41 protein-coding genes and 1 tRNA gene (1 of these 42 only partly in view) are annotated in these 46,982 nt (G+C 34.3%); 1 reads left to right on the forward strand and 41 read right to left on the reverse strand.

Annotated features, from left to right (window positions below):
- The 20 genes from DFR78_RS05040 to DFR78_RS05135 form a co-directional block, all read right to left on the reverse strand.
- A protein-coding gene (locus DFR78_RS05040) for an ABC transporter permease (RefSeq protein WP_199505553.1) crosses the window boundary here: on the reverse strand, positions 1-744 show its 5' portion. It extends 174 nt beyond the left edge of the window; the window shows 744 of its 918 coding nt (coding positions 1-744); the start codon lies at positions 742-744; its stop codon lies beyond the left edge, outside the window.
- 48 nt (positions 745-792) lie between these two features.
- A complete protein-coding gene (locus DFR78_RS05045) occupies positions 793-1,719 on the reverse strand; it encodes an ABC transporter permease (protein ID WP_114457746.1) in 927 nt (308 codons plus the stop codon).
- A 151-nt stretch (positions 1,720-1,870) separates the two neighbouring features.
- Complete coding sequence (locus DFR78_RS05050; protein WP_114457747.1) at positions 1,871-3,496, reverse strand: ABC transporter substrate-binding protein; 1,626 nt, start codon at positions 3,494-3,496, stop codon at positions 1,871-1,873.
- A 226-nt stretch (positions 3,497-3,722) separates the two neighbouring features.
- On the reverse strand, positions 3,723-4,292 hold the full coding sequence (locus tag DFR78_RS05055; protein WP_114457748.1) for a lytic transglycosylase domain-containing protein: 570 nt from the start codon (positions 4,290-4,292) through the stop codon (positions 3,723-3,725).
- Positions 4,293-4,314: 22 nt separating this feature from the next.
- Entirely contained in the window at positions 4,315-4,692 is a 378-nt protein-coding gene (gene mgsA, locus DFR78_RS05060; protein WP_114457749.1) for a methylglyoxal synthase, read from the reverse strand.
- The gene (coaE, locus tag DFR78_RS05065) at positions 4,664-5,281 is read right to left on the reverse strand and encodes a dephospho-CoA kinase (RefSeq protein WP_114457750.1); all 618 of its coding nucleotides are present in this window, start codon (positions 5,279-5,281) and stop codon (positions 4,664-4,666) included. Before coaE ends, mgsA begins: the two co-directional genes overlap by 29 nt.
- Before the next feature lie 24 nt (positions 5,282-5,305).
- A complete protein-coding gene (gene mutM, locus DFR78_RS05070; RefSeq protein ID WP_114457751.1) occupies positions 5,306-6,130 on the reverse strand; it encodes a bifunctional DNA-formamidopyrimidine glycosylase/DNA-(apurinic or apyrimidinic site) lyase in 825 nt (274 codons plus the stop codon).
- Entirely contained in the window at positions 6,123-8,753 is a 2,631-nt protein-coding gene (gene polA, locus DFR78_RS05075) for a DNA polymerase I (protein WP_369834922.1), read from the reverse strand. The genes mutM and polA overlap by 8 nt, the downstream gene beginning before the upstream one ends.
- A 39-nt stretch (positions 8,754-8,792) precedes the next feature.
- Positions 8,793-10,196, reverse strand: coding sequence for a cell wall metabolism sensor histidine kinase WalK (locus tag DFR78_RS05080; protein ID WP_114457753.1), 1,404 nt, complete (start codon positions 10,194-10,196; stop codon positions 8,793-8,795).
- Entirely contained in the window at positions 10,189-10,881 is a 693-nt protein-coding gene (locus DFR78_RS05085; protein WP_114457754.1) for a response regulator transcription factor, read from the reverse strand. Before DFR78_RS05085 ends, DFR78_RS05080 begins: the two co-directional genes overlap by 8 nt.
- A 250-nt stretch (positions 10,882-11,131) precedes the next feature.
- Positions 11,132-12,280: a S1C family serine protease gene (locus tag DFR78_RS05090; protein WP_114457755.1), complete on the reverse strand. Its 1,149-nt coding sequence runs from the start codon at positions 12,278-12,280 to the stop codon at positions 11,132-11,134.
- 135 nt (positions 12,281-12,415) lie between these two features.
- Positions 12,416-13,156, reverse strand: a complete 741-nt coding sequence (gene gpmA / locus DFR78_RS05095) for a 2,3-diphosphoglycerate-dependent phosphoglycerate mutase (protein WP_114457756.1) — start codon at positions 13,154-13,156, stop codon at positions 12,416-12,418.
- 191 nt (positions 13,157-13,347) lie between these two features.
- Entirely contained in the window at positions 13,348-13,746 is a 399-nt protein-coding gene (locus DFR78_RS05100; protein WP_114457757.1) for a PH domain-containing protein, read from the reverse strand.
- Between the two features lie 145 nt (positions 13,747-13,891).
- Entirely contained in the window at positions 13,892-17,005 is a 3,114-nt protein-coding gene (locus tag DFR78_RS05105; protein WP_114457758.1) for an exodeoxyribonuclease V subunit beta, read from the reverse strand.
- Positions 17,002-19,593 carry a PD-(D/E)XK nuclease family protein gene (locus DFR78_RS05110; RefSeq protein ID WP_114457759.1) on the reverse strand — a complete coding sequence of 864 codons (2,592 nt, stop codon included), beginning with the start codon at positions 19,591-19,593 and terminating at the stop codon, positions 17,002-17,004. Before DFR78_RS05110 ends, DFR78_RS05105 begins: the two co-directional genes overlap by 4 nt.
- Before the next feature lie 108 nt (positions 19,594-19,701).
- On the reverse strand, positions 19,702-20,481 hold the full coding sequence (locus DFR78_RS05115; protein ID WP_114457760.1) for a DUF368 domain-containing protein: 780 nt from the start codon (positions 20,479-20,481) through the stop codon (positions 19,702-19,704).
- A gap of 140 nt (positions 20,482-20,621) precedes the next feature.
- A complete protein-coding gene (gene pcp / locus DFR78_RS05120; protein ID WP_114457761.1) occupies positions 20,622-21,263 on the reverse strand; it encodes a pyroglutamyl-peptidase I in 642 nt (213 codons plus the stop codon).
- A gap of 53 nt (positions 21,264-21,316) precedes the next feature.
- Positions 21,317-22,231: a DUF979 domain-containing protein gene (locus DFR78_RS05125; RefSeq protein ID WP_114457762.1), complete on the reverse strand. Its 915-nt coding sequence runs from the start codon at positions 22,229-22,231 to the stop codon at positions 21,317-21,319.
- Positions 22,231-22,926, reverse strand: a complete 696-nt coding sequence (locus tag DFR78_RS05130; protein ID WP_114457763.1) for a DUF969 domain-containing protein — start codon at positions 22,924-22,926, stop codon at positions 22,231-22,233. The genes DFR78_RS05125 and DFR78_RS05130 overlap by 1 nt, the downstream gene beginning before the upstream one ends.
- A gap of 30 nt (positions 22,927-22,956) precedes the next feature.
- Positions 22,957-23,340, reverse strand: coding sequence for a VOC family protein (locus DFR78_RS05135; protein ID WP_114457764.1), 384 nt, complete (start codon positions 23,338-23,340; stop codon positions 22,957-22,959).
- 315 nt (positions 23,341-23,655) lie between these two features.
- Here DFR78_RS05135 and DFR78_RS05140 point away from each other — a divergent pair, with 315 nt between their 5' ends.
- Positions 23,656-24,180, forward strand: a complete 525-nt coding sequence (locus DFR78_RS05140; protein ID WP_199505554.1) for a rubredoxin-like domain-containing protein — start codon at positions 23,656-23,658, stop codon at positions 24,178-24,180.
- A gap of 88 nt (positions 24,181-24,268) precedes the next feature.
- Here DFR78_RS05140 and pyrE read toward each other — a convergent pair whose 3' ends face one another.
- The 21 genes from pyrE to DFR78_RS05240 form a co-directional block, all read right to left on the reverse strand.
- Positions 24,269-24,838 carry an orotate phosphoribosyltransferase gene (gene pyrE, locus DFR78_RS05145; protein WP_114457765.1) on the reverse strand — a complete coding sequence of 190 codons (570 nt, stop codon included), beginning with the start codon at positions 24,836-24,838 and terminating at the stop codon, positions 24,269-24,271.
- A 186-nt stretch (positions 24,839-25,024) separates the two neighbouring features.
- Complete coding sequence (locus tag DFR78_RS05150) at positions 25,025-25,960, reverse strand: dihydroorotate dehydrogenase (protein ID WP_114457766.1); 936 nt, start codon at positions 25,958-25,960, stop codon at positions 25,025-25,027.
- Entirely contained in the window at positions 25,953-26,720 is a 768-nt protein-coding gene (locus DFR78_RS05155) for a dihydroorotate dehydrogenase electron transfer subunit (RefSeq protein ID WP_114457767.1), read from the reverse strand. Before DFR78_RS05155 ends, DFR78_RS05150 begins: the two co-directional genes overlap by 8 nt.
- Before the next feature lie 90 nt (positions 26,721-26,810).
- On the reverse strand, positions 26,811-27,716 hold the full coding sequence (gene pyrF, locus DFR78_RS05160) for an orotidine-5'-phosphate decarboxylase (protein WP_114457768.1): 906 nt from the start codon (positions 27,714-27,716) through the stop codon (positions 26,811-26,813).
- Positions 27,700-29,016 (reverse strand): dihydroorotase, encoded by a 1,317-nt coding sequence (locus DFR78_RS05165; RefSeq protein ID WP_114457769.1) that lies wholly within the window; start codon positions 29,014-29,016, stop codon positions 27,700-27,702. Before DFR78_RS05165 ends, pyrF begins: the two co-directional genes overlap by 17 nt.
- Complete coding sequence (locus DFR78_RS05170) at positions 29,000-29,941, reverse strand: aspartate carbamoyltransferase catalytic subunit (RefSeq protein ID WP_114457770.1); 942 nt, start codon at positions 29,939-29,941, stop codon at positions 29,000-29,002. Before DFR78_RS05170 ends, DFR78_RS05165 begins: the two co-directional genes overlap by 17 nt.
- Before the next feature lie 58 nt (positions 29,942-29,999).
- Positions 30,000-31,304: a uracil-xanthine permease family protein gene (locus DFR78_RS05175; protein ID WP_114457771.1), complete on the reverse strand. Its 1,305-nt coding sequence runs from the start codon at positions 31,302-31,304 to the stop codon at positions 30,000-30,002.
- Positions 31,305-31,432: 128 nt separating this feature from the next.
- Positions 31,433-31,984, reverse strand: a complete 552-nt coding sequence (gene pyrR, locus DFR78_RS05180) for a bifunctional pyr operon transcriptional regulator/uracil phosphoribosyltransferase PyrR (RefSeq protein ID WP_114457772.1) — start codon at positions 31,982-31,984, stop codon at positions 31,433-31,435.
- Between the two features lie 336 nt (positions 31,985-32,320).
- Positions 32,321-34,033: an NADH-dependent [FeFe] hydrogenase, group A6 gene (locus tag DFR78_RS05185; RefSeq protein ID WP_114457773.1), complete on the reverse strand. Its 1,713-nt coding sequence runs from the start codon at positions 34,031-34,033 to the stop codon at positions 32,321-32,323.
- The gene (locus DFR78_RS12335) at positions 34,033-37,113 is read right to left on the reverse strand and encodes an NADH-ubiquinone oxidoreductase-F iron-sulfur binding region domain-containing protein (protein ID WP_199505555.1); all 3,081 of its coding nucleotides are present in this window, start codon (positions 37,111-37,113) and stop codon (positions 34,033-34,035) included. The genes DFR78_RS05185 and DFR78_RS12335 overlap by 1 nt, the downstream gene beginning before the upstream one ends.
- Before the next feature lie 30 nt (positions 37,114-37,143).
- On the reverse strand, positions 37,144-37,641 hold the full coding sequence (locus DFR78_RS05195) for an NAD(P)H-dependent oxidoreductase subunit E (protein WP_114457774.1): 498 nt from the start codon (positions 37,639-37,641) through the stop codon (positions 37,144-37,146).
- 397 nt (positions 37,642-38,038) lie between these two features.
- Positions 38,039-40,594, reverse strand: a complete 2,556-nt coding sequence (locus DFR78_RS05200) for a sigma 54-interacting transcriptional regulator (RefSeq protein ID WP_147267749.1) — start codon at positions 40,592-40,594, stop codon at positions 38,039-38,041.
- A gap of 29 nt (positions 40,595-40,623) precedes the next feature.
- Positions 40,624-40,749: a hypothetical protein gene (locus tag DFR78_RS12285; protein WP_255416527.1), complete on the reverse strand. Its 126-nt coding sequence runs from the start codon at positions 40,747-40,749 to the stop codon at positions 40,624-40,626.
- Positions 40,750-40,847: 98 nt separating this feature from the next.
- On the reverse strand, positions 40,848-41,777 hold the full coding sequence (locus DFR78_RS05205) for a polysaccharide deacetylase family protein (RefSeq protein WP_114457776.1): 930 nt from the start codon (positions 41,775-41,777) through the stop codon (positions 40,848-40,850).
- 448 nt (positions 41,778-42,225) lie between these two features.
- Positions 42,226-42,768, reverse strand: a complete 543-nt coding sequence (locus tag DFR78_RS05210; RefSeq protein ID WP_114457777.1) for a macro domain-containing protein — start codon at positions 42,766-42,768, stop codon at positions 42,226-42,228.
- Positions 42,769-42,900: 132 nt separating this feature from the next.
- Positions 42,901-43,353, reverse strand: coding sequence for a universal stress protein (locus DFR78_RS05215; protein ID WP_114457778.1), 453 nt, complete (start codon positions 43,351-43,353; stop codon positions 42,901-42,903).
- 324 nt (positions 43,354-43,677) lie between these two features.
- Positions 43,678-43,753, reverse strand: a tRNA-Thr gene (locus tag DFR78_RS05220).
- Positions 43,754-43,759: 6 nt separating this feature from the next.
- Positions 43,760-44,593 carry a DegV family protein gene (locus tag DFR78_RS05225; protein ID WP_114457779.1) on the reverse strand — a complete coding sequence of 278 codons (834 nt, stop codon included), beginning with the start codon at positions 44,591-44,593 and terminating at the stop codon, positions 43,760-43,762.
- Positions 44,594-44,750: 157 nt separating this feature from the next.
- Complete coding sequence (locus DFR78_RS05230) at positions 44,751-44,954, reverse strand: cold-shock protein (protein WP_114457780.1); 204 nt, start codon at positions 44,952-44,954, stop codon at positions 44,751-44,753.
- 533 nt (positions 44,955-45,487) lie between these two features.
- The gene (locus DFR78_RS05235) at positions 45,488-46,513 is read right to left on the reverse strand and encodes a branched-chain amino acid aminotransferase (protein WP_114457781.1); all 1,026 of its coding nucleotides are present in this window, start codon (positions 46,511-46,513) and stop codon (positions 45,488-45,490) included.
- Positions 46,473-46,664, reverse strand: coding sequence for a hypothetical protein (locus DFR78_RS05240; protein ID WP_147267750.1), 192 nt, complete (start codon positions 46,662-46,664; stop codon positions 46,473-46,475). Before DFR78_RS05240 ends, DFR78_RS05235 begins: the two co-directional genes overlap by 41 nt.
- Positions 46,665-46,982: the final 318 nt, after the last annotated feature.

Consider the following 46,982-nt stretch of genomic DNA (forward strand, 5'->3'; position numbering starts at 1 on the left):
TCCAAATCCAAGATATGTTAATGATGCCTCAATCATAATAATACTTCCCATACCAAGTGTTGCCTGGACAATTACAGGAGCAATAATATTAGGCAAAATATGTTTGAACATTATCTTCCAATCTTTAACACCAAGTGCACGAGCAGCTTCAACAAATTCCTTTTCTTTAATTGAGAGAACCTGCCCTCTTACAACTCTAGCAATAGACATCCAGTAAACAAGACTAATAGCGGAAAAAGTTAAAATTAAGCTGGGTGGGAAAAAAGCCACAATTGCAATAACAAACAGCAGAAATGGAAATGCATATAAAACATTGATAATCCAGCTTATTATATCATCTATTATCCCACCATAATAACCGGCAAGTGTACCCAAAATAATACCGATTAAAACAGAAATTGACATGGCAGCAATAGATATCTGCAGTGAGATACGAGCACCATAAATAACCCGTGTTAAAATATCTCTTCCATATAAATCTGTTCCAAATAGGTGGTCAGCAGACGGTGGAGCTAGCTTTACAGCTGCCCCTTCTGTCCATATCAGCTGTTCCACTGGATCATATGGAGTTAAATATGGAGCTAAAATAGCAACTATTATAAATAATATTACTATACTCATACCCACTAATGCAAGTTTATTTCGCTTTAATTTTCTCCATGAATCCTTTAATAATGTATCAGAAGTTTCTTTTAATCCTTCACTTTTTAAATTGCTTTTTTTATTTAAATTTTTATCACTCAAAATATTGGACCTCCTATCATTTTGTTAAATAGATTAATTAAGCAGTTATTATTCATACCTGATCCTTGGATCAAAAAATCCATATGATAGATCAACTAATAGATTTGCCAGCACAAATACTAGAGCCATGAATAATACTACCCCTCTTATTATTGGAAAATCTCTATTTGTAACAGCCTGAATAGAAAGTCTGCCCAGTCCAGGCAGAGAATAAATAGTTTCAGTAAGCATTACACCACTTAAAAGGCTGGCAGTCTGCAGGCCTATAATTGTAATAACAGGAATAAGAGCATTTTTTAATGCATGTTTATAAATTACTGCTTTTTCTTTTAATCCTTTTGCACGGGCAGTTTTTACATAATCCTGATGAACAACTTCCAGCATAGTAGACCTGGTTAATCTAACTATAAGTGCCATTGGTCTGACCCCAAGAGTTAAAATTGGAAGTACATAATAAATCCATTCTCCATTCCCAAGTCCAGTGCCGGGCACCCAGCCCAATTTTCGAGCAAATATAATAACCATAATTAATCCTACAAAATATACAGGTGAGGCTATTCCCAGCAGGGAAAAAATCATACTCAGATAATCCTGCCACGTATATTGATGGGTTGCAGAATATATACCAATCGAAACTCCTAAAACAACAGCTATAATCATAGCTCCAATAGCAAGTGTTGCTGTAACAGGAAGCCGGCTTTTTATTGATTCTATAACTGTCATATTATTTCTATAAGATCTCCCCAGATTTAATGTAAAAACATCTTTATAGAATTTAACCAGCTGAACATGTGTTGGTTCATCCAGACCCATCTCTTTTCGGATCAACTTCAGTGTTTCTGGATCACCTCTCTGGCCCATCATTATCCTGGCCGGATCACCAGGTACAATAGTTGTTAATATAAAAACAACTAATATTACTCCAAGAATAACCGGAATGACCCCTAGTGTCCTCCTAATAAAATATGCAAACATCAGTAAAAACCTCCATTTTCCTTTCCTATTGTAGTAAATATAAATTTATTAATCAAAATTAAATATATACTGATAAAAAAGGCATAATTTTGGTTCCCATTAATGGGAACCAAAATCTGCCCTGAATATATTATTTAATTTTCACGCTAGATTACTTACTAATCCACACATCTCTAAATAGATTGGCATGCTGACCAAAGGCCGGCAGCTCATAATTGTTGACATATGGCTGTACCAGTGAGTGAGTTGTATAGTGATAAATAAATACCCATGGTGCTTCTTCAACTGCTATTTTTTCTGCCTGCTGATATGCCTGTTTGCGTTTTTCTGGATCTGTTTCAAGACGGGCATACTCAGTTAATGTATCAAACCTTTCATTGCTGAATCGTGCATAATTTCCTTCTGGACCAATATTATCGGAATGCAGAAGAACATACAGGAAGTTATCAGGATCATTATAATCAGCCACCCAGCCCATTCTAAAGAATGCAGCTTCTCCACGCTCAACAGAATCAAGATGGCTTCCCCAGTCTAAATTCTGAAGTTTTACATCTATTCCAACCTGTCTGTACTGAGCCTGCAGTGCTTCGGCCACACGTTTATGTCCTTTTGAAGTATTATACTGAAGTGTTACTTCAAATCCATCTTGATATCCAGCTTCTGCCAGCAGTGCTCTGGCTTTATCTGGATTATAACTATATCCTTCTAATTCCTCATTATATCCAAACATGGTGGGGGGGATAATACCTTTAGCAGGTGTATTCCTTCCATTCTGAACCAGTTCAATCATCATTTCACGATTGATAGCATAATTCATAGCCTGGCGCACACGCTTATCATCAAAAGGCTCTTTTTCCACATTCATACCATAGTAGTATGTTCCAAGCTGTGGTAGTTCAAAGAATGTATCAGGATAGTTTTCTTTAGCATCAAGATAGAAAGGATCATCAACATATGTTTGATAAATATTTCCAATCTGGAATTCTTCCCACATCATTGTATAATCAGGAATAATACGGAATTCTAGAGCCTCCAAATAAGGCAGCTGATTACCATCTTCATCTTTCATCCAGTAATTATCATTTCTGGACATTCTAACAACTGAATCCTGTTCCCATGATTCAAATTTAAATGCACCAGTCCCAACTGGATGAAAGTTCCAGTCTTCTCCCCACTTATTAACATCCTCTTTTGGCATTACAACAAAAGTATTATATGCAAGTGTACCTAAAAAAGGTGCAAAAGGTTTTTCCAGTTCAACTTCAAGGGTATATTTATCAACTGCTCTAACACCAGCCAGCTTATCTGTTTCACCATTACGATATGCATCATACCCTTTAATCATATCAATAAAATATGCACGTGGTGATTTTGTTTCTGGAGAAGTAATGTGATTAAATGTCCATACCCAGTCTTCAGCTGTTACTTCACGGCCTCCATTAGCAGTTGGGGTTCCACCTTCTGTTTCTGCATGAAAGTGAACTCCTTTTCTCAAATGAAATGTATAGGTTTGAGCATCTTCACTAATATCCCAGGATTCTGCAAGCAGTGGTTTTATATTTCCTTCTGAATCATATTCAACTAATGTTTCAAAAAGCTGATATATCATTTCTGCAGATTTGGTGTCTGTAGACTGTGCCGGATCCATCTGGGGTGGATTACTCTGCAGTGCATCCTTCCATACACCACCATATTTATCTGTTTCAGCCATTACAGCTGCAGAAAGTCCAACAATCAGAACAGCAGTCAATATAATGCTAATTAATTTTTTTTTCATAAAATACTTTCCTCCTCTTAAATTTTAAATACTCTGCTGGGTACCTTATTGGTACATACAGAAAAAGATTTCTCAATATTTCCTTTTGTATGATACTCCCCCTCCAAAAAAGGCCAATAAAAGTTGGATAACTCAACTTTATTCAAGTAATCTAGCTAAAAGTATATGAATTAATTATATTATGTATATTAAATATTGTCAAGATTGGCACCAGCAGGAATTTTCTTCATTTTATTTTATTAAATTTTTGATAAAAACTTCTTGTTTTTAGTACTTTACGTATAAAATCATCTGTTTCTTCAAACGGAACACTGTACTCTTCCCCCATTTTTCCATCCCAGCCGGATTCTATCCATTTACTGACATTGCCCTGTCCAGCATTATATGCAGCCAGTGCCAAATTTAATTTATTATCAAATTTTTCCAATAAATGAGCAAAATACCAGCTTCCAAACTCAATATTAATTTTGGGATTATAAAGATCAGAAACAACAAAATTTTCTAAATCTTTTTGTTCCGCTATCCATCCTGCTGTCTCGGGCATTATCTGCATCAGGCCCACAGCACCACGGCTGGATAGAGCATCTGAATTAAAACCGCTTTCTACAAATATAAGTGCAGCCAGTAGATCGGAATCAACGGAGCTGGTTTCAGCTTCTTTAGAGATAATTTCTCTGTATTTAATAGGCTGAAAATACAATTTAAAATAATATGGCTGTGAAAATAACAATAAAATACAGACAGCAAGTAGTACAAGTGATATTATATTTGATTTGACATATTTGCTTATATACAAAACCTTTCCTCCCAGAGGTTGATTAGATATTTTTTTCAGCAAGTGAATTAATGATCATTTCTGCAGTAGATAAATTTGTTGCAAGGGGAACTGCATGCACATCACAGACTCTAAGCAGTGCACTAACATCCGGCTCATGCGGCTGAGCAGTCAGCGGATCCCGCAAAAATATTACACCATCCAGTCTTTCTTTGGCAATTTCTGCTCCTATCATCTGATCTCCCCCCAGGGGACCAGAAGCCATCCTTTCAATGTTCAAACCGACTTCATCGATCAGCCTTTTACCTGTTGTACCGGTGGCTATTAAATCCATTTTTTCGAGAATCTTTTTATGTTTTTTAGCAAAATTTATAATATCTTTTTTCTTTTTATCATGGGCTATTAAAGCTATTCTTGTCATTTAAATCCACCTCCTTTTCCCAGTAATAATCCAGTTTTTCCTTCAAATCGCTGATACTGCTGTTGTTGTCAATAACAGTATCTGCCTTCTTAATCTTTTCCTTCAGAGGAAGCTGAGAATTGATTCTGCTTTCAGCTTCTGAAACAGTAAGATTATCTCTTTTTTTGATCCTCTCTATCTGCTTTTTGCGCTCAGTATTAATCACCCAGACTTTATCACAGTAGCTGTCAAGACCGGTTTCATATAGCAGTGGAGCCATAAAAATTACTATTTTTCCATGAGAAATAATTTTTTCTGCTTTATTTTTCATTTCTGAAATAATAAGGGGATGTAATATAGATTCTAATAGTTCTTTTTTTTCTCTACAGCTGAAAATAATATTTCCCAGCTTTCTGCGGTCTATTTCTCCATCTTCTTTTAAAATTCCTTCTCCAAATTTATTTTTTATCTGCTCCCAGCCTTTTTCTCCTTTTGCTGTAATCTGATGTGAAATTTTATCTGCATCAACTATTTCAGCATTTTTGGTGGACAAATATTCTGCAGCTGTCGATTTGCCGGAAGCAATTCCACCTGTAAGACCAATTATCATCTTATTCACTCCTGTGAAAATAATTTACTTCTGACAGTTGGGACAGTAATAGCTGCCTCTCCCGCCAACCTTTTTTTTCTTAATTGTGCTGCCACATCTGCAGCATTTTTCCCCTGCTTTCTGATATATCTGCAGTTCTTCCTGAAATGAACCCTTTTCCCCAAATGCATTTACATAATCACTAAAAGTGGTCCCTCCATATATGATACCTTTTTTTAGTATTTCTCTCATACTGCGGTAGATTTTTTCTATTTCTGGCTCTGTCAGTGTATCAGCCTTTCTCTCCGGATCTATACCGGATCTAAACAAAATTTCATCTGCATAGATATTACCTATTCCAGCAATAAATTTTTGATTCATAAGCAGTGATTTTATAACACCACGCCTGTTTTTGAACATTTCTTTAAAATCATCCAGACTCAGATCATCAGAGAGAGGTTCTGGCCCCAGTTCAGCATAACCTCCGGCTTTTCCCGGCTGATCTTTATCGATCAAATAAATCCTGCCGAATTTTCTTATATTATTAAATCTAAGCTCCTGTCCATTATCGAGATGAAAAACTACATGTGTATGTTTATCTCGAAATTTTTCGCACTGTTTAACAAGCAGTTTACCTGTCATCCGGAGATGGATAATCATTTCTTTATCATTTTCCAGTTCAATGATAATATACTTGCCTCTTCTGGTTATATCTACAATCTTCCGACCGACAGCTTCGTTTTTAAATTCATCTGCCGCAGGATGAGCAATTATTTTTTTCTCACTGATTGTTATATCTGTTATATATCGATCTTTTATAAGTGGTCTCAAACCTTTAACTATAGTTTCTACTTCTGGTAGTTCAGGCACTGCAGTCCACCTCATAATCTTCTTTATCCCGCCAGTTTTTTCCTATCTGCAGATCAACAATAAGCGGTACATCCAGTTTACAGGTATTTTCCATCTTTTCTTTAATTAAACAGGCAGCTTCTTTAAGATCAGATTCTGCTACTTCAAATACTAGCTCATCATGAACCTGAAGCAGTATATTTACTTTTAGCTCTTTATCTTTAAGAGCTTCATACACATCGATCATGGCTTTTTTCATTATATCTGCTGCTGTTCCCTGAACCGGAGTATTAATTGCTGTTCTTTCTGCAAATGATCTCCTGTGATAGTTTTTACTGTTTATTTCTGGGATATATCTTCTTCTATTAAAAAGTGTTTTAACATAGCCTTTTTCCTGAGCCTCTTTAATACTTTTATCCATATATTCTTTTACTCCAGAAAACTCCTCAAAATATTTATCTATATAATCCTGTGCTTCTTCCACAGGAATATCAAGATCCTGGCTCAGCCCATAAGCACTCATACCATATGCTATACCAAAATTAATTACTTTTGCATGCCGCCTCATATTTGGAGAAACCTCTTCACTATTTACTTCAAATATTTCAGCAGCTGTTTCTGTGTGAATATCCCTACCTTTACTGAAAGCTTCTTTAAGTCTTTGATCTCCACTGAGATGAGCAAAAACCCGGAGCTCAATCTGCGAATAATCTGCTGCAAGCAGCAGCATATCGTCTTCCGAAGGAAGAAATGCCTTTCTGATTTCTCGTCCTTCTTCTGTCCTAATGGGGATATTCTGCAGATTGGGATCTGTACTGCTCAGACGACCTGTTGCTGTCACCATTTGATTGTAGCTTGTGTGAATTTTACCTGTTTCCTCATTTATCAGTGCTGGCAGAGAATCAATATATGTTGATTTTAGTTTTGCAAGCTGTCTATATTCTGTTATAAGTGGGATTATTGGATGCTTGTCTTCCAGCTGTGACAGAACATCTGCATTGGTAGAATAACCTGTTTTTGTCCTTTTTATAACTGGAAGTCCCAGTTTTTGGAACAGTATTTCTCCAAGCTGTTTGGGTGAATTCAAATTAAACTCTTCACCTGCCAGCTCATATACTTTATCTGTTATTATTTTCAGCCTCTTTTCCAGCTTTTGTGATAGTTTTTGCAGCCATTTTTTATCAACTTTAACACCATTGTACTCCAGAAGAGCCAGAATTTTAATCAGAGGCAGTTCTATTTCAGTGTAGAGCTCCAGCAGAGAGTTTTCCTTTAGTTTTTCTAGATAGATTTCTTTTAACTCAAATAATTTTGCGGTTTTTAAAGCTTCTTTCTCTACTTCGTCCAGCTCTGCCAGCGAAATATTAAGTTCTCTGCTGAATATTTCGTCAAGATCAGGTAGTGTAGCTGATGGCTGAAGCAGATATGCTGCCAGCAGTGGTTCAAAAACAAGACCATTTACAATAACTTCATATGACATAAGGGATAATGAACCTTCTTTTGCAGAAAAAAAGAGCTTATCTATTTTTTTAGATTCCAGTATTTCTTTTAATTTATCAGGGAGATCATCTTCATCTATTTTAATTCTTCTGGTTTTCCCATCTGATAGACTAATTATTATTTCTTTTATTAATCCATTACGTGCACTGCTGCCTGCTTCTCTTTTAACTGATAACGCAATTTCTCCCTCTTCCTCAAGTATCATTTCAAAAAAGGAGTTCATATCTGAAGCAGAAGCTGTTTCTATATCAAGCTGATCAATATCCAGTTTTTCTTTATATTCAAAACGAGACAGCAGACTGTTAAAGCCAAGCTTTTTAAAATGTTCGGCTGCTTTCCGGTCATCTTGAAGATTTAGTTTACAGCTGGAGAAATCCATTTCTACAGGAACATTGGTCTTTATTTCAGCCAGCCGGTAGCTCATTCTGGCCTGATCTGCATATTCTTCCAGATTTTCTTTACGTTTTTTTCCTGAAACTTTGTCTATATTGTTCAAAATTTCTTCTATAGAATTAAACTGTTTTAAAAGCTTAATGGCAGTTTTCTCACCAATACCCGGTACTCCCGGAATATTGTCAGAACTATCTCCCATAAGGCCCTTCATATCTATCAATTTTCCCGGCTGTATTTCGTATTTTTCTTTTATCTTTTCAATATCATACAGCACTATGTCAGAAATTCCTCTGCGGGTATACATTACCCTAATATTATCAGAAACAAGCTGAAGTGCATCTCTATCTCCTGTTACTATATATACCTGATAACCTGCTCTTTCGGCATCTTTGGCCATTGTTCCAAGCAGATCATCGGCTTCATATCCTTCTTTTGAAATCATAGGTATTTTTAGTATATCCAGTGTCTCCTGAAGAAGTTTTATCTGTGTGACCAGTTCATCAGGCATTTTTTTTCGATTTGCTTTATAATCATCATATTCTTCATGTCTAAATGTTGGTTCTTTGCGGTCAAAGGCAACAACCAACCTGTCCGGATTCCATTCATCTATCAAACTAAATAACATCCTTACAAAACCAAACACAGCATTTGTATATTCCCCTTTATCATTGGTAAGCAGCGGCAGTGCATAAAAAGCTCTATGTGCCAGACTGTGCCCATCTAAAAGAAATATCGATTTTTTTTTACTCAAACTAATCATCTCCCGGTATCATTAAATTTTTTTAGCTGATTAAACTGAAATTCTGCTGGATTTAAACGGCAGCAGTACCTCAATTTTAGTTCCCTCTGATATTTCACTCTCAACTTTTATTTTTCCATCATAACTATCTACAATCTGTTTTGCAATCGCAAGGCCCAGTCCAGAACTGTTCTTTTGGCGGCTTCTCGACTTATCGGCCTGATAAAATCTTTCGAAAATATGCGGCAGATCTTGTTCAGGTATACCGCGCCCATTGTCTTCTACTATAATCTTTACCATGTTTTTGTTTTCTGTTTTTTCCTTTTTGAGCAGAATATTTATTTGACCATCTTTATCTGTAAAATTAATACTGTTTTCCACAAAAATTCTAATCAGCTGTTTAAAAAGCTTTCTGTCTCCATAAAATTCCACTTCATCTTCTATATTAAAGTCAATTCTGATTTCTTTATTAACAAGCTTGATTTCTTTTACAATTTCTAAAAGCAGTTCAGAAAAAGAAAACAATTCTTCTTCTCGATTAAACCGCGAATCATCACCTCTAGCCAGAAAAAGAAGATTTTCCAGCAGATGATTCATTCCTTCAACTTCATTTTTAATGGCTGTAATTGCTTCATCTCGCACTTCTTTTTTCTCTTTACCCCATCTATCCAGCAGGTTTATATAACCTCTAATAACAGATAGTGGTGTGCGCAGTTCATGTGAAGCATCCGAAATAAATTGTTTTTCTCTTTTAAAAGATTTTTCCAGCCTTCCCAGCATTGTATTAAAGGTTTCTGCCAGCTGCTGTAGTTCGTCATCAGCACCTGTAACAGAAAGTCTTTTTCCAAGATCACTAAGGCTAATTTCGCGGGCTGTTTCTGTGATTTTTTTAATGGGATTAAGCATTCTTTTGGTAGTTATATAGCCAACTATAAGAGAGGCAAGTGTGCCGATAAATCCGGCAGCAGTCAGAACAATTATGAGAACATCCAAAAAGTTTTTTTCAAAAGTAATATCTCTTACGATCTGAATATATCCATTAAAAAAAAATGACTGATTTAAATCAATAGTTTTTACAGCAAGATTTCGGCCGCTGATGCTGAATTCTGTTAGTTCTCTGTTTAACGGAATCTCCATATTTTCCAGATATTTTGACTGTGCTGTAATCTCAGCTCTACTGTTCAGCACTCTAAAAAATATATTTCCCTCACTTCGGCTGATCTCCTGAAGAATTTCTGCATCAAAAACATTTATTGAACCATCTATCCCCTTTATCTGTGACATGACAAATTCTCCAGTATTGCTGATGCTGTTTTCTATACTGTTTGCTATAAAATTTGATAAAAATAGATAAACAGCTGCATTTACAAGCAAAATGACAAGTATAAACATCAGGGTGTAGACTACTGTAATCTTCCAGGACAATTTTCCGCGTTCTTTAAAAAAATTAAACATTTTTATTCTCTCTCAAAACATACCCAACACCGCGGACTGTATGTATTAACCTGTCGGAAAAAGGCTCATCTATTTTGGACCGCAGATACCTTATATAAACATCTACAATATTTGTCTCTCCGGTGTAATTATAACCCCAGACATTATTAAGAAGTTTTTCTCTGGATAAAACTATATCTCTGTTTTCCATAAGGTATGTGAGCAGGTCATATTCCTTTTTTGTGAGTTCTATCTGTTCTCCAGATCTTTTTACAATATGTCTTGATTTATCAATTGTAAGATCAGAAACCTGAAGCAGATTATCATCTCCCTCTTTCTCATCTGCATTTCTCCTCATCAGTGCTCTGATTCTGGCCAAAAGTTCTTCAATAGCAAAGGGTTTTGTTAGATAATCATCAGCTCCTGTGTCAAGACCTTTTATTTTATCATCCAGCTCTGAGCGTGCTGTAATCATTATTATTGGTATCTCAGAAAAATTTCTGATTCTACTGCAGACTTCTATCCCATCTATTTCCGGCAGCATTAAATCCAGCAGCACTAAATTAAACAATTCTTCTCTGATAAGCCTGATCCCTTCCAGACCACTGTCTGTTTTTTTTACTGAATATCCTTCATGTTCCAGCTCGAGCTCTATAAACCTTGCGATCTGTGTATCGTCTTCTATAATTAGTATTTTCTGAGCCATTATTTCACCTCTTTTGCCTATCTAATATATTATACCAATAATATGGAGTAATTTAAAATAAAAAAAGATGGGCTCATTTCTGAGCCCCTGTTAAATCATTCTTTATAATAACCATTTTTTTATAGTCACTATATTTATTGACAGCATTTATATATCCTTTATTTGATTGTAAAATGATTTTTTAGAATCTATTTTTATAAATTGTGTTTATTTAAAACATCATAATTTATTTATTTTTATATAACCTATTTTAGCGGTTTATATCATTTGGTTTGTTTCCGATCCGAGCAAATATAATTTTTGGACTTCCATTTCTAATAACTTTAATCATTATTCTGTCATTGACTTCTTTATTTTGTATTATATCTGCAACATCAGAAGTTGATTTAATTTTTTTCTCATCAATTTCTTTAATTATATCATAAGGTTTTAAACCAGCTTTTTCTGCAGGACTGTCAGGATAAACTTCAATAACAATAACTCCTTCTCTGTTTTCCAGTCTGAAATAATCCTGCATATCTTTACTGATTTCACTAAATGCAATACCAAGCCACGGCTGTGTTACCTGTCCTTTTGTTTTTAGCTGATCTACAATACCTTTAATTTCATTAATAGGTATTGCAAAACCAATCCCCTGTCCTACAGCACTTACTGCTGTATTAATTCCAATGACTTCTCCATTAATATTGAGCAGGGGTCCACCACTGTTACCGGGATTAATTGCAGCATCAAGCTGTATTAAATTCTGATAAGTTCTAACCTGTCTATCATTTGTTGGTATCTGAATCGGCCTACCAAGTGCACTAATTACACCAACTGTCACTGTATGTTCAAATCCAAAGGGATTACCTATGGCAATTGCCCATTCTCCGGGACGTATTTTTTCGGAATCACCAAGTTTAATTGGTGTTAGATCTGCATCTGTATCTACCTTTAAAACAGCAAGATCAAGACTAAAATCCGACCAGACAATCTCAGCTTTTAAAGGTTCTTCTATTCCATTTATTGAAACCTCTACTTTATCAGCACCGTCTATTACATGCTGATTAGTAACAATATATCCGTCTTCAGATACTATAAAACCTGAACCAAATCCCTGTCTTTTTCTGGGCTGCTGTTCCGGAAGCGGCAGTTTATCACCAAAAAAGAATCTAAAGTATGGATCATTAAATATATGTGGAAGCTCCTGACTCCCTGCTGTTTCAACTGTAGAAGTAACTTTTACAACGCCATTATCTACCTTTTCTGCAATATCAGCAAAATGGTTGTTTACTATGATATTATTTTTATCCTGTGCATATAATACTGCAGACAATGAGGACAGAATAAACATTACAAGCACTGCAGAAATAATTGTTTTCTTAATTATACTCTTTTTATTTCTTAAAAACTTGACCATCTTTAGCACCTACCTTTTGTTTAATTTTAAGTTGATTATAATTCACAAAAAACTTTACTGAACAAACAACTTCAGACTAAGTATAGCAGAAAAATATTAAAAACTAATTAAATGATGATTAAAATTAGATTAGAATTATTTTTTTGCCTGATTTTTTACTTTTTCCATTTCTCTTTCTATCGTTTCCTTATCACCAAGATAATACTTATCCAGAACATTCATCTGATCATCAAACTCATAAATCAGCGGTCTTCCTGTTGGAATATTAAGGCTGCTGATTTCCTCATCAGAAATACCATCAAGATGTTTTACAAGTGCCCTAAGGCTGTTTCCATGAGCTGAAATGATTAGTTTTTTGCCGGATTTAATTTTTGGGACAATTTCTTCCTGCCAGTACGGTAAAACTCTGTCAATTGTCATTTTTAAACTTTCTGCTGCCGGCAGTTCGTCTTCAGATAAATTACTGTATTTTTCTTCATGACCGGGATGTCTGGGATCATCTTTGCTTAAGGCAGGTGGTGGAGTGTCAAAACTCCGCCTCCAGATATGAACCTGTTCTTCCCCTTCTTTTTTGGCTGTCTCTGCCTTGTTCAAACCCTGCAGAGCCCCATAGTGACGCTCATTTAACCTCCATGACTTGATTACAGGAATCCAGTGTAAATCCATGATATCCAGCACTATATTTAAGGTTTTTATTGCTCTCTTTAAATAAGATGTGTAGGCTATATCAAATTTGTAACCTTCTTCTTTTAAAAGTCTGCCTGCTGCTTCAGCTTCTTTTACACCCTGTTTACTTAAATCAACATCTATCCAGCCGGTAAATTTATTAGCAAGATTCCATTCACTTTCTCCATGTCTCAATAAAACTAATTTCATTTTTACCACCCCATCTCTTTAAAATTTATTTTCTCTCTTTTACCAGTTTTTTTCTATAAAATGTTTAACAATTAATTCTCTTTCCGATCAAATTAATTTGATTACAGCTTTATAGTGTTTGTTCTAATAAACATTTCTGCTGCCTCAATAATTAATTTAATTTATTCATATTTTTTATCAATATATTCATCTCAAAACCTATTTAAATCATAATTTTTAAGCTTCATCTCAGCCAGAGTTCTCTGTACAGAAAAAATGTGTTCTCCTTTTTTAAAATTGCGGATTATAGGTTCAGATGCCCCTGCCGTCCATATCTTAAGTTCTGCTTCCATATCAAAATGTCCAGTAGATTCAACACTAAAATGCCTGATGCTCTCATAAGGAATAGTATGATATTCCATTTTTTTGCCTGTCATTCCCTGCTTATCAACAAGAATTAAACGCAGATCTGTAAAAACCATCAGATCTCTTAAAACTTTAAAAGCTCTGACCAGTTTTTCATCTTCAATTAATATCTTTTCCAGATTGTCCTCCACCTTTTCTACATCTACTTCTGATGCATTACCCAGCAGTCCACTTAAAATACCCATAATAATCATTCCTCTGCAGTTTTTTATAATTTTTTTCGGCCTGTTCTATTATCTTTTTTAATGACTTATCTATTGAAGCCCAGCCGGGGATTTCAACTTCTTTTTCTTCCAAATTTTTATAGACAGAAAAGATAAGAAAAAAAGATTAAATATCAATAAATTCTGCTTCTATATTCCACTCAGAACCCACAATTTCCTTTATAAGCGTCTTATATTTTATAAGCTGTTCCTGTTCTCTATAAAAACCACTTTTAAAATCAATTATTTTAATCTGTTTACTTTTTTTATCAACCAGCAGACGGTCTATGCGAAAACTCTGTTTACCACTTTTAAGCAGATATTCTGTATAAACTGTCCACTCCCTGGAAAAGAGTTCAGGATTATTATCTATAAACAAATCTGCAGCTTCTATAATTTCTCTTAAAACAGATGAGCCAATTATATTTACAAATTTAGCTGTAAGCAGATTTCTGGCTTCTTTTTTTTCTTCCTTTTCTCCATAATATATGTTTTCCAGATAATAGTGAAGCGCCAGTCCTCTAATCCTATTTTCAGCCAATTTAAATCTGTTTTTATCTTTAAAACTGCTGCTGGAAGTTTTTTGAGAAGCTTTTTTATCCTTCAGAAAATATCTGCTCATATCAGAAATAAATATTTTATCAGCTGAAGATTCCTGTTCTGTTTTTTCTGGCTCTCCCCAGGATGAATACTTAATCAGATCAACTAGCTTATCTGCACAGGCAGAATTAATAACTGCTTTTTCATAAAAATCATAATTACTTCCCTCCCACATCAAATTTTTATGTGGAATAAGTTTTCGGGGAGTTTCTATATATATATTCAAATCTTTTTCTGCCCTTGTCAGAGCAACATATACATTGTTGATCTCTTCCATCAGTTCTTTTGTTTCCTGTCTTGATTTAAAATCAAAATTAAGCCAATCAAGTATCTTAAGATAATCACCTTTTGTAAATAAATATTTATTAACTTTAGAAAATTTATCATCAAAGTCCAGATAAAATTCCAGCCTGTCACTACTGCTGTTTCCGCGTTTGCCGGGTTTCCAGTAAAAAAATTCTACAGGTATTGAAAGTCCTTTTGCTTTATGAATTGTCATTAAATTAACAGCACTGCTGCTTTTAACCTTTTCCTGTTTTAGTAAATCACTTTCTTTATTTTTCTCCAGATAATTCAGAAGTTCTCTTATTGAAGTAAAAGAGTTCAGTATTTTGTAAAAAGAATATATATTTTTTAAAGTTACTGGGTCAGACTGACTTCTGTCCTCCAGTTTCTGATAAAGGTAAGAAATTATAGAAATGTAATCACTATTTATTATATTTCTAATTTCAAAAAATATTGATTTTATTTTTTCATTCTGCAGTTTAAATTCCCTTTTTTCCTCATCCTGAAAAAAGAAAGTACGAATTTGATTAAGATTATTAAAAATAGTTTTCATATCCTGCTGTTTTAAACCAACAAGATCACTTCTTAAATATTTTAATAACTCAAATATATCTTTTGAAAAAGAGAATTTTAAAAAACTGTAAAATGATTTAATAACTGGATGCTCAAGCATACTGCTTCTATTTTCTAAAATATATGGTATGTCAAATTTTTTCAGCCCGGCTGCAATTTCTGCCAGATCATTCCCAGTCCTGGCCAGCACTGCTATATCTCCATAATTAGTATAATCATTTTTTATCTTTCTGGCAATTTCCCCAGGTAGATCTGTAATAATAAAATTATTCATTTTTTCTATTTCTTTCTGCTTTTCTTCTGCCAGATTTTCAAATTTTTTGGTAGTAGTATCATATTCTGCAGAACTACCTCCAACTATCATGCTGCTGTGGCCATAAGAATCTGAAATTGAATTTACATCCCTATATTCCCAATTTCCAGCATCTATGCTGGAAAAAAATCGATTTACCAGCTCAATAATACATCTATCACTTCTGTAGCAGTCTGACAGTGTTTCTACCTCGCCATCAATAATATTTTCCAAATCAGCAAAAAGTTTTTTTTCTCCACCTCGCCAGCCGTATATAGACTGTTTTTCGTCACCAACTGCTATAAAATGCACCGCCCCATCAATCAGAGGTTTTAGTATTTTCCACTGCAGAATACTGGTATCCTGAAATTCATCAATAAATAGTGCTTTAAAATCACTGTCCAGCAGATCTATAAAATATTCGCTAATTTCACCATCATTGATCAGATCTAATTCAGGATCAAAGAGATATTTATATGTATAGCTGCTTATATCAGCATGTGTAAACTTTTGACTTTTAAATTTTTCTTCATCATAGAGTTTTAATATCAGCTCTGCAGATGAAAAAAGTTCCTTTTCAAAATCAATTACTTCATTATTAAAAATATGGGCGGCCAGATTTTTTCTGAACAGCTGGAATTTGTCATTTAATTCTTTTTTAAAATGGGCTTTTTTCCTGCCCTTCAGCTGATTACCGTTCCAGTATGTTTTATCAAATAACAGATCTTTATTTTTTAACAATAGTGAAAGTTTTTTTTCCTCATCACGGCAGTTTAAATAACTATTTAAAAGCTGCCTGCTGCCGGAAACAAAATATTTGTTTCCCAGCTCTTCTCCTTTTTGTGCAGCAGCTTCCTTTAATATTTCCACTGTCCCATCAAATGATTTGGTTAAATCTTCTGCTGGAATTTTATCTTTTTCTTTATTGTCTACAATTATAAATTTCCAGTAATTATCTACAATTAATTTGATGAGTTCAAAATAATTTTCGAGATTTCTGCCTGCATTCTGAGATAGAAACTTTTCCAACCTGCTGAAATATTTTTCATTATTTAATATTTTTCTCAGTATATTGTCAATAAATGTCTTATTTTCATTTTCGTCTATTATCTCATAATTATAAATTCCCAGATATGGAGCAATAGACTGGGAAAATATCCGGTTACTGAAGCTATCGATTGTATAAACATGTACATTTTCTGGCTCTAAAAGCATTTTATTATGGATTTTCTTCAATTTGCTTCGGCTGACTCCTAAATCAGGATAAATTCCTTTTAGATTATTAACTAACTGCTCCTTTTCTAGGCCACCACTTATTATTGTCTCCAGGTGGAGAAAAATTCTTTCTCTAATCTCAGCTGTAGCTTTTTTGGTAAATGTAAGAACTATAATTTCCTCAAAATCAACACCTTTAATAAGTGAGGCTATATATTCAAGCGAAAGTCTATAAGTTTTACCTGTACCTGCACTTGCTTTTATAATTTTTTTCATATTTTATCATCCACCCTGCAGAAATCATAATATGGACATCTGTCACAGTCATAACTTGATATTCTGCTGAATTCTTTTTTCTCAAAAAGTTCTTTCAGCAGTTTTTTTATCTCTAAAAACAGTTCATCTTCTCTATTTCTATAAGAAAGATCAAACTTTTTTTCAAAAACACTGTAAATTGCTTTTTTGCATTTTTTAGAAATATCCTTATCAGCAGAGTTTTCTCTCAACATTAAATTGTAAAAATCAAGCTGAAGTTTATCTCCACTACCTGTTTTAAAGTCAATAATATGATCTGCATTCTCTCCCATAAGAAGCAGATCTATTCTTCCGGATAAATAAAATTCTACTTCCATAAGCTTTAAAAATATTTCTCTATTTACTGTTTTGGAAGGCCATTCTATCAGTACTTCTGTATTTTCATCTGTCATGATATTACTCATTTCTTTCCAGAAAAATTTAAAAGATTCAGCAATTTTTTTTGTCATTATATTTTTATAAAATGGTTTCAAATCCTCATCAATCTTTAACTCAAGTTTTTTTATATTTCCAAAAATTATTTCTTCAGCTTTCTTTTCGCTAAAATTACTACCTTCAAGTAAAGTTGCAGTAAGATTAGAAAAAGATTGATGTACAAGAATTCCCAGAGATAGGAAAGAAAGAGAATTATCACCACCACTAAAGCCGGGCTGAAGGTGAAGTATCTGCTCCAGATAAAATCTGTAAAAACATCGTTTCAGCTGACTATATTTATAAAAAGTAATAGAAAACTGTTCTCTAAAGTCAGACCGGACAAGTGGTATTTCTCCATCTGCTTTATCACTTTCTATATCATTATTATCTCCACTATTTTTTAAGTTAAAAAAGTTTTTCAGCAGGTCTGATTCATCAATATTTTTAAATTTATTTTGTTTAAACTCTATGTCATAATTCATCTTTAACTCTTCAAGTACAGACGCAGGATATATGTTTTCTTCTCTATTGTTGATAGTAAATATACTGACTTTTTCGGCATTAAAGACATGACGTAAAAATCGGTATTTTTTTAATAAATATTTATCTTCAGAGGTGGGGAGCTTGTTTAAAGACAGCTGTTTTTCATTTAAAAAGAAAAAACCACTGCTATTTACCGACATATTGCTCTGAGTACAGCCTGTTAGAATAAGGCTGGCCCTTTTTTTTGTTGGTGAACTGCTGAGGTAGGACCAGCTGAGTCTATTTTCCCTATCTTCATTTTCTGTTCTTAAAGATTTATAACCTAAATAGTCAAGAAAAAGCCTAAAAAATCCACCAGCTTTATCAGCAAAATATTTATACCAGTTTTTGTGTAGATTCATATCTTCTGCTGTATTTAACTCTATAACAGTATCAAAAAACTTTTCTTCGAGATCTAAAAATTTCGATTCCAGCGGAAAATCTACAATTTTTGTTATATATGCTGTCAACTCTTTAAGTGAACTAATAGATTTCAACTTTTCAACAGCAGCAAAGAGTGGATAAATTACAGGTATTTCTGCCTCAATTATATCTCTATTAAGATAAAAATAATCATCATTATATAAATCAACTAACTTATAATAACTATCTTCCTCCAATTCTAAAATTTTAGAACTCATTTTAATGTTAACAAAATCTAAAACTGATTTTAAATTTAACTTGATATTTCCCTTTTTGAAAGCAGATAAATATACTTCATAAAATGCAGTTAAGAAATGATAAAGAGCCGTATCTTTTATACTTCTGCTCTCTGCAAAGTCAATACTGGAATTTAATAAATTTTTGAAATTAGAGTTTTCTTCTCTGCAGTCAATTATATCTGTACTATTATCAGCACCTTCTTCAATACTCAGTACCCCAGCCAGCTCTTTTAACTCATCTGAACTCTCATATATTTTTATCTTCTGCTGAAAATTTTTAAGTGCTGGATAATTCAGCTGTTTAAGCTGCAGATTTTTTTCATCAAAATCTTCTTCTTCAAGCTGGAGGTGGAGTTCAATTTTACAGTATTTCTGCAGAGAGTTCAATGTTTTTTTAAAAAGTGGGCTGAACTCAGCTGTATTGACAAACACTATCCTTTTCATATCTTTAATAAAATTTATATTATTAATTTCATTTCTATAAAGCATAGTTTTATCTTTACAGTTTAATTTATTCATTTTTTGTTCAAAACGCTGCCTGATACCGGTCAACAGTGTATATCTTTCCTGCTGCCAATCAGCCAGAGATTTCAGCTGTTCTACCTGATATTCTTCCAGCATCCTAAAAAACCGAAAAAATTGAGAGGAGAAACTATATATGTCCTGATAACTGCTGATTTTCAATTCTTCTTTCTCCTCTTCAGTTAATACAGAATAAAGCAAAATAGGTAGTTTTTCTTCTTTAAGCAAAATGCTATCATCTGCCAGAATTCTCTCTCTAAATTCTTCAATTGTTATAAAAATACTGTTTCCCTGCAAAAAAGAAGGATTATAATAATTTTGCAGCATATGCTGCATGCTGCTGTAGCTGTCGAATAAAAATAATGTTCCGGTCTGATCAGATATTTTTTTGAACAAATCATCCTGATAGGAATAATAATGAAAATCCATATTTCCACCTCTTTTTAAAAAAACAAAAATTCTTAAATTGCAATTTTAAATTGAACTAATTGCAAACTTTAATTTTAAATAAAAAATCTCAAACCTTCTATATCAATATTAATTGAATTTTTTAGCAGACACTTCCAGCAAAATAATTAAAGCTACAGCAAAAATGAAATATATAACTCCTTCCAGCACAAATTGTTCTGGAAATACAGCTGCTGAAGATCCAATTATAAGTCCGGTTAAAAGTGACATAATATTTGCTCTAAATTTGTTCAGTAAAAAGGAAAAAGCCCAGGCAAAAGAAATCAGCCCACTTACCACACCTGTAAGGTAGATTCCAATAAGCAAAAAATCCAAACTGTTAACTGCATTTAGAAGTGGTTGGTACAGTCCAATTAAAATAAGCAGTGTACCCCCACTGATTCCAGGCAGCACCATGGCAATACTGCCAAAAAAGCCTCCTACAAAAAACAAAATATATCTGCTGCTGCTCAAAAAAAGTGTGCTGCTTCCGGCTGAAAAATACAGAGCAGTAATAAGTCCAGCCACTATAAAAAAAAGATTTAAAAATTTTAAGCTGCCTATATTTTTATATGTTGTCCTGGCTGATGTAAGGACAAGGCCAAATAGAAAATAAGCTGTCAGCAGAGGTTTGGCAGTATAAAACTCACTTATAAAACTCGCCCCAACATATATTCCCAAAGCCATCCCGGAACCAACCAGAATAAGTGTTTTAAACCTGAATTTTTTTACAGCTTCCAATAATTTTTGGTAAATTCCTAACACAAGTGCAATTGTACCTCCACTTACACCAGGCAGTGTATTGGCCATCCCGATTGGTATTGATTTAATAAATAGGATTATTTCTTTACTGGAAATTATATTTGACATATTTTAATTCACCTGCAGAATTTATAAATTTATGATATATATTACTTGGTTTGTTTGTAATATTACTTTTTGTAATAAATAAGCCCCGGGAAAACCGGGGCAAATAAACACAAGTTCAATGTAACTTATTTTCCCAATTTTTAACTTATTTCTCCACCAATCTCTTTTATATCGTCTTTATTTTCAACAGATGCTTTTACTGCCAGTTCTAAAGCTTTAGTTATATCATCAACAGACATACTGGGCTGATTTTTCTTTCCCACTACCTGAGCAGGAATATATGGTACATGAATAAATCCTCCTCGTTTATCTGAGAATTTCTTATCTATTAAATACATCAGACCATAAAAAATATGATTGCAGACAAATGTACCGGCACTATTGGAAACAGAAGCGGGAATGTCATTATCTTTAATTTCTTTTACTATTGCTTTTATAGGAATGTTTGCAAAATAAGCGTTTTTCCCATCTGCAAATATTTTTTCATCTATTGGCTGATTATTCTCATTGTCAGGAATTCTGGCATCATCAACATTGATAGCAACTCTTTCTACTGTCATATTGAATCTTCCACCTGCCTGACCAACACATATTATAATATCCGGATCTTCATTTTCAATCTTTTTTTCCATTTTTTCTATTGATTTATGAAAAACAGTAGGAACTTCAAGTTTAACAATTTCTGCACCAGCAATTTTGTCTGACATAAGTTTTACTGCTTCAAAAGCTGGATTGACTGATTCTCCACCAAATGGATCAAACGCTGTCATTAGTACTTTCATAAAATAACACCTCCAAATTAAATTATACAATTAGTTTTTTTATTTGATTTTAGTTAAAAAGCGATCACATACATGAGCACAATGTGAGCTGCCAGAAGAACAATACCAAAAGGTACCTGACTGATTATTACTCTATTCTTATTTTTTGTTTCCAGTATAGCTGCCGGTACAATGTTAAAGTTGGCTGCCATTGGAGTCATCAGTGTTCCACAATATCCGGCTGTTAAAGCCAGTGCACCTGCTGCTGCAGGATCGGCTCCCTGAGAATAGACAAAAGGCATACCAATACCGGCAGTTATTACAGCAAAAGCAGCAAAAGCATTACCCATTATCATAGTAAATACTGCCATACCAATACAGTAAGCTGCTACTCCGGCCAGTATATTACCCTGTGGAATAACTCCAGAAATACCTGCTGCAATTACTTCTCCAACTCCTGCAGCTGCAAAGAGTGAACCCAATGCTGCCAGAAGCTGAGGCAGTATACTTGCAGAACCTACCTGCTGTAGGAGTCTGCTGCCGTCATATGCAATATACCCTACTTCTACTTTTGTCATCATCAGTGCAATTACAGTTGCAGTAATTGCACCAAAACCAAGCCCCACAAGTCCACTTAAAGGTGTAAACTGTGCAACTGCAAAAGCAATTACCGCTATAGACATTGCGGGAACAAAAAGTTTATTTCCAAACTGTTTTGAACGCTCTTCTCTTACACTTTCTTCTGCATTTGTCTGTGAACCAAAATTAACCTGTTTGGTTGCTGTCAGAACTCCCATTACTAAAAGAATTACTCCAATCAGCTGAGCTGGCACATATTTACCAACAATAAATACTAAAGCAAGAAGTGACCAGAAAATAGTTGTTCCTATCCTTGTGGGATGTTTGGAATCTTTAAATGCCATAAAAGCAGTGACTAAAGAAACCAGACCGGCCATAACATATAATCCTTCAAGTAAAATTGCTCCCATTATTGATCACCTCTTCCTGTTTTGTTCTCTTTTTCAGCAAGCCGTTTGGATAATCTGCTGTCCAGCATTCTGTAATATATCAATGCAAATATAAATGCTGTCACTGCTATTGGAATAGATGATTTTGATACAGCAAGTGGTGTAACCTCTACTCCAAGTTCACTTAATGTACCAACAATAAGTAAAACTCCACCTGCGGCGATAAATACATTCTGTCCGAAGAAATTACCAAAGTTTTCTGCAGATGCAGAATAACCTTTTATAATCTCAAGCTCTTCTTCTCCAACTTCTTCAAAATTAATCTCTGCTGCACCTTCTGCCATCGGATAGACAAGTGGTCTGATAAACTGAACATGCCCACCCAATCTCAGTGAAAAAGCTGCTGCCAGTTCTCTAACCAGCATATATGTTGTTAAAACTTTCCCGGTAGTTACTGCCTTAATGCTTTTAATTAATTCGGCAGCTCTTTCTCTTAAACCATATCTTTCCAGTATACCGATAACAGGTAAGGTTACTAAAAATAAAGACATATATCTATTTGCTATAAATGCTTCACCAAGGGTAGAAAGGATCTCATTAAAACTCAATCCTCCTACAAGACCTGTCACAATTCCAGCAGCTAAAACTACAGCTATTGTATCTAATTTAAATATAAATCCGATTAATATAATTACAACACCTATAAGTTTAATCATGATTTTCTCCCTTCTCACAAATATGGTGAATTATTTACCTATAACTTCTACTCTGTAACCATCAGGATCTGTTATAAAATAATAGCCACTAGAACTATCAGAAAGGCTGCGCAGTTCTCCCACGTTATAACCTGCTTCTATGTGCTCTTTGTGAGAGGTTTCCAGATCATCTACAGATACTGCTATATGGCTGTAACCGTTTCCAATAGTATAAGGTTCTTCCTGATCATAATTATAGGTTAGCTCCAGCTCAAAATTTTCTTCAGCATCTGTTAGATAAACAAGTGTAAATTTATCTTCCGGAAAATCTTTCCTTTTTGACTCCTTTAAATTAAAGGCTCCTTTATAAAAATCAAGAGATTTTTCCAAATCCATTACCCTAATACATGAATGGATAAAATTATATTCCTGCATATTCTACACCCCCTTGTATATTTTTTTTCTTACTTTATAATAATACAATTTCTCCAATAAAAATGCAAATGAAGTAATTTGGAAGTTAGCTCATCTGAATATTTTTTATTTATTAAGAAAAAATTAAGAAAGATAAATTTTGAAAATAAATTTTTTTCAGAGTTTAAAAAAAGCAGGATAATAAAATATTACAGAGAATATTTTATATAAAGAATATTTTATTTTAATTTGCTTTAATATTTTACATATTTTAAAGATCTTTATTTTGGAATAAATCTTAAATGATCTTTAATTTAAATTTCTAATGATGGGGAGGTGATTTTTATTAAACCGTGGAGATGTCAAATTTGTGGAGAAACATATTTCGGCAGTGAAGCTGCTGACCGCTGTCCTTTCTGTGGTGCTGATGGTGAAAATCTAAAAGCTGCTGCTCATTATCTTGATTATGGTGTTGTAGAAATGAGTGAACAGAGCCGCAAAGACTGTTTACATGCACTTGAACTGGAAAATGATAATACGGTTTTTTACGGCAAATGTGCAGAAGCTGCTGAAAATCAGGTATCAGAATCTATTTTTAAGCGGCTTAAAAAACAGGAAGCCGAACATGCTTCGCTGCTGGAGGATATGCTGGGTATTGAAACTGATGAACTTCCTGATCCGGATATTCCTGATAATGATTATGATCGCTTTGAAGAGGCAAATAAGCATGAAAAAAGAGCGATCGATTTTTATCTTAAAGCTGCCAGAAGAGCACCTGAATTAAGAGTTCAGCAGATATTTAGAGCTCTTTCCGATATTGAAATTGAACATCTGACAATGGCAAATTCTTTTAAGGCTTAGATTAAAAAAGGGGGAGCTCCCCCTTTTTTAATTTTATTATTTGATCTTTATGATCTTTATTTGAGTAATTTTTATTATAATATAGTTTTTAAGCTCTGCTTCCCGGTCTTGTCACTGGAATTCCTTTTTGACAGAGTTCACACTCATTAGCCTTGTAGGATTTTATATCTACCTTAAGCAGTGGCTTAAACTGGTATTTAAAATCTGCATTTCCAGAACTTCTGTCTATTATAGAGCTTATTCCTACTATATCTGCCTTTTTTTCTTCCATCAATTCTATAACTTCTTTTACTGACCCACCTGTTGTGACTACATCTTCTACAATTAAAACTTTTTCTCCTTTTTTAATATCAAACCCTCTTCTGAGCTGCATACTGCCGTTTTTTCTCTCACTAAAAAGTGACCTGACTCCAATCTGTTCTGCAGCAGCATATGAGAGTACCACTCCACCTAATGCAGGCCCTATAACAACATCTATCTCAGTATCTTTCCATTTTTCTGCTATTTCTCCAGCAAGTTTTGCTGCATATTCTGGATATTGTAGTACTTTTGCACACTGCATATAGATATTTGCATGTCTGCCTGAAGTCAGCACAAAATGACCTTCCTGGATTACACCTGTTTCTTTCAGCATTTTTTCTATTTCTTCTCTTTTCATGATTTTTATTCCCTCCTTTAATTTCGGTTTCAGCTCAGATATATACTTTAACCACTCATTTTATTAGAGATTATTAATACCTATTTTCTAAAACCGAAATAAACTTTTTCGATTTATTCATTGGTTCTCCCACAAAAAGGTTATTTGCGTCTCTAATTCATTTACATTAAAAAATAATTTATGATTTCAAATATGTACTTTTCCAATCAAAGAACTGAGTCTTTTAATATTGTGTTTTTTAAGATAATCTTTTATTTCTCCAATTATTCTCAGAGCAGCATCTGCTTCTATCATATTAATTGTTCCAATTCCTGCTGCTGATGCACCGGCAAGCATAAATTCTATTACATCTTTTCCATTTCTTATACCACCTATTCCTATAATGGGAATATTAATTTTTTTGAATGTATCATATACCATTTTTACTGCTGCCGGTCTAATGGCTGGCCCGGAAAGTCCGCCTGTAAGGCTGCCGAGAAGTGGTTTCTGCTTATCTATATCTATTTTCATTGCAGAAATAGTATTGATCATGGACACACAATCTGCTCCACCTGACTCTGCGGCCTCAGCAATTTCAGTTATGTCTGTAATATTTGGAGTCAGCTTTACAATCAATAATTTATCATAAATTTTTCTGACTTTTTTTGTTATACTGTATACTGTTTTCGGATCTGTTCCAAAAGCCAGACCACCACCTTCAATATTAGGACAGGATAAATTTACTTCCACTCCTGCAATTTCTTTTCTACCACACAGTTTTTCTGCCAGTTCTAAAAATTCTGCTTCAGAATAACCTGATATATTGCAGAAAAAAGGAAGCCTGTATTCTGCTATTTCTGGTATTGTTTTTTTTATAAACTGATCTATACCCGGATTTTCCAGCCCAATGGAATTTATTATTCCCGAAGGCGTTTCTGCTATACGGGGAGATTTATTTCCTTTTCTGGGGCTTACTGTAATACCTTTTAGTGTAAATGCTCCCAGTTTGTTGATATCAAAATAATTGTCTAATTCTTTTCCATTTCCACAGGTTCCGGAAGCAGTAATTAAAGGATTTTTTAGCTTTAAACCTGCTAAGTCTATACTCAGATCAAATTTTTCTGATGCATTTTTTTCAGGCATTTAAAACTACTTCTCCCAGTGTAAAAACCGGTCCATCCACACAGCTTCTTTTATTACCTTCTGTTGTTTCACAGCTGCAGGAAAGACAGACTCCTATTCCACATCCCATTCTTCTCTCAATTGAAAGCTGGCCCTGTATACTGCTTTTTAAACATTCTTTTTCTACTGCAGAGAGCATTTTTTCTGGCCCACAGGTATAGACAAAAAGAGGTTTTTCCTGATCAAGATAATTCATCCATAATACAAGTACAGAACCTTTAATTTCCATTTTTTCTGTCATAGCTGCCCTATGAATTTCAACATTCATTTTTTTGAATCTTTTTGTGAAAAACTCAAGTTCATCTGAATTTTCAGCTCCCAGAAAAACTTTTTTCTCTCCTTTTTCCAAAGTTCTGGCAAGGTAATGCAGGGGTACTATTCCCATACCACCTCCAACAAGATGTATTAATCCACTTCTTTTTTCTGTTGAAAATGGATTGCCCAGTGGTCCTATAACATCAAGTTTTTCACCTGCTTTATATTTGCTTAAAATTTCGGTACCTCTGCCGACTTTTCTATAAACAAGCTCAAGAATATTCTGATCTTCATCAAAGTCAAAAACGCTAAAAGGTCTCCTCAAAAGTGGATCAGTACTGAGTTTTCTGCTGATTTTAACATTAAAGAACTGACCTGGTTTTGGCTGTTCGGATAGTTCATCACACTTTAAAACTAGATAAAAGATATCCGGTCCAACTTCTTTATTCTTTAGTATTTCAAACATTTTTTTCACCCCAGTTTTGGTTTTGAGTTTTAGGTGCCTCTTCTTATTTTGGTGTCAGGCATCAATCAACACCTATCAAATTTTTGTAAATCAACTGAGTGCTTTGTTAATTTCTTCTTTCATATCAGATGCTGCAGCTCTTGCTGCTTTAGCATAATTTTCTGCTCCAAAATGAGCATATTTTTCTCTTCTGAAGGCAAAATCTATACCCCGCGAGGAATTAATTACAGCTCCTCTGCCGTCAGTATCAAAAGCAGCTTTAATATCTTCTGTTTTCCCACCCTGTGCTCCAAAGCCGGGTATCAAAAAAAATACTGATTCCAGCTGTGCTCTAATTTCTTTAAGTTCTTTTGGATAGGTTGCTCCCACAACTGCCGCAAGATTAGAATATCCACAGTTTCCTGTGTAATCACTGCCCAGCTTTTTTAGTAAATCTCCTACAGCCTGATACACTTTTCTACCATCATTTAGTTTAAGATCCTGAAGGTCACCTGCAGATGGATTGGAGGTTTTAATCAGAGCAAAAGCTCCTCTTTCTTTGTTTTCCAGAAAAGGAAGAATGCCATCTCTTCCGAGATATGGATTTATTGTAATTGCATCTACTGAAGTTTTCTTATTTTGCAGATATGCCTGTGCATATGCAATAGCAGTTGAGCCAATATCATTTCTCTTCCCATCCATTATAACAATCAGCCCTCTGCTTTTAGCATATTCTACAGTCTGCCAGAGGCAGGTGATTCCATCAGCTCCCATTTTTTCGTAAAAAGCCATCTGTGGTTTTACAGCTGCTGTCATATCGGCAACCGCATCGATTAAATTTTTATTGAATTTCAGCACTGCTGCAGCTGTTTCTTTTTGATTTGATTCCAAATCTTTCCTGATTTCTGCTGCCAGAAGGTGTTCAGGAAGTAAATTTAAGTGTGGATCAAGTCCAACACATATTCTCGAGTTCTTTTCTTCTATTTTTTCTACCAGCTTATCAATAAAGTATTTCATCTTTTCCACCTCTATCATCATAAACAATTTTTCCTTCAACTATAGTGATTTCATTTTTGCCGCTTAATTCAAAACCTGCAAAAGGAGTGTTTTTCCCTTTTGATTTAAGTTTTTCTTTCTCCACTGTCCAACTGTTATTAGGATTAAATACTGTTATATCAGCACAGGATCCGGCCTTTAAACCTTCTACCTCAAGTCTCAATATTCGCGCCGGATTTACATACATCAGTTTTACGAGTTCATTCCATCCTATCAATCCTGTTTTTATAAAGTTTTCGTATATAAGTGAAACTGCTGTTTCTAATCCTGATATCCCAAAAGCAGCCTGATCATATTCTCCCAGTTTATCTTCATAAGTATGTGGAGCATGGTCTGTTGCAACTGCATCAATTTCTCCTTCTGACAGAGCCTGTTTTAAAGCTTCCACATCTTTTTTTGATCTCAGTGGTGGATTAACTTTTGTATCTGTATTATAATCCTTAACGGCTTTATCGGTCAGTATTAAATGATGTGGTGTAACTTCACAGGTAACATTAACACCTCTTTTGCGGGCATCTCTTACTAAACTCAGGCTTCCTTCTGTACTCATATGGCAGATATGGAGGTGAATTCTGGTCATTTCAGCCAGTATAATATCTCTTGCTACCATAACTTCTTCAGATGCTTTTGGTATTGGGGTTAATCCAAATAGTGTTGAATAATATCCTTCACCCATTACTCCATCACCGCTCAGATTTAAATCTTCACAGTGACTTAATATTGGTAAATCAAATGCCCTGGCATATTCCATGGCTCTCCTCATTATTTCCGAATTCATTACCGGCTGACCATCATCTGATAATGCCTTAACTCCTGCTTTTGCAAGTGTTCCAATTTCTGCTAATGTTTTTCCTTCACTTTTTTTGGTGATACTGCCAACAGAATATACTTTTACTGCTGATCTGGTTGATTTTAATTTAAGATGTTCTACAACTGCAGGATTATCTGCTACCGGATTGGAATTTGGCATTGCAGTTACTGCAGCAAATCCACCTGCAGCTGCCGCTTCACAGCCGGTTTTAATTGTTTCTTTTTCTTCATATCCCGGTTCTCTCAAATGAGTGTGCATATCAATTAAACCCGGAGTTATAATTCTTCCTCCTGCATTGATAATTTCTATAGAGCTATCTGTAGTTAATCCGGGAATTTTTATTTCTTCTGCAATTTCTTCAATCCTTCCATCTTTGATTAATATATCATATTTACCGTCAAGATTATTTTTTGGGTCTACTGTTCTTCCATTTTTAATCAATATCTTCATTTTTTATCTCCCTCCCGGCAAGTAAGTAAAGCAGAGCCATCCGGATTGCTACACCGTTTTTTACCTGTTCAGTTATAACAGACTGACTGCTGTCTGCAACACTGCTTTCAATTTCTATACCTCTGTTCATAGGTCCAGGATGCATTACAAGTAGATCTTTTCCGGCTTTTTTAAGTCTTTCTTTATTCATTCCATAGAGTTCCCTGTATTCTCTTATAGATGGAAATAATCCACTCTCCTGTCTTTCCATCTGTATTCTTAAAATATTTACTACATCTGCACCTTCTAAGGCCTTATCCAGATTTGAATAAACTTTAACACCCATTTTCTCTATTTCTGTTGGAATTAAAGTCAAAGGGCCGACAACACTCACCTCTGCTCCCATCTTCTTTAATCCCCATATATTTGATCTTGCCACCCGGCTGTGGGCAATATCTCCTACAATCAGAACCTTCAGTCCTGCAAGTCTGCCCAGCTTTTCTCTGATAGTATACATATCCAGCAGTGCCTGTGTTGGGTGAGAATGTGCTCCATCTCCTGCATTTAACACTGCAGCACTAATATTTTCTGCCAGAAATTTAGCTGCTCCCGGACTGCTGTGCCTTACTACAACAACATCTGAACCCATAACTTCCATCGTTTTAGCTGTATCCAGCAGACTTTCACCTTTTGTTATACTGCTGGTTGATTTAGAAATACTCATTACATCTGCACTAAGCCTTTTAGCAGCCAGATTAAAAGAAAATTTTGTTCTTGTGCTCGGCTCATAAAAAAGATTTATTACAGTTTTTCCTCTTAATGTGGGAACTTTTTTTACAGATCTTGTTAAAATATCTTTCATTGCTCTGGCAGTATTTAAAATCTCTTCAATTTCTTCTGCATCAGTATCATAAAGGCCCAAAAAATCTTTTTTGGTCAGTGTCATTTCATAACCTCCCTAAAGTTTTATTCAAAAAAAGGACCGCATCAGCGGCCCTGTATAATTAATTTGCTTCATAACTCAATTCTGATTTAATTTTTAGATTGTCTTTTTCTACTTTTTCAGCTGATGCATTTTTCTTTTCAGCATCAGGCAGTATCAGGTTCATTATTATACCGACCAGTGCAGCAAGTCCCATACCAGCAAAATCAAGTCCTGCAATCGAAATGGTCAGATTACTTATACCTACAAGCAGAGTTACAGATACTATAACCAAATTTCTGTTTTTTGAAAGATCTACCTTGTTTTCGACAAGGGTTCTCAATCCAATTGAAGCTATCATACCAAAAAGCAGAAACACTATTCCACCCATTACTGGAACAGGTATTGTTCTAATTACTGCTCCAAGCTTCTGAACAAAACTGCTTAGGATTACTATGACAGCTGTCATCTGTATTATAAAAGGGTTATAAACTTTTGTTATTGCCAGTACTCCTACATTTTCTCCATATGTTGTGTTTGGTGGGCCGCCAAAAAGTCCGGCCATAAGTGTTGCAATACCATCACCCAGCAGTGTTCTGTGCAGACCTGGATCTTCTATATAGTCATTTTTAGTTGTACTGCTTATTGCTAAAATATCTCCTAAATGTTCAACCATTGTGACAAGTGCTATTGGTGCTATAAGTGTAATAGCTTTTAAATTTCCATTTATCTGGGGAAGCGCAAATTTGGGAAATGCTATCCAGGATGCTTCCATTACAGGAGTAAAGTCAACCAAACCCATAAATGCCGCAAATATATATCCACCTATTATTCCTAAGAGTATTGGAATTACTTTTACTATTCCTTTTGCAAAAACACTAATGGCAACTGCTATAGAAAGAGTTACAAATGCTGTTAAAAGATGTTCTGAAGCCATATCTTTAGCAGTGGGAGCCAGACCCAATCCAATGGTAATTATTACAGGACCGACAACAACCGGAGGAAGCAGTTTGCGGAAAAAATCTGTCCCTACATATTTTATCACTACCGACATAATAGAATAAACAATACCGACAGTTATAATACCAAGCATTGCTCCATCGGTTCCAAACTGACTTTTGGCTGCAATAATCGGTGCGATAAATGCAAATGAAGAACCGAGATAAGCTGGAACTTTACCCCCTGTTATAAAGTGAAAAATAAGTGTACCAAGTCCTGATGTAAATAATGCCACTGCTGGGCTTAAACCTGTCAGTGATGGAACCAGAACGGTTGAACCAAACATTGCAAACATATGCTGTAAGGCGAGAATAAATCTTTCGTTATTCTTAATACCATCTTTGTTAAGATTTTCAAGGTTTTCCTGTGTTTGTTTTATTAAACTCATCTTATACCTCCCTTATTAATTTAAAAAACTTCTCACCAGACAGCTGATAAGAAGTTAGCTACTCTCTAAGAGGTATAAAAACATTAGAGCTCCTTATCAGCCTCTCTGGACCGATTTAAAGGACTTATTTATTCTTTTTCTAATAATAAAATTGAATCTTCTCCATCTATTTCTTTAAGATTGACACTAACAACTTCGGAAAGTGAAGTAGGTAAATTTTTGCCGACAAAATCTGCTCTAATGGGAAGTTCTCTATGGCCGCGGTCAACCATAATAGCCAGCTGAATCTGTCTTGGCCTGCCCAGATCTATTAAAGCATCCAGCGCAGCTCTAACAGTTCTTCCTGTAAAAAGAACATCATCTACAAGTACAACCTTTTTATTGCTGATGTCAAACGGAATCTCTGTTCTGTGAACAATCGGCTGCTGAGATACAGTAGAAAGGTCATCTCTGTAAAGTGTTATATCCAATATACCTGTCTTCACCTCAACATCTTCTATCTTTTTAATCTTCCCGGCCAGTCGATTTGCCAGAGGAACACCTCTTGTCCTAATTCCAATCAAAACCAGATCATCTGTTCCTTTATTTTTCTCAAGTATTTCGTGAGCGATTCTGGTTATAGCTCTATCCATACCGGATGAATCCATTATTTCCTTTTTTACTTTCATTCCTTCTTCCATTCAGAATGCTACCCCCTTTCTACAAGGTCCTGCAGCAATTACTGCATAAAAAAACCTTCTTACAGCCAGTAAGAAGGTACAATTATATCTCTTTCCCTTACTAGCCTCTCTGGACTAATTTAAAAGGACCTCTTTTTTTATTTGATTTAACTATAACAGAAATTAATCTTTAAGTCAAGCAGTTTGATAAAATTTAAAAAGGTCTGAAGAAACACATATCTTCAGACCTCTGCTGTAGTATTTATAATTTCACTTATAACCAGAACATATATTTTACCTACAGTAAGTACACACATATTTCACTTATATAGCTGCATATATAGTTTATTGAACAGATTATATACCTCTATAAATATAAGTTGTATGCAGAAGTTCATGTGCTTTGTGGCTGCCGGGTTCTTCAAAATATTCTTCATATATTTTCTTTATATATGGATTTTCATGTGATTTTCTGTATTTTTTACTGCTGTCTATTTCGTATATTGCATCCATGCGTCTTTTAAGAACATCTTCTGTAGCTGGAAGCGGCTGTCCACCTCCACCAAGACATCCGCCCGGGCAGGCCATAAATTCTACAAAATGAAATTCTTCTCCTTCTTTAATCATTTCCATTATTTTGCGTGCATTACTCAAGCCATTTGCAACTGCCACTTTTAAATTTAAATCTCCTATCTGCACAGAAGTTTTTTTAATACCATCAAAACCTCTAACTTCGGTAAAGTCCAGCTGTTTTAGCTCTTCACCTGTTATTATCTCATAGGCTGTCCTGAGGGCAGCTTCCATAACTCCACCTGTACTGCCGAATATAGCTCCCGCTCCAGAAGATACTCCCAGCAGCTGATCGTGTTCTTCCTCTTTGAGTTCATTGGCATTAAAACCTGCTTCATTAATCATTCTTGCCAGTTCTCTGGTTGTTAGAACATAATCTACTTCACCTTCCATTTCAGGCCGCTGAGCTTCGTATTTTTTTGCAGTACACGGCATAATGGAAACAACTACCAGGTTTTCAGGATTTATATTTTCTTTTTCTGCATAATAACTGTTGGCAACAGCACCAAACATCTGCTGTGGAGATTTGCAGGAAGATAAATTATCCAGATATTCAGGATAATAATGTTCAATAAATTTTATCCACCCAGGACTGCAGGAAGTAAAGAGGGGCAGCTTGCCGCCATCTTTAATTCTTTTAATAAGTTCTGTGCCTTCTTCCATAATAGTCAGATCAGCGGTAAAGTTTGTATCAAATACTCTATCAAAACCCAGTTTTCTCAAGGCAGCAACCATCTGACCTGTAAATATAGTACCAGGCTTATTGCCAAATGCTTCAGATAATGCCACCCTTACTGCTGGAGCTGTCTGTACAACAACATGTTTGTCTGGATCTGCAATTGCAGCCCATACTTCATCTATATATTCGACTTCTGTAATAGCACCAGTTGGACAGACAAGTGAACACTGTCCACACATTACACATGGACTTTCGGCCAAGTTATCATAAAATGCCGTATCTATTACTGTGTCAAATCCTCTTCCTTCTGCCATTATTGCTCTTACAGATTGAACTTCTCTGCATACATTTTCACAGCGGCGGCAGAGAATACATTTTTCTGAATCACGAAAAAGTGATGGAGTAGAGTCATCTACTGCAAATGAGCTTTTTTTACCTTCAAATCTATTTTCTCTAACTTTTAGCTTTTCTGCTATCTTTCTCAGTTCACAATCTTCATTTTTAAGACAGGTAGGACAATCTATTTTATGATTTGACAAAAGAAATTCCAGATTGAGTTTTCTAGTATTTCTTACCCTGGAAGTATTTGTTTTAATTTTCATTCCATCAGAAACAGGTGTAATACAGGAAGCTGCCAGTTTGCCTGTATTCTCTATTTCTACTAAACATAACCTACAGGCCCCAATTTCATTAATATCTTTTAAATAACAAAGAGTCGGTATATCTTTGCCTGCTTCCTGTGCTGCTTCCAGTACTGTCATTTCTGGATCTACAGAATATTCATCATCATTTATCCAGATTGTAACTTTATCTCCATTCATTATAATACCTCCTCTTTCTCTTCTACATCACAGCGAAGACATCTGCTTGCCTCTTCAACTGCCTGATCTGCAGAATATCCTTTTTCTACTTCTGTAAATCCTTTTTTTCTTTCTGAAAGTAGTATTGTCGGCATTTTTATCCTTGGCTTTTCCTCTTCTATAATCGGGGCAGTCAGCTTTCTTTCTCTTTCTGCTTTTTCTACTACTTGGCCATCTCCTCCGAGATATTTATCTATTGATGCTGCTGCTTCTTTTCCCTGCTGAATAGATTCTATAACTGTTGATGGACCTGTTACACAGTCTCCACCGGCAAATATCCAGGGAATATTTGTGCGGTGAGCGCTGTCAACCGATATTAGAGTTTCATTTTCCAGTTCGATTTTAAATTTTCCACTATTAAACTCATCATCCACACTCTGTCCAACTGCAGAAATTACAACATCTGTTTTTAAAGTATAATTTGAGCCTTCAATCTCCACTGGTTTTCTTCTTCCGCTTTCATCAAATTTTCCTCCTGAAATTTTTATACATTCTAATGATTTTACTTTCCCATTTTCTCCTATTATTTTCACAGGATTAACCTGTGTATATATATTCACTTTTTCATATTCTGCTTCTTCTATTTCTTCTCTGTGTGCTGGCATATCTTCTTTTGTTCTTCGGTAGATAATATTTACTTCTTCTGCTCCAAGGCGCACAAGATTACGCGCCACATCTATTGCTGCATTACCTCCACCAATGACAGATACCTTTTTGCCTTTCATATCAATTTCTGTGTCATTATTAATATCTCTCAGCATCTGAAGTGCGGAATATACTCCCTCAAGATCTTCTCCTTCTATACCTAAATTTCTATCTTTTTGTGCACCTACAGCCATATATACTGCCCAGTACCCTTCATCTTTTAAATCTTCTAATTTAATATCTTCACCTATTTTAGTATCTACAGATATCTCTACTCCCATAGTTGTTAATACTGCTATTTCTTCATTTAACAGTTTTTTAGGGAGCCGATATTCCGGAATACCAAGGGCCAGCATTCCTCCTACCTCAGATTCTGCTTCAAAAATGGTAACCTGATAACCTTTTTTACGCAGGTAAAATGCTGCTGTAAGTCCTGATGGCCCTGATCCAACAACTGCTATTTTTTTATCTTTTTCTTCTTTTATTTCTGGTGTCGGAAAATTGCCTTCTTTTTCTAACAGATAATCACTTACAAAACGCTTCAATTCTCTAATTGCAAGCGGCTCATCCATTGATCCCCTGTTGCATGATTTTTCGCAAAGATTATAGCACACTCGGCCGCATACTAAGACAAGTGGATTTTCCTCTTGAACTACTTTGTATGCTTCTTTGTATTTTCCCTGCCTAATTAAATCTATATAAATTGGAATATCTACATTTGCAGGACATGCATTCTGACATGGAGAATTAAATAGTGCTGCACAGACAGATGAACTGCAGTGCTTATTTTTAATATGATCTATATATTCATCTTTAAAATATCTTATAGTACTCAATACCGGATTGGGAGCTGTCTGGCCCAATCCACAAAAGGAAGAATCTTTTATTTTTTCTCCCATTTCTGTAAGCAGTTTGAGATCTTCCATACTCCCTTTACCAACTGTAATTTTATTAAGAATTTCCAGCATTCTTGTTGTACCTATTCTGCAGGGAGTACACTGGCCACATGACTCATCTTTGCAGAAATCTATAAAATATTTTGCAAGATCTACCATACATGTCTGATCATCCATAATTATCATTCCACCTGACCCCATAATTGTACCCAGCTCCTGCAGAGAATCGTAATCAATTGGTACATTCAGGTGCTGAATGGGAATACATCCTCCTGATGGTCCACCGGTTTGAGCTGCTTTGAAATTACCATCATTCTCCAGACCACCACCAATATCAAAAATTACTTCTCCCACTTTTGTCCCCATCGGAACTTCTACCAGACCATTATTTTCGATTTTCCCGGCCAGCGCAAATACCTTTGTGCCAGAACTTTTTTCAGTTCCTATTTTATTAAACCATTCACTGCCATTTCTAATAATTTCTCCTACATTTGCCAGTGTTTCTACGTTATTTATAACTGTTGGCTTGTACCACAGTCCAGAATCAGCAGGAAATGGAGGTTTTGCTCTCGGCTCTCCACGTCTTCCTTCAATAGACGCAATAAGTGCAGTTTCTTCTCCACAGACAAAAGCTCCAGCTCCAAGGCGAATATCTATTTTAAAGGTAAAATCTGAACCGAAAATATTATCACCTAAAACTCCCAGGTCTTCTGCATCTTTTATTGCTCTTTTGAGGCGTTTAATAGCCAGCGGATATTCTGCTCTGCAGTAAATATATCCCTGCTCAGCACCTACAGCATAACCAGCTATAGCCATTCCTTCAAGCAGTTTATGTGGGTCACCTTCTAAAATACTTCTATCCATAAATGCTCCAGGATCACCTTCATCTGCATTACATATTACATATTTCTCTGTTCCAGATGCTTCTGCAGCCAGCTTCCACTTTAACCCTGTTGGAAAACCGGCTCCACCCCGGCCGCGCAAATTAGAATTCAATATTTCTTCTCTTACCAGTTTTGGAGAAAGTTTTTCTACTGCCTTACCAAGCCCAAGATAGGCACCATTTGCCAAGGCTTCTTCAATATTTTCTGGATTTATATTCCCACAGTTTTTGAGAACGATTCTTTCCTGTTTTGAAAAAAAATCACCTTCTAAATCTACCAGCCATCTGGAGATAATATTTCCCTCTTTTAGATGCTGTTTTATTATTTCTTTTGTTTTTTCAGAATTAACATTGGCATAAATATATCTTTTATTTTTATCTCTAATTTCCATAAGAGGTTCTTTAGCACAAAACCCTATACATCCAGTATGATCAAGATCAACTTCTTTGTCCAGATTCAGTTTCTTTAATTCTTCTGCAGCTGTATCCCATACTTTTTGTGCACCTGCAGCAAGTCCACAGGTCCCCATACCTATTATTATTCTATAATTCTCATTTTGAGAATATTTATCTGCCATTTCTTTCTGCATAGTTTTTAGTTCATGATATGATACCATTATTTACCTCCTTTTTATATAAAATATGTTTTACATTTCTCCATTCAAATATTTTTCAATAATTCCAACTGCTTTCTCTGGATTTAATAATCCATGTGCTCTACCATTAATTGTCATTACGGGGGCCAGTCCACAGGCACCAAGACAGCGAACTACTTCCAGAGATAATTTTCCATCCTCAGTACTTTCACCGGCAGAAATACCGTATTTATCCTCTATTTTTTCTATTATTTTTTGTGATCCTTTAACATAACAGGCTGTTCCCTTACAGATAGCAATTTGATATTCCCCTTTGGGAAATTCACTAAAATGAGAATAAAAAGAAATAACACTGCTTACATCACCTGGTACTGTATTAAGACTATTGGCAACCTTTTTCTGCAGCTCTTTGGGCAAATAACCAACTAAATTTTGTACTTTATGCAGAACCTCAATTAGTGAAGATGAATCATCTTTATAATTTTTTAGAATATTATCAATCTCTTCTGTTTTTTCCTGCCATTCATTTTTCTTCTCAACAACCTTCATAATTGCCCTCCTTTTTAATAAAATAAAATGTGATATTTTTCTCTAATTTTTGCATTTTTTAGATTTTACAGTATTATCATCTCCTTTTTACCCATAATATAGAGAAATATTTCACAATATTTCTACGTATATAATTATGCATTAATTGTTCCACTTTATTATTTTTCTTTATAAAATCCTACTATCGCGGCCATAAAAGGGATAATTTAAAAAATTAAAATAAATAAATAAAAAAAGAGAGGGTATAAATATCCCTCTCCAATGCAGTACTGCATTAAAAAATATCTGTTTATTGTTAGAAATTAGTTTTTATCTTTAGTGATATACTGCACAATTAAGATTTTTAAAATAATGCACTGCTGCATTGCTCTAATGCGGAAATGCATTATAAACAGTTTTAGCCAAAATATTTATTAAGTTTTCTTACAATAGTTGACTGATTAACTCCCAGCAGTTCTGCCATCTCATATGTTGACCTATCATTTTCTTTAGCCAACATGAGAATTTTTTTCTCCACTTCTTCCACTGCCTCTGTTAAAGGCAAAATCTCTTTTACTTCTATTTTATTTTTTTGTTCTTTTATGTTTATCAATTTTCTAATGTTTTCTCTATCAATTAAGCTTTCTTCTGCAGTTAGAATAAGCCTCTCCAGGATATTATTCAGCTCCCGTACATTACCGGGCCAGTCATATCTCAGCATATAATCTAAACATTCGCGGCTGAAGTTAATATTTTTACTATACTTTTCATTTAAGATTGAGGTGAAATGCTTTATTAGCGGAATTATATCTTCTTTTCTGCTTTTTAGTGGTGGAATCATAATTGGAACAACATTTAATCTGTAAAAAAGATCTTCTCTAAATTCCCCATTTCTCACCATTTTATGCAGATCTCTATTTGTGGCAGCTATCAGCCTAAAATTGACCTTTTTAGACTCTACTCCTCCAATTCTGCTCACTCTGTGTTCCTGAAGTACCTGCAGCAGCTTTGCCTGCATGTTTAAAGGCAGTTCACCTATTTCGTCCAGAAAAAGTGTTCCCTGATCAGCTTCTTCTATAAGTCCGCGTTTACCTTCTTTTCTGGCACCACTAAATGCACCCTTTTCATAACCAAAAAGTTCTGATTCCAGCAGGGTTTCTGGTATAGCAGCACAGTTTATTTTAACAAATTTTACCCTTTCCTCGCTCTGTTCATGAATATATTTGGCCACAACTTCTTTTCCAACTCCAGATTCTCCGGTAATAAGAATGGTGGAATCAGTTTTAGCAATTTTTTGTGCCAGTTTTAGTATATTTTTCATTTCTTCAGATCTGCTGATAATGTGTCCTGGTATATCTTCATCTTTATAATCTGTTTTTTCTATCACCTGATTTAATTCTTTTAAATCCCTTGCATTTATAATTATTTTCTCCAGAACACCGCTGTTAATTACTGGATTTGCTGTCACCAGTAATCTTTTCCCTGTATATGTATTTTGAACTATTGTCATCTCTTTTTCTTCATTTAAACTGAGCAGAGATACTGATGGATATAAAATCCTTTTCTTTTCCAGATAAGATACAGATTTTTCTAAAAGATGCTGTTTTTCCATATTTAGCATTTTAAGATATGCTTCATTTACCTGTTCTACTTTTCCTTTCCTGCTTACAACCATAATACCATCATAAGAAGAGTTTATTATCAGATCCAGTTCTTTATTAATTTCCTGTTCTTTTTTTACTTCTGATCTTTTTTCACTTAAAAGATAGGGAAGACACATATTTACCTCAGCCAACCCCTGACAAACTGCCACTGCTTTATCCCAGCAGGATTTGTAACCACAGGCACCACAGTCCAGAAGATCATCCTCTGTATACTTGTCAGTCTTATTTAAAACTTTCCATATCTCTTTTTCGCCTGGAATACTAACTTTTATTTCCTGTTCTGTAAATTTTTTGCTTAAATCAAGATCAGCAGCAATTTCCAAATTATATTGAGAAAAATATTTGAATTTTTCTGTATAATTTTCTACAGCTGATTTTTTGCTGTAGTAGTTGCCTTTTTTTAAATCTACACCATCAATACATCCCTCACAAAAAAGAATATCTACAAATTTATAAGAAATTTTTTGATTTAAAAGAAGATCTAAAAGCCCTACAGTATGATTTTCTCCTTCCACATTTATAGATTTTTTTGAGCTGCTGTCTACTGCTTTAAGAAGATTTCCGGCAATAGGAAGATTTCTTGCTTCATAACTTATAACTGTATTGTTTTCATCAGCTTTATGGCTTTGTGTATTATCATTTTTATGATCATCTGCCATATTATCCTGTTCTATTTTTAGTTTTTCTCCTAAAGAAAACAGTTCACTAAAAGTAAGTACAGCTGTTGAGCTGTCATTTTGGAATTCAATTTTTTTGGCATGACATGGTCCAACTAACACCAGTTTTGAATCATTATTTTTAATGTGTTTAAAATATTTTTTTAATGCCTGCATAGGAGAAACTATTTTCCCCAAATTATCTATCAGTTCTGGATAATATTTTTCTACCAATGATACAATTACCGGACAGGTAGAACTAATAATAGTCTTTTCTGTCTTCTGTAAAATATTTTTATATTCTTTTTTGATAAGTTCTGCTCCAAAAGACACTTCGTAAATTTCTTTGAATCCAAAACTGTATAAATAATTTCCCCAATCACCGTAAATCCATTCCTTTTTATAAGCCGGAAAACTGGGTGCAAGTCCTATAGAAACATCTTCACTATTTTCCAGCCATTTTTCTACCTGTTTTTCATTACTTATTATTCTTTTTGCTCCCTGTGAACATACTTCCACACATTTCCCGCAGAAAATACACCTTTCTTCCACTACTTCTGCCTGGCCGCCGCTTACCTTTATGGCCTTAACAGGACAGTTGCGTACACATGCATAACATTCATGACAGCGGTCTTTAAGTGTTTCTATAAACAATTTTTTCACCACCCAAAATATATTATCTTCTAGTCTAAATCACTGTAATAGCTGTTTTGGCAGTATACTATTCCTGGAATCATACACCATTCTGGATATTTTTCATTTTCTTTTTCACATGATTTTTCTTCACACCAGGCACAAATTGAAAACATATTTTTACCTCCTAAAATTATTATAACAAAATATTTTTAAATTTTTGAATAAATTTTATCTATTCATTTCTATAGGTGATTTTTCGCTGAAAATGATATCAATTAAAAATTTTATTTAAAGTTGTAATATTGATATCGAGTTTATTGGAATAATCTATTATATGTTTGAGCCTTTTTACACTAAAAAACTCATTTTTAGGATGTCCATATAATATTAAAAGTGCCTTTTCTTCTGCCGTTTTTTCAAGAAGATAATTTAAATCTTTATCTGTTATCAAGTTTTTTTCAAATCCTGTTCCTTTTAAATTATATTTAGAAAAAGGACTTTTATTTAAAAAAGCTTCTGGAAATATTTGTCCTTTTCTATGCCCAGCTCTAGCGGCTGCATAATATTGACTGACATAATCTTGGGCCAGTTTAAAATGCCCATTATAGGGATAAACAAATGTAGAAACTTCAAGTCCCATATCTTTTAAAATATTTTTTGGCTTTAATATCTCATCTTTCATTGAATTATCAGATATCCTGACATAGCTTCCTTCCTTAGGATAATTAAGTTTAAGCGGTAAATCTAATATAATATAATTTTTATTATTTTTTCTTTCTATTTTACTGATTGAGATTTTTTCACCTTTTGAACTATATACATTAAAAATTATGTAATCATATCTTCTATCCATTAAAAAAGAATTTCTGACAGCTATTTCTTTTTCTCCAGAATTTACTTTTTCTTTTATTGAATGAAATATCAGTGCAGTATGATAATGTCCATGTCCGGCAATTTCCCATCCGCTTTCTGAAAGTTTAATTATATCTTCTTCGGTTAAGCGTCCCTTTTCTCCAATTTCTGAAGTATTTACTGCAGCAACAGCAGGAATATTATTTTCCCTATGCACAGGATATGCCAGTTCCATGTCTTCTTTAAACCCATCATCATACATTATTACAAGGGCAGGTAATTTTTCAGCAGAAATATTTAAAGAACAAATGAATGAAATTAAAACTATTAAATAAAATATTTTCTTCAAACCAATCTTCTCCTCCCTATTTATTTATTATCATCTTCTTGACTTTTTCTTTAATACCTGCTTTTAATTCTGTAGTCTATTGTACAAAAAAATGAACAAAAATATTTATATTAATAAATAGAAATCTGCCTGCATAAGTAATAATACAGCAAACGGTTTTTGAATTTCAATATTTATTCTTCTACTGGACTTTCCCCATTTTTTATATACTGCTGCAAAAAGGGGAGATGCAGGAATATTGAAATTTTTAGTCAATGAATCTTAACGAAATGAAGGAAGAAATAGGGTTGAACTGCAGGATGGAGTGAGCTAATCATGAGTCAGGAGGACTCATTGATTAGTGTGCCCTATTTCACACCCGAATTGAGTTTTAGATAAATCTAAAAATTTCGTTGATGACTAAAGCCCCCTTTTTGCAGCTTGAAAATAAATTTTGGGGAAACTCCTATTATTCTTCTAAATTCAATATTGAATTCATTGTATCTTTATAAATTTTGTAATCTGATCTGCTGAAAAGAACAAATCTGATTTTTTCTATACTCTGTAAGTCTTTTAAACTGCTTTTTACTGTCCGCAGAGCTGTAACTGCTGCCTGTTTAATTGGATATCCAAATGCACCGGTTGATATTGAAGGAAATGCAATTGACTTAATATTATTTTCTTCTGCAATTTTTAAAGCATTTTTATATGTTTTTGCTAAATATTGATCTTCTGGCCTGTCAACTCCATACACAGGTCCCAAACAGTGAATAACATAATCATTATTAAGATCAAATGCGTCTGTAATAACAGCTTCTCCTGTTTTTATGGGAGCAAAATCACGGCACGCCTCAGCCAATTCTGGCCCGGACGCTCTGTGGATAGCTCCAGCCACACCTCCACCTGTTCTGAGCTGAGCATTGGCAGCATTAACTACTGCTTCCACGTCAGGCTGTTTTGTAATATTTCCTTCCGTAATTTCCACAATTACTCCACCAATTTTCTTTTTCACAAATATTCCTCCCTTATTTTAATTATTAAATTATTATCAAAAATCTTTACTATTAAAAAACCTACCAGAAAACATCCTGATAGGTTTAAAACAAACAAAATATTATATTTATATCTATATTCTTATCTGTATTTATTTAACAACAAGTACAGATATTTGCGCGTGACGCACAACTTTATCACTTATACTTCCCAGCAGAAAACGCTTGACTCCACCATGACCTTTATCTGCCATAACAATCATATCAAAATCTTTTTCTTCCGCATAATTACAGATCACATCTGCCGGATTTCCATAACGAATTAATTTCTCTACATCTACTCCGCGTTCTTTAAAATACTGTGCATCTTCTCTTAAAATTTTTTCAGCATTGTATTTAAGTTCCTGCTCTTTTTGTTCCATTAGGTCCTGCAGCGTTTCAATAGGCATCGAGGACGAAACACCACTTAGCGGAGTTGTGACAGCCTCTGAAATTACATTTATCAAAGTCACTTCAGCTCCCAGAGATTCAGCAATGAGGGCACCTTTTTGAGCAGCTTTTTTAGAACTTTCTGAACCATCAACAGCTACCAGGATTTTTTTCATTTTAACCCCTCCTCGTATAATATACTTGCAGGCAGCTGCCTCTTTACTCAAAACTTACTGGTGAACACTAATGGCGAGGCTGCCCATCTCTCAGTTTTTCAGGGACTAAATCTGGTTATCTTTTTTACTCTTGATATCTTACCGTATTACTCTATTAATTACCCCTATATTATTAATTCTATATAAGCAAAAAAATCCCTTTTATCAGTTTTTAAATCTAATAGACTGGGACAAAAATAAAAGCAATTTCTGACACTGAAGTAAAATCGCTGTCAATAATTAAATATGGTCTTTTTATAAGTGATATAATCCCTTTCATATCAATGGAGCCGGTGACAGGAATTGAACCTGCAGCCTGTGGTTTACGATACCACTGCTCTACCAGTTGAGCTACACCGGCTTAATATCAAAAAGCTATTACGACTCCACCTTCATTTGCATAAACAGTACTAATTCCTGCTGTTTTAACTATTACAATATCTCTAAAATTATACAGCTTTTCTGCTTCTTCTTTCAAGTATTCTGCTCTTTCTTCAGCATTACAGTGAGCAATTCCCAATATTTTATCTTCCAGTTTTTTACCTCTTTCCCCGATCATTTCTACCAGCCTTCTAAAAGCTCTTTTGGAACCTCTTACTTTATCAAATAATTCTATAGCCCCTTCATTTCCACCCAGTATTGGTTTTATGCTAAAAAAAGATGCTATTTTGCCTTTAACTTTATTCATACGTCCTGCTTTAATTAAATTATCCAGTGAATCTAAAACAAATAATGTCTCCATTTCTGAAATATATTCTTCTACTTTTGCCACAATATCTCCTGAAGACAGATTTTTTTCTATAAGCTCACCAATTTTAACTGCTATCATAGTTTCACCAGCAGATGCACTTAATGAGTTAAATACATGAATAAATTTGTCTTCAGTTTCATTTAAAAATAACTTCTTTGCCAGTTCGGCATTCTGGTAAGAACTGCTTAATTTACTGGAAATAGTTACTACAAAAATATTATCATGATTTTTATATTCTTCCAGAAAAAGTTCGGGAGAAGGACTTGCAGTTTTAGGGACCTCAGCACTATTTTTCATCTGATTTAATAAATAATCTCTATCCATTTTTTCGTCATCAACTATTGTTCTGTTGTTAACATTTATGGATAAAGGTACTATACTGATATCAAATCTTTTTTTAATTTCTTCTGTTAAGTCACAGCAGCTGTCTACAATGATTTTTGCATTCATTAGATAGATAACCTCCACCTCATAGAATTTTATAAGCAAAATACTGTATTACTTTATATAATTATATCATTATTTATATTTTTCTCAAGTTAAACAAAATTAAACCCCCGACAGTAAAGCCAGGGGCTGATTTCCTAATATTAAAATTTACTGAAAATTATATAACTACAACATTCTCTGCCTGTGGTCCACGATCTCCTTCAACAATTTCGAACTCTACTTCCTGATCTTCTTCCAATGTTTTAAAACCTTCTTGTTGAAGAGCAGAAAAATGCACGAATACATCGTCGCCATCTTCTCTTTCAATAAATCCATAACCCTTTTTCTCATCAAACCATTTTACTTTTCCTGTGTAAACCATATTATTTATCTTCCTCCTAAATTTTAAACCTGGATAAACGAAACTATTTTTTTCTATCCAGCAAATATAATATATCATAATTCGTTAAATAAGTCAAACTTTTTAACTACTGGACTTTCCCCATTTTTTATATACTGCTGCAAAAAGGGGAGATGCAGGAATATTGAAATTTTTAGTCAATGAATCTTAACGAAATGAAGGAAGAAATAGGGTTGAACTGCAGGATGGAGTGAGCTAATCATGAGTCAGGAGGACTCATTGATTAGTGTGCCCTATTTCACACCCGAATTGAGTTTTAGATAAATCTAAAAATTTCGTTGATGACTAAAGCCCCCTTTTTGCAGCTTGAAAATAAATTTTGGGGAAACTCCTATTTTAACTAAAAAGACTTCCCCCATTTTTGAAATATGATTCTTAGTTTTGTCTTTCATTTTTTATCTAAAAATAGAGCTAAATATCCTATAGTTATTGATAAAATTAAATCCAGTTTTCTAATTATTTTCATTACTCTAACTCTGAAAATTTTCAATTTATTATTTTATTTTTCTGATCCAACCTTCAGGAGCATCAATAACCCCCAGCTGCATCTGAGTTAAGGTTTCATATAATTTTTTGATTATTGGGCCCATATCATCCATTCCACTAGGAAAAATAATTTCCTGATCTCCATTAACTATCTTACCAATAGGAGAAATTACGGCTGCTGTACCACAGAGACCTGCCTCTGCAAAATTCTTGACTTCTTCCAACTTTACTGGTCTTTCGGTAACTTTTAAATCAAGATAATTTTCAGCCAGATAAAGAATAGATCTTTTAGTTATTGAAGGCAAAATTGAGCTTGATTTTGGTGACACCAGCTCATTATCTTTTGTAATGAAAATAATATTGGCTCCACCACTTTCTTCAACATAAGTTCTGGTGGCAGCATCTAAAAATAGATTTTCATCATATCCCTCTTCACGAGCTTCTACAGTAGTCTTTAAACTCATTGCATAATTTAACCCAGCCTTAAGATGGCCAGTACCGCGAGGAGCTGCCCGATCATATTTGCTAACTCTAATGGTAATAGGGTTTACTCCTCCTTTAAAGTAGGGTCCAACTGGAGTTGCATAAAGTCTGAACTGAAACTCTTCTGCTGGTTTAATAGCAATTACCTCTTTAGATCCAAAAATAAATGGCCGCAGATAAAGAGAAGCTCCTGTGCCATATGGCGGCACCCAGTCTAGATTTGCTTCAACTACCTGATCAACTGCTTCCAAAAATCTTTCTTTAGGAAAGGGCGGCATCTGTAATCCCTCTGCCGAATCCAGCATCCGCTCCGCATTTAAATCCGGTCTAAATGTTACTACACTTCCATCTTTTGTCGTATAGGCCTTTAACCCTTCAAATACCTGCTGACAGTACTGTAAGACTGCTGCACTCTCATTGATTACTACATTAGGGTCAGAAATTAATTTACCCTTATCCCACTTACCATTTTTATAATTTGCTATGTACCTCTTATCTGTCTGATGATATTTAAAACCAAGATTTTCCCAGTCTAAATTTTTCTTGCTCATTTTTTAGCTCCTCCCTACTTAATATATGATTTTTAATATCTTTTCCAGCAATTATTTTAAATAAATAATTTTCTAAATATTTTCGGTTATTAACTGCAGTTAATTTACCTCTATAATTTTTTGGATACATTTTAACTTCAATATAATCCAAACTGATACTCTGAGCATCTTTCTTAATTTCTTCTCTTTCAAATGAGATATAGAACTCAGTCAGCAGAGGTAAATCCTCCATATTAGCAAATATAATTAAACCGAGTTTATTCGAATCTTTAATTAAATCAAGTGTAATCTAAAATCAGTTGTTTTAACACATTAAATTAATTTTTTATTTATCCACCTCCATTATATTGTGTTTTATAAAATATATTATATTATGATTGTAACACAAAAACATTAAGCATATTCAATCTAAACTAAGCTTTTAAATCTAAAAATTAGTTCTCAACAACAAAAAAATTGAATATCACAG

Source organism: Halanaerobium sp. MA284_MarDTE_T2 (genome assembly GCF_003337245.1).
Lineage (GTDB): Bacteria > Bacillota > Halanaerobiia > Halanaerobiales > Halanaerobiaceae > QPJE01.

Excerpts from the sequence above, each read along its gene's own strand:
- DFR78_RS05150 (WP_114457766.1), bottom strand. The coding sequence starts at position 25,960 with ATGCCTGAAAAAAATGCATCAGAAAAATTTGATCTGAGTATAGACTTA.
- pcp (WP_114457761.1), bottom strand. The coding sequence starts at position 21,263 with ATGAAAGTACTAATGACAGCGTTTGATCCATTTGGTGGAGAATCAGTC.
- DFR78_RS05175 (WP_114457771.1), bottom strand. The coding sequence starts at position 31,304 with ATGAGTTTAATAAAACAAACACAGGAAAACCTTGAAAATCTTAACAAA.
- DFR78_RS05110 (WP_114457759.1), bottom strand. The coding sequence starts at position 19,593 with ATGGATTTTCATTATTATTCCTATCAGGATGATTTGTTCAAAAAAATA.
- DFR78_RS05155 (WP_114457767.1), bottom strand. The coding sequence starts at position 26,720 with ATGTTTGAAATACTAAAGAATAAAGAAGTTGGACCGGATATCTTTTAT.
- DFR78_RS05115 (WP_114457760.1), bottom strand. The coding sequence starts at position 20,481 with ATGTCAAATATAATTTCCAGTAAAGAAATAATCCTATTTATTAAATCA.
- DFR78_RS05050 (WP_114457747.1), bottom strand. The coding sequence starts at position 3,496 with ATGAAAAAAAAATTAATTAGCATTATATTGACTGCTGTTCTGATTGTT.
- DFR78_RS05130 (WP_114457763.1), bottom strand. The coding sequence starts at position 22,926 with ATGATTAAACTTATAGGTGTTGTAATTATATTAATCGGATTTATATTT.
- DFR78_RS05185 (WP_114457773.1), bottom strand. The coding sequence starts at position 34,033 with ATGAATGGAGATAAAGTTACAATCTGGATAAATGATGATGAATATTCT.
- DFR78_RS05165 (WP_114457769.1), bottom strand. The coding sequence starts at position 29,016 with ATGAAGATATTGATTAAAAATGGAAGAACAGTAGACCCAAAAAATAAT.
- DFR78_RS05215 (WP_114457778.1), bottom strand. The coding sequence starts at position 43,353 with ATGAAAAAAATCCTGGTAGCTGTTGATGGTTCAGAAAGTTCTAAAAAA.
- DFR78_RS12335 (WP_199505555.1), bottom strand. The coding sequence starts at position 37,113 with ATGGTATCATATCATGAACTAAAAACTATGCAGAAAGAAATGGCAGAT.
- gpmA (WP_114457756.1), bottom strand. The coding sequence starts at position 13,156 with ATGAAATTAGTTTTATTGAGACATGGAGAAAGTGAATGGAATCTTGCT.
- DFR78_RS05125 (WP_114457762.1), bottom strand. The coding sequence starts at position 22,231 with ATGGGAGCAATTTTACTTGAAGGATTATATGTTATGGCCGGTCTGGTT.
- DFR78_RS05135 (WP_114457764.1), bottom strand. The coding sequence starts at position 23,340 with ATGCAGGAATATAATTTTATCCATTCATGTATTAGGGTAATGGATTTG.
- DFR78_RS05235 (WP_114457781.1), bottom strand. The coding sequence starts at position 46,513 with ATGAGCAAGAAAAATTTAGACTGGGAAAATCTTGGTTTTAAATATCAT.
- DFR78_RS05080 (WP_114457753.1), bottom strand. The coding sequence starts at position 10,196 with ATGTTTAATTTTTTTAAAGAACGCGGAAAATTGTCCTGGAAGATTACA.
- DFR78_RS05085 (WP_114457754.1), bottom strand. The coding sequence starts at position 10,881 with ATGGCTCAGAAAATACTAATTATAGAAGACGATACACAGATCGCAAGG.
- pyrR (WP_114457772.1), bottom strand. The coding sequence starts at position 31,984 with ATGGAAGAAGGAATGAAAGTAAAAAAGGAAATAATGGATTCATCCGGT.
- DFR78_RS05230 (WP_114457780.1), bottom strand. The coding sequence starts at position 44,954 with ATGGTTTACACAGGAAAAGTAAAATGGTTTGATGAGAAAAAGGGTTAT.
- DFR78_RS05170 (WP_114457770.1), bottom strand. The coding sequence starts at position 29,941 with ATGACACTGACCAAAAAAGATTTTTTGGGCCTTTATGATACTGATGCA.
- pyrE (WP_114457765.1), bottom strand. The coding sequence starts at position 24,838 with ATGAAAAGAGAAGAAATAGAAAAAATGCTGAAAGAAACAGGTGTAATC.
- pyrF (WP_114457768.1), bottom strand. The coding sequence starts at position 27,716 with ATGAAATACTTTATTGATAAGCTGGTAGAAAAAATAGAAGAAAAGAAC.
- DFR78_RS12285 (WP_255416527.1), bottom strand. The coding sequence starts at position 40,749 with ATGTTTTCAATTTGTGCCTGGTGTGAAGAAAAATCATGTGAAAAAGAA.
- DFR78_RS05225 (WP_114457779.1), bottom strand. The coding sequence starts at position 44,593 with ATGAATGCAAAAATCATTGTAGACAGCTGCTGTGACTTAACAGAAGAA.
- DFR78_RS05105 (WP_114457758.1), bottom strand. The coding sequence starts at position 17,005 with ATGAAAAAAATTATAAAAGCAAGTGCAGGTACAGGTAAAACTTATAGA.
- DFR78_RS05090 (WP_114457755.1), bottom strand. The coding sequence starts at position 12,280 with ATGGTCAAGTTTTTAAGAAATAAAAAGAGTATAATTAAGAAAACAATT.
- DFR78_RS05100 (WP_114457757.1), bottom strand. The coding sequence starts at position 13,746 with ATGGGTATTTTAAGTGGACTGCTGGGTAATGCATCAGAAGTAGATGTA.
- DFR78_RS05045 (WP_114457746.1), bottom strand. The coding sequence starts at position 1,719 with ATGTTTGCATATTTTATTAGGAGGACACTAGGGGTCATTCCGGTTATT.
- mgsA (WP_114457749.1), bottom strand. The coding sequence starts at position 4,692 with ATGACAAGAATAGCTTTAATAGCCCATGATAAAAAGAAAAAAGATATT.
- DFR78_RS05195 (WP_114457774.1), bottom strand. The coding sequence starts at position 37,641 with ATGAAGGTTGTTGAGAAGAAAAATGAATGGCAGGAAAAAACAGAAGAG.
- coaE (WP_114457750.1), bottom strand. The coding sequence starts at position 5,281 with ATGATAATTGGTCTTACAGGTGGAATTGCTTCCGGCAAATCGACAGCT.